The following is a 56,686-nucleotide window of genomic DNA, read 5'->3' as shown; positions in this document are numbered from 1 at the left end:
ACGGTCGGCTTGGCAACGGCGGCCCCCGCGTAGCGGACCTTCCGGCGGTTGCGCCGCTCCAGGTAGTTGGCCAGCCAGGACAGCAGCATGCAGAGCGAGATGTAGACGGCGGCGACCACCATGGCGGTGGGAATGATCGGCCGGCCGAACTCGCCCAGTCCGCCGAGGTAGCGCGCCTCGAACAGCAGCTCCTGGTAGGTGATCAGGAAGCCGAGTGCGGTGTCCTTGAGCAGCACGACGAGCTGGCTGATGATGGTCGGCAGCATCGCCCGCACCGCCTGCGGCAGCAGCACGGTGGTCATCACCTGGCTCTTGCGCAGGCCCAGCGCGTAGGCGGCCTCGCTCTGGCCCTTCGGCATCGCCTCGACGCCGGCCCGGAACACTTCGGCCAGCACCGAGCCGTTGTACAGGGTCAGCCCGATCACCAGCGACCAGAAGACGCCGACGGTGACGCCGGCCTTCGGCAGCGCGTAGTACAGCGTGAAGATCAGGATGACCAGCGGGATGGCGCGGAAGAACTCCACCACCACGGCGGCCGGCGCCCGCAGCCAGGCGTGGTCGGACAACCGGGCCAGCGCGAACACCGCGCCGAAGACCAGCGCCAGCGCGGCGCCCACGACGAACGCGGACAGCGTGGCCTTCAGCGCGTTGAGCAGGTCGAGCTGGATCGTCTGGTACTCCAGCCAACTCCACTTCAGCGGGTCGAACTGGCCGGTGGCCGCGAAGCGGTAGCCGATGAACCCGAGGACGGCGATAACCACCAGGCTGGCCACCACCCCGAAGGTCGCGTTGCGTGCCTTCGCCTTCGGGCCGGGAATGTCGTAGAGGACGGAACTCATCGGGCGACCCTCCAGCGCTTCTCCAGGGTGCGCTGCATGGCGCTGAGCGGCAGCACGAGGATGAGGAAGCCGATCACGATCCACAGCATGCCGAGCAGGATCGGCTCGCCACGCTCGGACAGCGCCGGGGTGATCGCACCGGCCTCGTGCACCGAGAACCCGGCGGCGATCGTGGTGTTCTTCAGCAGAGCGATCATCACGCTGGTCAGCGGCGGCACCACGGAACGGAACGCCTGCGGCACGACCACGCTGATCAGCGTCTGCGGGAAGGTCAGGCCCAGCGCGCGGGACGCCTCACCCTGGCCGAGCGGCACGGTGTTGATTCCCGCACGCACCGTCTCACAGACGAACGCCGCAGTGTAGACGGTCAGCGACACGACCGCGAGGGTGAAGAACGACAGCTCCACCAGGCCCAGCCGCGGGTAGGCGAACACGAAGAAGAAGAACACCAGGGTCAGCGGCGTGTTGCGGACGATGTTCACGTAGCCGGCTCCGGCCGTCCGCAGCACCGGCACCGGGCTGACCCGCATGGTGGCCAGGATCGTGCCGAGCACCAGCGAACCGATGGCGGCCAGCGCGAACAGTTCGATCGTGCTGACGAAACCCTCGGCGAACAGTGGCCAGTTGTTGACCAGGACGTCGATCACGGCTTGCCCCTCGGACGCCTCGCCCGGCGGGCGGCCCCGGCGAACCGGGACCGCCCCACCGTGGCCTGATCAGTAACGGTCGATCTGCGGCGGCGTCGGCGCGGGCGAACCCGACTTGCCGAGCGTGGCGTCGTAGATCTGCTTCCAGGTGCCGTCCTGCTCGGCCTGCTGCAGGACGTCGTCGATCTTCGTCCGCAGCGCCTTGTCGTCGTGCGCCAGGCCGACGCCGTACGGCTCCTGGGAGAACGGCTTGCCGACCACCTTGAGCTGGTCGGGGCTCTGCGCGGCGTAGCCCTTGAGGATCGCGTCGTCCGTGGTCACCACGTCGACCTGCTTGGAGAGCAACTGGTCGACGCATTGCTGGTAGCCCTGGAACTCGACGATGTTGTTGGGCTCGGTCAACTGCTGGTCGCGCACCCGCTGGATCGGCGTGGAGCCGGTCACCGAGCAGACCTTCTTGCCCTTCAGGCTCGTCGGCCCGGTGATGGAGGTGTCGTCCTTGCGCACCAGGAGGTCCTGGCCGGCCATGTAGTACGGCCCGGCGAAGGACACCTGCTGCTTCCGCTTGTCGTTGATGGTGTACGTACCGACGTAGAAGTCCACGTCGCCGTTCTGGATCGCCTGCTCGCGCGACTGCGACGGGATCGGCTTATAGTCGATCTTGTCCTCGCCGTAGCCCAGCTTGGCCGCGACCAGCTTGGCGATCTCGATGTCGAAGCCTTCGTACTTGTGCGTGGTCGGGTTGAGCTGACCCAGGTAGGGCTGGTCCTGCTTGACCCCGATCACCACCCGGCCGCGCGCCTTGATCTTGTCGAACGTCGGCGACCCGTCAACCGTGACGCCGGTTGCCGGGGCCTGCGACGGGGCCGACCCCAGCTGGCTGGGGCCACCCTGCTTGCCGCATGCGGTCAGGGCGAGGCTGCCGACCAGCAACCCCACCGCCAGAGTGCGAACCCTCATCCCGATTCTCCTGCTCTTTCTCGGCGACGCCGACGGCGCCGCCAACTCAGTGGGTCAGGATCTTGCCCAGGAAATCCTTGGCCCGGTTCGATTTCGGTGCGCCGAAGAATTCCTCGGGCGGGGCGTCCTCGACGATCTCACCGTCGGACATGAACACCACCCGATGCGCGGCGCGGCGGGCGAAACCCATCTCGTGGGTGACCACCAGCATGGTCATGCCCTCGCTGGCGAGCGTGGTCATCACGTCCAGCACCTCGTTGATCATCTCGGGGTCGAGTGCCGAGGTGGGCTCGTCGAACAGCATGACCTTGGGCCGCATGGCCAGCGCCCTGGCGATCGCGGCGCGCTGCTGCTGGCCGCCGGACAGCTGAGCCGGGTACTTCTCCGCCTGGTCCGCGATGCCGACCCGTTCCAGCAGTTCGACGGCGGTCTTCCTGGCCTCCGCCTGGCTCACCTTACGCACCTTGACCGGCCCGAGCATGACATTCTCGACGATGGTCTTGTGGGCGAACAGATTGAAGGTCTGGAACACCATGCCGACATCGGCACGCAGCCGGGCGAGTTGCCTACCCTCCGCGGGTAGCGGCTGGCCGTCGACCTCGATCGTGCCCGAGTCGATGGACTCCAAACGGTTGATCGTGCGACACAGCGTGGACTTCCCCGAACCGGAGGGACCCAGGACCACGACGACCTCGCCCCGGGACACTTCCAGGTTGATGTCCTTGAGGACATGCAGGGGGCCGAAATGCTTCTGCACGCCAACCATCCGGATCATGGGCGGCGACGGTGTCGCGGTCATCGGTCCCTCCAGAGCAGGATGGCTGTGCGTAGGCGGGAAACGTAGGTGTGCCGTACCGCGCCAGTCCAGCCGGCTTGAGCAAGACTTAGGGTCTCAACTTTGTCACACAATCGGATGATTTGTCGGGAGGAAGAACAAGGTGCACGTGCTCCTCGTGGAGGACGACGACAGAGTCGCCGACGCCCTCGTCCCGGCGCTGAACCGGCGGGGCTTCACGGTGGACCGGCTCGCCGAGGGGCGGGGAGTGCTGGAGCACCTGTCCGGGGTGGACGTGGTGCTGCTCGACCTCGGCCTCCCGGACGTCAACGGCGTCACTCTCTGCCGCCAGATCCGTGCGGCCAGTGACGTGGCGATCATCGTGGTGTCCGCGCGTGGCGAGGTGGACGATCGCATCCTCGGCCTGCACGCCGGCGCGGACGACTACCTGGTGAAGCCGTACGACGTCGGCGAGTTGGTGGCCCGGGTGCACGCGGTGCGGCGGCGGCGCGCCGACCCCGGGCCGGGCGCGGCGGCCTCCGAGGTGGTCCGCGTCGGCGATGTCGAGGTGGACCTGAGCCGGCACGAGGTCACCGTGGCCGGCCAACCGGTGTCGCTGTCCCGCAAGGAGTTCCAGGTGCTCGCGCTGGTGGTCGGCGCGGGCGGCGCGGTGTGCACCCGGGAGCGGATCCTGGTCGAGGTGTGGGGCCGGAGCTGGCCGGGCGCGAACCGCACCCTGGATGTGCACGTGGCCACGTTACGGACCAAGCTCGGCCGGCCGTGGCTGGTGGAGACCGTGCGCGGGGTCGGCTACCGGCTGGGGAAGGCACCCGCCGACACGCCGGCCGCGACACCGGAGCGGACCGTGGACGAGGCCGGGCCCGACGCCGGGGACGCGTCGGCCGGGCGGTAGGGGCGGTGTGGCGTGCGGTCCCGGCTGCTCGGCGTGGTGCTCTCGCTGGTCGTGCTGGTCGTGGTGGGCATGGGCATCCCGCTCGGCGCCAGCGTGGCCGGCAGCGAGCAGCGCCGGCTGTTCCTGGACCGGCTCACCGACACCAGCTGGTTCGCCTCGCTGGCCCAGCGGCCGCTGCTGGACGACCAGCCGTGGCTGATGGCCCCGGAACTGCGCCGGTACGACGATGTCTACGGCATCGCCGTGGCGGTCTTCGACCGGGACGGGCAGATCGTGGCCGCCTCGCGGGACGGCATCGACGTGGCGTCCACGCCCGTGCGGGACGCGGTGAACGCGGCGCTGGCCGGCCGGTTCCCCGAGGCCGGCTCGCTGCTGCTGCCCTGGGACGCCAGGCCGCTGGTGCTGGCCGAACCGGTGCTGGTGGACGGCGAGGTGCGCGGCGCGGCGGTGACCGTGTCACCGACCGGCGGCAGCCGCACCCGGGTGCTCGAGCAGTGGGGCCTGCTGGTACTGGGCGCGGTGCTGGCGCTCGGCCTCGCGGTGATGCTCGCGCTGCCAGTGGTGCGCTGGACGCTGCGGCCGGTGCGCCGGCTGGACGACGCCACCGGGGCGCTGCTCGCCGCGGTCGTCTCCGGCCGGGAGGTGAAGCCGGTCGGCGCCGGCGGTGGACCGCCCGAGCTGCGCCAGCTCAGCCGCTCCTTCGACCAGATGGCCGCCCAGGTCAGCGAGGTGCTGGCCGCCCAGCGGGCGTTCGTCGCGGACGCCTCCCACCAGCTCCGCAACCCGCTCACCGCGCTGCGGCTGCGGCTGGGCAACCTGGAGGGCCACGTGGACGCCGAGGCCGGGCCGCACCAGGTCGCCGCGGTCGCGGAGACCGACCGGCTGAACCAGATCCTGGACGAGCTGCTGGCCATGGCCCGGGCCGAGGGCAGCTCGGTGGACCCGGTGCCGGTGGACGTGGACCGGGTGGTGGCCGACCGGCTGAGCGCCTGGCAGGTGGCGGCCACCGCGCGTGGTGTCGGGCTGGTGCTCGCCGGCGAGCGCGGCGGCACCGCGCTCGCCCCGCCCCGCGGCCTGGAGACCGCGCTGGACGCGCTGCTGGACAACGCGCTGAAGTTCACCGGGGAGGACACCCTGGTCGAGGTGGACGTGCGGCGCCGGGACGGCTGGGTGCGGGTGGCGGTCCGGGACCACGGCCCCGGCCTGCGGCCGGAGGAGCTGGACCGGGCCACCGACCGGTTCTGGCGCAGCCAGGCCCACCAGAACGTGGGCGGCTCCGGGCTGGGATTGGCCATCGTGCGGCAGCTCGTGGAACGCGTCGGCGGCACCGTCGAACTCGATCTCCCCGAGGGCGGCGGCCTGCGGGTCACCGTCCGACTTCCCGCCGACTCGGACGGTCACCGGTGACACCGGCGCGCGCCGTGCCCGGCAGGACGCGTCACACCTTGACCGCGCGGTAGTACCGCAGCGCGCCCGGATGCAGCGGCACCGGCGCCGTCTCGATCGCCGCGCGCACGTCGATCGACCGCGCCGCCACGTTCGCCTTCACCAGCGCCGGCTGGGCGTCGAAGACCCCCCGCACCAGCGCCTCCGCCACGTCGTCCGGCATCGCGTCGGTGACCAGCAGGTAGTTGTGCACCACCAGGGTGGTGACCGGGCCGGCGTTCGGCAGCCCGTAGGCGGAGGCCGGCACCGTGGCCGAGCTGTAGTCCGGGTAGCGCTGGCGCAGCGTGGGCACCACGTCGGAAAGGTCCAGCATGCGCAGCGGCACGGACTTGGCCAGCTCGGTGACCCCGCCGGTGGGCAGGCCGCCGGACCAGAAGAACGCGTCGATCCGGCCGTCGCGCAGCGCGTTCAGCGACTCGTCGATGCCGAGTTGCTGGGCCTGCAGGTCGTTCTTCTCGGACAGGCCGGCCGCGGTGAGCAGCCGCTGCGCGATCACCTGGACGCCGGAGTTGGGCAGGCCGATCGACACGCGCAGCCCGCGCAGGTCGGCCAGCCGGCGCGCCGGGACGTCGGCACGCACCACGAGTTGCACGTAGTCGTCGTAGATGCGGGCCAGCGCGCGGATGGCGTGCTGGCCGGGCCGCGGGCCGCCGGCCGCCGCGGCGGAGGCCACGTCCGCCGCGGAGAAGCCCACGTCCGCGGTGCCGGCCCGGAGCCGGTCGACGTTGTCCACCGAGGCGGCGGTGGACAGCACCGTGGGCCGGGGAATGCCGAGCTGCCCGGTCCACGCGTCGGCCAGCGTGTTGCCGAGGACGTAGTAGACGCCCTGGGTGCCGCCGGTGGCGATGGACAGCCGCAGCCCGGTGAACGCGTCCCGGCATCCGCTGAGCGCGGTCAGCAGCGTCACGGCGACGACCGCCGCGACGCCGAACCGACCGGCCAGGCGCGACACGCCAGCATCGTGCCACGGCGCCGCGCCATCCGGATCCGCCTCCCGGTGCCCCGCGGGGGGCCGGAGAGCGATCACGCGGTTCGGAACGCGCGTCGGCGCGCAGCGCGGAAGCGGGGGTCGCGAGACAGATTCGGTCTCGTGACCCCCGCTACACGTAGCGCGTTCCGCGGGTCAGCAGGGCCCTCCCGGCGGGAACGGAGGCATGCCGGGCGGGCCGACAGGGGGCATCGGCGGCTGGCCACCCGGAGGGGTCGGCTCGCCACCGCCCGGCGGCATCGGGGACGGCGGCTCGCCACCCGGCGGGGTGGGAACCGGCGGCTGACCGCCCGGCGGGGTTGGCGACGGCGGCTGGCCGCCCGGCGGCGTCGGCTGGCCACCCGGCGGCTGCGAGCCGCCGCCGGAGCTCATGGTCTGCTTGATCCAGTCCGTGTGCGCCACGACGTTGGTGTAGATGCCGGGCTTGTCCGGACAGTTCTGGGCCTGACCACGGCTGGTCGCGCCGACTAGGGCCCACCCGTCACCGTCGTGCACCACGGCCGGACCACCCGAGTCGCCGTAGCAGGCGCTCGCCTTGCCGCCCTGGTTGTCGATGCACAGCTCACGCTGCGCATCGAACGCGCCGCCGTTGCACTGCGACGGGTCGACCGTCTTGGTGTCCAACTGCTGCAGTTGCTGCGGCGGCTCGCCACACCCCTGGCTCGGACAGGTCTGTCCCCAGCCGATCAGCCGCAGCGCGGTGCCCGGCGTAGGGGACGTGCCAGCGATCTTGACCGGTGCCGCCTGCACCGCCTGGGGCAGGTGGATCAGCGCAATGTCATAGCCGGCCTGCGTCTGGCTCGCCTGCGGATTGGGCACGAACTTGTCCGGGGTGACGAACTCGCCGCCGCTGGTGCGGTCGGTCGAACCGATCCGGATCCGCATGTTGCTGGGCTGCTGCCCTTCCACGCAGTGCGCGGCGGTGACCAGCCACTGCTTGTCGATCAGTGAGGCGCCGCAGTGATGTTGACCGTCGGGCGACTGCAGAGACGCCATGAAGCTGTAGGTCTGCGTCGCCGGGGTACCGCCGATGATGAACGGATGGGCCGGCGAGGCGCTGGCGGCTGGTGCCGCCATCGCCAGGCTGGCCAGCGCTGTCGCGGCGAACGCGAGCAGACCTCGGCCCAGAGAACCTCGGGGCATGTTCTCTCCTTCCATCCCCCGACTCGATGGCCGGGGGACGGATAGAGCCAGGAGCCGGGGGTTTGTGTAGTACGCCGAGATAGTCCCCACCGCGACGACGTCGGCGTTCCGCCAAATGGAGTAACTACATGCGGTAATCGGATGTATGTGAAACGTACAAACGGCTGCGGATCTTATGGCCGTATTCATTGCGCCATAAGGGTTTACGGGGATCGATCAGTCCTGGTAGACGTACCGATCCCGGAGTGGATCATCGTGCTCGCGTCGTCCCCGACGACCTGATCTCGCGGCGCGGGGCGGCACGGCTCCCGGTCGGCGGACCCCTCACGGCCGTCGAAAGGTTGGGAGTCACGGCGCGGGAACTCGCCGGGGTCTCGCGCTCCGTGATGGGGCCTGTACGACGCGTGGCTCGGCACGGTTACGGACGTGCGGGCGCGCGGCGGGACCAACGACCGCGCGTGGCGGATGGCCCGGAGGGATCTAACCTAGGCGCCGGCGGTCCTTCGCGGCGACGGTGCGGACCGCCCGTCCAGAAGATCCACAGGGTGCTTCTCGAACGCGGCTCGCTGGCACGCGATTCAGCCTGTCGCGCCAGCGGAACAGCGGGTTGACCAGGGGATACGGTGTAGGCGTGAGCACGAGCGGCGTGGGTAAGACTTACGAGATCCGCACGTACGGCTGCCAGATGAACGTGCATGACTCCGAGCGGCTGGCCGGGCTGCTGGAGGACGCGGGCTACGTGCCCGTGACCGGCGGCGGCGCCGTGCCCGACGTGGTCGTGTTCAACACCTGCGCGGTGCGGGAGAACGCGGACAACCGGCTGTACGGCAACCTCGGCCACCTCCACCCGGTGAAGAAGCAGCACCCGGGGATGCAGATCGCGGTAGGCGGCTGCCTGGCGCAGAAGGACCGTGGCGAGATCGTCCGCCGCGCCCCGTGGGTGGACGTCGTGTTCGGCACGCACAACATCGGCTCGCTGCCCACGCTGCTGGAACGCGCCCGGCACAACGCCGAGGCTCAGGTCGAGATCCTGGAGTCGCTGGAGGTCTTCCCGTCGACGCTCCCGGCCCGCCGGGAGTCGGCCTACTCGGGCTGGGTGTCGATCTCCGTCGGCTGCAACAACACCTGCACCTTCTGCATCGTGCCCGCGCTGCGCGGCCGGGAGAAGGACCGGCGCCCCGGTGACGTGCTGGCCGAGGTGCGGGCGCTGGTCGCGGAGGGCGTGCTGGAGGTGACGCTGCTCGGGCAGAATGTCAACTCCTACGGCGTCGAGTTCGGCGACCGCTACGCGTTCGGCAAGCTGCTGCGCGCCTGCGGCGAGATCGACGGCCTGGAGCGGGTGCGGTTCACCTCCCCGCATCCCCGTGACTTCACCGACGACGTGATCGCCGCGATGGCGGAGACGCCGAACGTCTGCCACCAGTTGCACATGCCGCTGCAGTCCGGGTCGGACCGGATCCTCAGGGCGATGCGCCGCTCCTACCGGTCCGAGCGGTACCTGTCGATCATCGAGAAGGTCCGCGAGGCCATGCCCGACGCGGCCATCACCACCGACATCATCGTCGGCTTCCCCGGCGAGACCGAGGAGGACTTCCAGGCCACCCTGGACGTGGCGCGCGCGGCGCGGTTCTCCGGCGCGTTCACCTTCCAGTACTCCAAGCGGCCCGGCACCCCGGCGGCGGGCATGGCCGACCAGGTGCCCAAGGAGGTCGTGCAGGACCGTTACGACCGGCTGGTGGCGCTGCAGGAGGAGATCTCCTGGGAGCAGAACAAGCGGCTGGTTGGCGAGACGGTCGAGGTGCTGGTCGCCGAGGGGGAGGGCCGCAAAGACACCGCGACGCACCGGATGAGCGGCCGGGCCCGGGACGGCCGGCTGGTGCACTTCAACCAGGGGGGCGTGGACGGCCCGGTGCGTCCCGGCGACGTGGTGCACGCGACGGTCACCTACGCCGCCCCGCACCACCTGGTCGCGGACGGGCCGCTGGTAGCACACCGGCGCACCCGCGCGGGGGACAACGCCGAGGCGGGCCAGCGCCCGAGGACCTCCGGCGTGAGCCTCGGCCTGCCGTCGTTCGGCCAGCCACCCACGGAGGCCGTCGCCGTCGGGGGGTGCGAGGCTCCCTGATGCGTGCGTCAAGCCGTCTCAGCCAACTAGACCACGTCGCGCGCGAACTCGCGGAGAAGGAGGCACGGTGAACGCCCGGGGAAGTTCCGGCCGCCCGGACGAACCGGACGACATCGCCGAACTGCGCGCCGAGATCGACCAGGTCGAGCGGTCGGTGTTGCGGCGAATCGATCCGGGCGCGCGGGCGCTGGTGATCGCGATCGCCGTGCTGGTGCTGCTGGTGGCCACGGTGCTGCCGTGGGCCGGCGGGACCAGCGGGATGAACGTGCTACTCGGCCAGGCGCCGCCGGGGGTGGGCGTGCTGCCCCGGGTGTTCGGCTACCTGGCGATGGGTTTCGGGGTGCTGGGCTCGGCGCTTGGGCTGACCACCCGGCGGTGGGGTATGTCCTGGGTGTGCGCGCTGGGCTGCTGGCTCGCCCTGGTCGTCGGCGTGCTGTCCATCTGGTCGCAGCAGACCACGCACAGCCACCAGCCCGGCCCCGGACCGGGCGCCGGGCTGGTGCTGGCCGTGCTGTCGTTGCTGGTCATGGCGATCGCCTGGTTCCGCATCGCCTGGTCGCGGCCGCCGAACCTGGCGCGGGGCTAGGCGCAGGTGATCGTGGCATTGCCCCAGTCGGCGTGGTCGTAGTCGGCGGTGTCCCCGCCGTCGAGCACGGTCAGGTGCAGTAAGGCCGCCCCCGACACGTCCGCGCTGATCTGCCTGACACCGTCCGTGCCGCGGAGCAGGCCGCTGTCCGCGACCTTGCGCCCGTCGGCGTAGACCTGGAACACCACCGAGCCGCGGTCGCCGACCTCGTCGTCCACGCCGACGCTCGCGGTGAACCGGGTGCACCTGCTACCGAGGTCGTAGCGGATCTCGCTGCGCGCGTTGGTACCCAGCCCGTGCACGAAGGTGACGCCGCCGACGGTGAGGGTGCGCCCGTCACCGTCGGGCGCCTCGCCGTTGCTGCGGTCCCGTTCCGCCGGCCCCCACGCGTTGCTCATCAGCGCCCAGGGCAGCGCGGACAGCTGGCTGGTACCGGCCGAGGGAGCGGGGGTCGCGCCGAGCCGGCTCACCCGGTAGACCACCGTGCCGTGCGCCGGCACCGACGCGCTGATCGCACCGGTCGTGGTGCGGGACGACCTGCTCCACAGGTCCTGTAGCCGGTACCGGTGGGCGTTGCCCAGGCCGATGGCGGCCGCGGTCGTGCTGATCGTCGCGGTGCCCTCGCCGGCGTTGAACAGCCCCACCGCGACGTCGCCGTTCGCCAGCGGCTTGGCCACCACATAGCGGCCGCCCGCCGCGCTGACCTGCTGGCCCTGGATGCCCAGCGGGTCCTGGTCCACCGCGATCACGTCCCGGTTGGTGAGGATGTCCAGCGTCGCCGAACCGGCCTTGCGCAGATCGGTGCCGATCAGCAGCGGAGCGGCCATCATCGCCCACAGGCTGAAGTGGCTGCGGTACTCGGTGTCGGTCATCCCGCCGTTGCCGACCTCCAGCATGTCCGGGTCGTTCCACGCGCCGGGCCGGGCGTAGCGGGCCAGCGGCAGGTTCTTCTGGAAGATCGACAACATCGTGGCCCAGTTGTCGCCGATGTCGCCGGTGGTGCGCCACGAGTTGCCCACGTTCTGCGCCCACGTCCACGGCTGGTTCTGGCCCCACTCGCAGATGGAGAACAGGATCGGCCGGCCGGTGGCGGCCAGCGCGTCGCGCATCGCGGTGTACCGCTGCCGCGCGTCCACACCCTGGTTGTTGCAGTTGTCGTACTTCAGGTAGTCCACGCCCCAGGACGCCCACAGCGCGGCGTCCTGCCGCTCATGCCCGAGCGCGCCGGGGAACCCGGCCGAGTCGCACGTCTTGGTGCCGGCGCTGGAGTAGAGGCCGAACTTCAGGCCCTTGCTGTGTACGTAGTCGGCGAGCGCCTTGATGCCGTGCGGGAACCGGGCGGGGTCGGGCACCAGGTTGCCGCTCGTGTCCCGCTGCGGGAGAGCCCAGCAGTCGTCGATGTTCACGTACTGGTAGCCGGCGGCCCTGAGGCCGGAGGAGACGAAGATGTCCGCGATGGACTTCACCATCGCCTCGTTGAAGTCGGACCGGCAGTGGGTGGCGTTCCAGTTGTTGAAGCCCATCTGCGGGGTCCGGGCGAGGCCGTTCTCCAGGGCCGACGCGGTCGGGATGAGGGTGGTGGACAGCGTGACGAAGGTCGCCGCCACCAGCATGGCCAACGCGGTGAGCTGGGCGAGCAGGGCTCTGCGCACCGTGCCTCCTCGTCGTCGAGGTGCACGCGCGCCGGCGGAGGGTGCCGCCGACACGAGGCACCGGCAGGGACATTGCGGGGCTCGCGCGAGCGCGGGCGACGGTGCCGTGCGGGCGCGGACCCGGCCAGGTCGGCGGCGGTGAGTCCTGACTGGTCTGGACCTTAGCTGTGTTGATTTATGGTGGTCAATGCTCCGTTCTTCGCATCTGCGCAACCGGACCGAACAGAAACAAACATGGCGATGTGCGCCGAGCGCCCCGCTCGGTCATCCGCGGTGAGCGGATCGAACGGGGCGGAGGTACGGGGATCACGCGAGTGCGCGGCCGGGCTCGCCGGGCACGGGCAGTGACCCGGCAGGATGCGGCAGCCCGGCCGACCAGGCTGTCAGCGGCTGGCGACGGCCTGCTCGGCGGCGGCCAACCACTCCCGCCACTGCGCGGCCTGCGCCTCGGCCTGCTCGGCGCGGCGCGTGTCGCCCGCCGACCGTGCTTTGGCCGCCTGCGACTCGAACTGCTCCACCCGCTCGCGGAACTGCTCGACCCGGGCCTGCGCCTCCGGATCGGTGCGCCGCCACTGCGCGTCCACCGCGGCGCGCACCCGCTCCTCCACGGCGCGAAGCCGACCCTCCAGCTCCCGGATCCGCTCCCGCGGCACCTTGCCGATCTGCTCCCAGCGCTCCTGGATCTTGTAGAGCTGGTTGCGGGCGGCCTCCAGGTCGGCGGAGGGGTCGATCTGCTCCGCCTCGGCCAGCAACTTCTCCTTCTGCCGCGCGTTCTCCGCGAACTCGGCGTCCCGCTCGCTGAACGCGGCGGAGCGCCGGGAGAAGAACCTGTCCTGGGCGCCGCGGAACCGCTTCCACAGGGCGTCGTCGGCGTCCTTGGGTGCCCGGCCGGCGGCCTTCCACTCGGCCATCAGCTCCTTGTACCGGGCCGCCGTGGGACCCCAGTCGTCGGAGTCGGCGAGCTGCTCGGCCTCCTCGACCAGCTCCTGCTTGCGGGCCTTGGCGGTGGCCCGCTGCCGGTCCAGCTCGGCGAAGTGCGAGCCGCGCCGCCGGTTGAACGCGTCGCGGGCCCGGGAGAACCGGCGCCACAGGTGCTCGTCGGTCTTCCGGTCCACGCCGCGAACCGTCTTCCACTCCTCGAGGATCTCCCGCAGCCGGTCGCCCGCGGCCTTCCACTGGGTGGACTCGGCCGCGATGTGCTCAGCCTCCTCGACCAGCGCCTCCTTGCGGGCCACCGCGGCCGCCCTGGCCTCCTCGCGGGCCGCCTTGACGGCCTGCACCGCGTGCTCCGCCTTGGCCACCGCGTAGTCCGCGCGGGCCACCAGCGCCGCCAGGTCGCCCACGACGGCGGCCTCGGCCAGCCCCTCGCGCAGGTGCCTGGCACTGGTCAGCGCCTGCTTCGGGTCGCCGGCGCCCGAGTCGAGCCTGGTCACCAGCAACTCGACCTCGGTGCGCAGGTCGTCGAAGCGCCGGGCGAAGTGCGCCAGGCCCTCGGCCGGCTCACCGGCCTGCCACGAGCCCACCGCCCGCTCGCCCTCGGCGGTGCGCACGTACACTGTGCCGTCCTCGTCCACCCGGCCCCAGCGAGCCGGATCCTCGACGGCGACCGGCACGGTCGGGGGTGCCACCGGCGTCTCGGCCGCCTCGGCCGCAGGGACCACCCGCGCGGTTCCGTTCTCGCTGGTCTCCGGGGTTCCGTCCTGGTCCGTCATGCCGGCTCCCTCCTGCCTGCCCGCCTTTGCCCGCGCCTTCCGCGGGCGCCCCGCCCCGGGCGGGGCCCAGCAACCCGGGCACCGCGACGTTTCGGTCGTCGGATACCCCAGGGGCGAATTCAAACAGGTCAGGGCTCGCCTCGGAACTCCACCTCCGGCCGGTAGCGTGGTCGGGCGTGATCCGACGTGCCGCCGTGGTGCCGCATCCGCCGCTTCTGGTGCCCGAGCTGGTGGCCGGCGCGGCCGCGGAGACCGAGCCGCTGCGGCGGGCCACCGTGGCGGTCGCCGCGGAGTTGGCGCAGGTCGCGGGCGTGTGGCTGGCGGTGGGCGCGGACCCGGCCGGGCCCGTGCGGATCGCCCCGCACACCCGGGGCACGTTCGCCGGCTTCGGGGTGGACGTGCCGGTCACGCTCTCCGCGGACGGCGCGGCGGGAGAAGCCGACCCGCGGCTGCCGCTGCCCGCCCTGGTGGCCGGATGGCTCCGGGAGCGGGCCGGCGCCGAGCGCGTCCACGCCGACCTGGTGCCCCCGGAACTGCCCCCGGCGGACTGTGTCCGCCTCGGCGAGCGCCTCGCCGCCGAGGCGGGCGGGCCGCGACCGGTCGGCCTGCTGGTGCTTGGCGAGGGATCGAACCAGTATGCGGAACACGCCCAGGCGCTGCCGGACCCGCGTGCCGCGCCGTTCGACGAGCAGGTGCGGGACGCGCTGGCCGACGCCGACCCGCGGCGACTGCTCGACCTGGACGTCGCGCCGGCCGCCGAGCTGGGCGCGGCGGGCCGGGCGGCCTGGCAGGTGCTCGCCGGTGCGGCGCTCGCCTCGGGGCACGAGTGGCGCGGCAAGCACGCCGAGCTGCTCAACCCGTTCGGGGTCGCCTACCACATCGCCGTCTGGGACCCGGCATGAGCCGTGCCGAGCCGCGCCCGGTCGCCGTGGTCGGCCCGACGGCCACAGGTAAATCCGAGCTTGGCGTCGAGTTGGCGCTGCGCCTCGGCGGCGAGGTGGTCAACGCGGACGCCATGCAGCTCTACCGGGGCATGGACATCGGCACGGCCAAGATCTCCGAGGTCGAGCGGCAGGGCGTGCCGCACCACCTCATCGACGTGCTGGAGGTGACCGAGACCGCGTCGGTCGCCGCCTACCAGCGGGACGCCCGCGCCACGATCGAGCGGCTGCTCGCCGCCGGCCGGGTGCCGGTGCTGGTCGGCGGCTCGGGGCTCTACGTCCAGGCGGTACTGGACGACCTGCGCTTTCCCGGCACCGACCCGGCGGTGCGGGCCCGGCTGGAGGACGAGTTGGCCCGGGTGGGGCCGGTGACGTTGCACCGCAGGTTGGCCGACGTGGACCCGGTGGCGGCCACCGCCATCCTGCCCGGCAATGGTCGCCGGATCGTGCGCGCCCTGGAAGTGATCGAGATCACCGGTCGCCCGTTCTCGGCCACCATGCCCCGGCCGGGGCCGGCGCACTACGGCACCGTGCTGGTCGGCCTGGACCGCCCGGCCGACGACCTGGACGCCAGGGTGGACGCCAGGGTCGAACGCATGTTCGCCGCCGGCCTGGTGGACGAGGTGCGCGGCTTGGAGGCTAGGGGGCTGCGCGAGGGCAGGACCGCCTCCCGGGCGCTGGGCTACCAGCAGGTGCTCGCCGCGTTGGACGGCCGCTACGACCTGGCCACCGCGGCCGCGGAAACCGCCCGCGCGACCCGCCGGTTCGTCCGCCGGCAGCGCTCCTGGTTCCGCAGGGACCGGCGGATCACCTGGTTCGACGCCGGCCGGCACGACCTGGTCCACGCGGTGTGCCGGCATCTCACCCCGTAGCCTGGTGCGGTGGCCGGAGTCGAGTTCGTCAAGGGGCACGGCACGGAGAACGACTTCGTGGTGCTGCCCGACCCGGACGGCGTGCTGGAACTGACCGTCGAGCGGGTGCGCGCGCTGTGTGACCGCCGCCGCGGCCTGGGCGCCGACGGCGTGTTGCGGGTGACCCGCGCGGCGTCGGTCGCGGACGCCCCCGCGGACGTGGCCGGCGAGCGGTGGTTTATGGACTACCGCAACGCGGACGGCTCGGTGGCCGAGATGTGCGGCAACGGGGTGCGCGTGTTCGCCAGGTACCTGCTGGACGCCGGCCTGGTCGAGCCGGGCGACCTGGTGGTCGGCACCCGGGCCGGGGAGCGCCCGGTCACCACGCATGAGGACGGCACGGTGACCGTGGACATGGGACCGGCCAAGGTGTTCGGGCACTCCACCGCCACCGTGGGCGGCCGGGCGTTCGACGGCGTCGCCGTGGACGTGGGCAACCCGCACCTGGCCTGCCTGGTCGACGGATCGGTGGACGACCTGGACCTGACCGTGCCGCCCGGTTACGACCCGGTGCTGTTCCCGCACGGGGTCAACGTCGAGTTCGTCCAGCCGGTCGGCGCCGGCATGCTGCGCATGCGGGTGCACGAGCGCGGCGTGGGGGAGACCCGGTCCTGCGGGACCGGCACGGTCGCCGCGGTGGCCGCCGTGCTCGACCTCGGTGGCCAGGCCGGCGGGGAGTGCATCGTGGACGTGCCCGGCGGCCGGGTGCGGGTGCGCGTCGACGAGCACACCAGCACGCTCACCGGTCCTGCGGTGCTCCTCGCCCGTGGCGAGCTGGACGCGGCGTGGTGGGAGGCGCTGGGCGGCGAGTAGGCGCGGCCCCGCGCTCGTGGCTCACGGCCGTGGTCAGCCCGTCCCGGGCACGGCGACTTGGACGGCCTCCAGCCGGCCGAGCCGCTCCACGGCCACCTCGCCGGGCATCGAACTGGGCGCGGTGCAGCAGACCAGGGTGCGGCGGTCGGCGCCGCTGAGCGCCACGGCGAAGCACGGCTGGCTGGTCTCCACCGCGTCGGTCACCGTGCCGCCCTCGGTCACCCGGTATGCCCGGTTCTGCAGCGCCGTGGCCACCCAGATGCCGCCGTCGGCGTCCACGCACGTGCCGTCCGGGACGATCGACTGCGGCCGCAGGTCGGCCCACACCCGCTGGCCGTGCAGGGTGCCGTCGGCGGCGATGTCGAACGCGGTCAGCCGCAGGCCCAGCGACTCGGCGACCACCAGCGTGGTCCCGCCCAGCAGCACCGTGCCGTTCGGGAACTTCAGGTTCTCGGCTACCACACGCACCTCGCCGTCCGGCCGGACCAGCGCGAGTGCCGCCCCCGGCGGGTCGGCGTCCGGCGCGAGCAGCGCCTCGGTGCCCTGCTCGGCGAGCCTGGCGTGCAGGTCGAAGCCGAAGTTGCCGATGTAGGCGCGGCCCCGCGGGTCGACGAGCATGTCGTTGGCGTGGAAGGTGGCGACGGTGGACAGGTCAGCGTGCCGCACCAGCCGCCCGTCCGACTCCAACCGCCACACCGCCCGGTCGAGCATGGACACCACGAGCAGCCGGCCGTCCGGCAGCCAGCCGAGACCCGAGGGCTGGCCGGGCACCTGGCAGATCCGCTCCCGCGCGCCGGTAGCCAGGTCGAGCGCGAGCACCTCGTGCGCGTAGAAGTCGGACAGGTACAGCCGGCCGTCCGGGCCATGCCTCGGTCCCTCGCCGAAGTACAGCCCGTCGAGCAGGACCTCGGTGTGCAGCACGCGGTCGCCTCCCCGGTCGGCGTCGGTGGCGCCGCGACGCTATCCGCTCTTCCGGGGCAACCGGCACCACCAAGACGGTGATGATCGGGTAGGCGAAATGTCAGCCGGGGCCACGGTCGTACCGCGGTGGCCGGGCCGCGGTCGCCTCGCGGGCGCGGCGGCGGGAGCGGCGCCCGGAACTGGCGGAGGTGGGAACGAACGGACCCCCGCGTGGCGTTGACCCGTGGTGAGTAGCCCATCGCGGGAAACCCGCTCGGCAGAAGCGGCCGCGAGTGGGACGATGGAAGGAGTATGAGCGAATTTCCCATCAGCCCCGACGACGGCATCGAACCGCAGCCTTCGACGGGAGAGTTCGAACTCGCCGACCGTAGCGCGTTGCGCCGGGTCGCGGGCCTGTCCACCGAGCTTGCCGACATCACCGAGGTCGAGTACCGGCAGCTTCGGCTGGAGCGTGTGGTCCTGGTCGGGGTGTGGACCGAGGGCACCGCGGAGGAGTCCGACGCGTCGCTTGCCGAGCTGGCCAGGCTTGCCGAGACCGCCGGCTCGCGGGTGCTGGAGGGCCTGGTGCAGCGGCGCGACCGGCCGGACCCGGCCACGTACGTGGGCTCCGGCAAGGTCCGCGAGCTGCGGGACGTGGTTGTTGCCCTGGGCGCTGACACCGTGATCTGCGACGGTGAGCTGTCTCCCGGCCAGCTCCGCCAGCTCGAGGAGAAGCTCAAGGTCAAGGTGATCGACCGGACCGCGCTGATCCTGGACATCTTCGCCCAGCACGCGAAGTCCAAGGAGGGCAAGGCGCAGGTTGAGTTGGCCCAGCTGCAGTACCTGCTGCCGCGGCTGCGTGGTTGGGGCCAGGCGATGTCCCGGCAGGCCGGTGGCCGGGTCGCCGGGGGTGGCGGCATCGGCGCCCGCGGTCCCGGTGAGACCAAGCTGGAGACCGACCGGCGGCGGATCCACAAGCGGATCGCGAAGCTGCGCCGGGAGATCGCGGCGATGGGCACGGTCCGGGAGACCAAGCGGGTGCGCCGGATGGCCAACGCGGTACCCAGCGTGGCGTTCGCCGGCTACACCAACGCCGGGAAGTCGAGCCTGCTCAACGTGTTGACCGGCGCCGGCGTGCTGATCGAGGACGCCCTGTTCGCCACCCTCGACCCGACCACCCGCCGCACGGTCACCCCGGACGGGCTGCCCTACACGCTCACCGACACGGTCGGGTTCGTCCGGCACCTGCCGCACCAGCTGGTCGAGGCGTTCCGCTCGACGCTGGAGGAGGTCGCGGACGCCGACCTGATCCTGCACGTCGTCGACGGCGCGGACCCGATGCCGGAGCGGCAGGTGAACGCGGTGCGCGAGGTGCTGGCCGAGATCGGCGAGCAGCACACCGGGCAGATGCCGCCCGAGCTGCTGGTGGTCAACAAGATCGACGCCGCGGACGACGTGACCAGGGCCCGGCTGCGGCACCTGTTCCCGGACGCGGTGTTCGTCTCGGCGAAGACCCGCACCGGTGTCAGCGAGCTGCGCCGACGCATCGCCGAACTGCTGCCGGCGCCGGACGTGCTGGTCAACGTGCTGGTGCCGTACACGAAGGGCGAACTGGTGTCCCGGGTGCACGGCGAGGGCGAGGTGCTGACCCAGGAGTACACCGCGGAGGGCACCCAGCTCAGCGCCCTGGTGCGCCCGGACCTGGCCGGCCTGCTCGAACGTTTCGGGCGGGACGGCAGCCCGGCGTGATACCGGTCGATGCCCTGCCGCGTTACGGTGGTGTCAGCGCCTGTTCCTGAGGCCGTACCGTGTTCCCGCGGTCGTCATCGCAGGTCCGCCGGCTACCGGGGCAGGCTCTGAGGAGTCCACTGGGCAGGAGGAAACTGATGGGCGAGTTCAGCCCGTGGCACTGGGCCCTGGTGGCTCTGGTGTTCGTTCTGCTGTTCGGGGCGAGGCGGTTGCCGGACGCGGCTCGTGGCATCGGGCGGTCGCTGCGCATCTTCAAGGCGGAGATGCGCGCGGAGGATCACGAGTCCGAATCCAAGTCGGATTCCAAGCCCGCCGGAGAGCCGTCCGCACCTCCGCAGGTAACCGCGGGACCGAGCACGCCGCCGGAGGGCTCGGAGCCGCCGCGACCGGCGCCGGAGTCGGCACGGCAGGGCCCCGAGCCGGCACAGCCCGCCGAGGCGACACGGCCGCCGGAGTCGGCACGGGCCTCTGAGTCGGCGCGGCCGGCGCAGAACACGGCGGAACCGAACCGCCCCTCCGCACGCTGACCGTCCGGGCACCGACCAGCCGGTGGCACAGCCGCGCCGGCTGGCTGGTCGAGTAGGCGGTAGTCACGATCGAGGTGCGGCCACGGCCGCACCGCCAGGCGGCGCAGCGCGGCACCGAGAGGCGCAACGCTGCGCACGCCGGGTTCACAGTCGCCGCAACACCGCCACCACCTTGCCGAGCACGGTGGCCTCGTCGCCGAGGATCGGCTCGTAGGCCGGGTTGTGCGGCATCAGCCAGACATGCCCGTCTCGGCGCTTGAATGTCTTGACGGTCGCCTCGCCGTCGATCATCGCGGCCACCACGTCGCCGTTGTCGGCGGTGGGCTGCTGCCGGACCACCACCCAGTCGCCGTCGGTGATCGCCGCGTCGACCATGGAGTCACCGGCCACCCTGAGCAGGAACAGCTCTCCGTGGCCGACGATCTCCTTCGGCAGCGGAAAGACCTCCTCGATGTTCTGCTCGGCGAGGATCGGGCCACCGGCGGCGATGCGACCCACCAGCGGCACGTAGGCGGGTTCGGGCTGGTCCGTGCCGGACGGCTCGGCCGCAACCTCGACATCGGGCGGCAACATGCCCACCGCGCGGGGGCGGTTCGGGTCACGGCGGAGGTAGCCCTTGCGCTCCAGGGCCCGCAGCTGGTGGGCCACCGAGGATGTCGAGGTGAGCCCGACCGCCTCGCCGATCTCCCGCACGCTGGGCGGGTAGCCGTGCCGGTCCAGCCAGCTACGGATCACTTCCAGCACGCGGCGCTGGCGGGGTGTCAGGGCGGTGCCTTCGCCGCCGTCGGCCGGCTCCGGCAGGGCGCGGACATCGGTGCCGAGTTCCTTGCTGATCTCTGCCGCGGTCGGCCGTCCCGGGCCACGCCTGCCCGTTCGCGTCTCGATGTGGTCCCCCGTGCGTGCCACCGTGTTGCCTCCTTCGCCGGACCAGGCCGTGGGCCGGCATCCGATCTTCACCGAAGACGCTAGTCCGATTCGACCGCCAGATCAAACACCTGTTCGAAGGATTCGGTCCCGGGGTCTCGACTTCCCTGACGGTGGGTGGTAGACATTCGCACGGGCGTTCGATCGAACGGTTGTTCGAGTCGGCTGGAAGATGCTCGTTCCCCGTCACGGGAGGCGTCATGGCTGTGCTGCTGCACCGCACCCCCGGAGTCGACCAGCGCCGGGTCGCCGTGCCCGGCGGTACACCGCGACACGGCACACGGTTGGTGCTCGATGGTGCGGAGGTGTCGGCGCGGCCCGCGCGGCCGGCCGGCCGGCACCGGTACCGGGCCCCCGGTGGCCGCGCGGTGCTGGTCCGCCGCCGCCCGGAGCCGGCGCATTGCCGGATACGGCCGTCCGCCCATCCGGTTGTCTCGCTTGTCGGGATCGCCGCGCTGGCCTGCCTGGCGGTCGTGGGTCTGGGTCTGGTGGGCGCGCTGAGCGCGCCGTCCCCGGCGCCGTCCGGCCCGGCGGCCGGCGTGTCAGCCTCCTTCCGCCCGTAGGGCGGCGTTCCGGCCGGCCGCGCGGGTTCGCCGTGGCGGGGCTCGGGTGCGCTCACCGCGGTCGTGGTCTTCGGCCAGCGTTCTGCCTGCTCAGAACCTTCTTGGGTGCGGCGTTCCTTTCCCGCCCTTTCCCGCGCCGCTCGTGTCCCGCGATCCGTGGTGCTCGCGCCTCCCCGGGTCACGGCGTGGCCGGGTCGCTACGCCAGGTATTGAGGCGTGCGCCACTCGGTGAACTCGGCGCGTCGCGGCCGTGTCGGCTTGCGCCGCGCAACCCCATGGACTTAGTGTGCCGACACAACATCTAGTGGTTACACCGTTGTAGTTTGTCCACAAGTTGGGGTTGCGCGGTGGTGCTACCGGGGCGCCGCGGATAGGCTGGTGCTCGTCACCCGCCGTTGTGGCAGGCCCGCGCGGTGGCATGTGCTGGGGAAGAGGTGAGCAGGGTGCGGTGCCCGTTCTGCCGCCACCCGGAGTCCCGGGTGGTCGACTCCCGGGAGGTCGAGGAGGGCCAGGCCATCCGGCGTCGGCGGTCCTGCTCGCAGTGCAGCCGCCGGTTTACCACGGTCGAGGAACCCGTGCTCGCGGTGGTCAAGCGTTCCGGAGTCACCGAACCGTTCAGCCGCGAGAAGGTGGTGCGCGGCGTGCGCCGCGCATGCCAGGGCCGCCCGGTCGACGAGGACGCCCTGCAGCAGTTGGCGCACCGGGTCGAGGAGCAGATCCGCTCCGCTGGATGTGCCGAGATCCCGAGCCACGAGGTGGGGCTGGCCATCCTCGGCCCGCTGCGTGACCTCGACGAGGTCGCCTACCTGAGGTTCGCGAGCGTGTACCGGTCGTTCTCCTCCGTCGAGGACTTCGAGAAGGAGATCGCCGGCCTGCGCGCGGCCCGCCGAGGGGACGGCGCCGAGGTCGACGGCGTCGAGCGGGCTGACAAGCCCGCGAAGGCCGACAGGCCCGCGAAGGCGGAGAAGGCCGAGAAGGCGGGTCCCGCGCGTGAACCCGCCGTCTCGGAAGGCTGAGCCGGCGCGCGGGCCACACCGCCCGCGAAGGCATGCCCGACACCACGGCGAGCGCGGACGAACACACAACGGACCAACCGATCCACGCAGATGTCAGGCAGGTCGGCTGGACCGAACCGGACGGGGAGCCCGGACGGGGCCGAGCGACACGAGCGAGCAACCGAGGAGAGGGACGAGGCTATGACGGAGACCGTCGGAACCCCGGCCGCGGGTGGTGCGGCGGAGTCCGGGTCGGGCACGAAGAACGCCGCCAGGCGGCGGGGTGGCAAGGGGGCGCCCGGCCTGCGGATCACTCGCGTGTTCACCACCGAGGGCGTGCACCCGTACGACGAGGTGACCTGGGAGCGTCGGGACGTCGTGATGACGAACTGGCGGGACGGCTCGGTCAACTTCGAGCAGCGCGGTGTCGAGTTCCCCGAGTTCTGGTCGATGAACGCGACGAACATCGTCACCAGCAAGTACTTCCGCGGGGCGGTGGGCACCCCGCAGCGGGAGAACAGCCTGAAGCAACTGATCGACCGGGTGGTCGGCACCTACGTCCGGGCGGGCGTGGAGCACGGCTACTTCGCCAGTGACGCCGACGCGGAGGTCTTCGAGCACGAACTCACCTGGATGCTGCTGCACCAGGTGTTCGCCTTCAACTCGCCGGTCTGGTTCAACGTCGGTACCAAGTCGCCGCAGCAGGTGTCGGCGTGCTTCATTCTCTCCGTGGACGACACCATGGAGTCCATTCTGGACTGGTACAAGGAGGAGGGGCTGATCTTCAAGGGTGGTTCCGGCGCGGGGGTGAACCTCTCCCGCATCCGGTCCTCCAAGGAGCTGCTGTCCTCGGGCGGCAACGCCTCCGGTCCGGTGTCGTTCATGCGCGGCGCGGACGCATCCGCCGGGACGATCAAGTCCGGCGGCGCGACCCGCCGGGCCGCGAAGATGGTCATCCTCGACGTCGACCACCCGGACATCGAGGAGTTCATCGAGACCAAGGCCCGTGAAGAGGAGAAGATCCGCGTTCTGCGGGACGCCGGCTTCGACATGGACTTGGGCGGCAACGACATCGCCTCGGTGCAGTACCAGAACGCGAACAACTCGGTGCGGGTCTCCGACGAGTTCATGCGCGCCGTCGAGGCGGGCGGCGAGTTCGGGTTGCGGGCCCGCACCACCGGCGAGGTGCTGGAGAAGGTCGACGCCAAGCGGCTGTTCCGCAAGATCGCCCAGGCGGCGTGGGAGTGCGCCGACCCGGGGCTGCAGTACGACGACACGATCAACGACTGGCACACCTGCCCGGAGTCCGGCCGGATCACGGCGTCCAACCCGTGCAGCGAGTACCTGCACCTGGACAACTCGAGTTGCAACCTCGCCTCGATGAACCTGATGAAGTTCCTGCGCGAGGACAACACCTTCGACGCGCAGCTGTTCGTCCGCGCGGTCGAGCTGGTCATCACCGCGATGGACATCTCGATCTGCTTCGCGGACTTCCCGACCAAGGCCATCGGCGAGACCACCCGGAAGTTCCGGCAGCTCGGCATCGGCTACGCCAACCTGGGCGCGCTGCTCATGGCCACCGGCCACGCCTACGACTCCGACGGCGGCCGCGCGCTCGCCGCGGCGATCACCTCGCTGATGACCGGCGTCGCCTACCGGCGTTCGGCCGAGCTGGCCGGCGTCGTGGGGCCGTACCAGGGCTACGCCCGCAACGCGGATGGGCACCAGCGGGTGATGCGCAAGCATGCCGCGGCCAACGACATGATCCGCACCTACCACTCCAACGACGTGGCGGTGCGCAAGGTGGCCACCGAGGAGTGGCGGAAGTGCCTGGAGATCGGCGCCGTCAACGGCTGGCGCAACGCGCAGTCCTCGGTACTCGCGCCGACGGGAACCATCGGGTTGATGATGGACTGCGACACCACCGGGGTGGAGCCGGACCTGGCGCTGGTGAAGTTCAAGAAGCTGGTCGGCGGCGGGTCCATGCAGATCGTCAACCAGACCGTGCCGCGCGCGCTGAAGTCGCTGGGCTACGTGGACGAGCAGATCGAGGCGATCGTCGACTACATCGCCGAGCACGGCCACGTGGTGGACGCCCCGGGGCTGCGTCCCGAGCACTACGAGGTGTTCGACTGCGCGATGGGGGAGCGGTCCATCCCGGCGATGGGCCACGTGCGGATGATGGCGGCGGTGCAGCCGTTCATCTCCGGCGCGATCTCCAAGACGGTGAACATGCCCGAGCAGGCCACCGTGGAGGACGTCGAGCGGATCTACTTCGAGGGCTGGAAGCTCGGCCTCAAGGCGCTGGCCATCTACCGGGACAACTGCAAGGTCGGCCAGCCGCTGTCCGCCGGGAAGACGGCCAGGAAGTCCGGCGAACCGGAGAAGGTGGTCGAGTACCGACCGGTGCGCAAGCGCCTGCCGAAGAAGCGGCCGAGCCAAACGTGGTCGTTCACGGTCGGCGGCGCGGAGGGCTACCTGCACGCCGGTTCGTACCCGGACGACGGCCTCGGCGAGATCTTCATCAAGCTCGGCAAGCAGGGTTCGACCCTGGCCGGTGTGATGGACGCGTTCTCCATGTCGATCTCGGTTGGCCTGCAGTACGGGATTCCGCTGGAGTTCTACGTCTCGAAGTTCCTCAACCAGCGCTTCGAGCCGGCCGGCATGACCGACGACCCGGACGTGCGGATCGCCACCAGCGTGCTGGACTACCTATTCCGCCGGCTGGCCCTGGACTACCTGCCCTACGAGAAGCGCGCCCAGCTCGGCATCTTCACCGCCGAGGAGCGGGCCGCGCAGGTCAACGGTGAGAACGGGCCGTCCTCCGAGGTCGACCTGGAGACGTTGCGCAGCACGGTGGACGCCTCGCCGCAGCCGGCCGCGGCCGACGAACCCGGCCGGCGACCGGGCCAGACGATCAGCCCGGAACGGGTGGGTAGCTCCACCGAACTGCTCGAACTGCGGCACGGCAAGGCCGCGGACGCGCCGCTGTGCATGACCTGCGGCACCAAGATGCGGCCCGCCGGCTCCTGCTACGTCTGCGAGGGCTGCGGCTCCACCTCCGGCTGCAGCTGATTCCCGGCCCAGCCGGGCCGGAAGGTGGTTCTTGAGCACGCGGGGAGCCGACGGCGGCGTTGGCTCCCCGCTGGTGTCCTGCCGGAGACCCGGACCAGGCGGTCCGGACATCATTCGCGAGATCAGTGACGGTCGAGTCCCGGAATGGGCGCCCTGCGCCAGCATCCCGGGCCGCGGAGGGCATACCTGTCGGGCGGGGACCCGGCGGCGGCGCTAACTTCCCGCCGCGGCAGGCCACACCGACCGGGCGCACCGGTGCGGAGGTCAGCCGGGACGGGTCCTGCGCCGCCGCGCGCGGTCGGAAATCCGGGTGCGGTGCCCGCCAGGGCACGGATATGGTCGCGGCACTCTGATCGGATCGCGCCCGAGGAACCATGCCGCAGAACGGGAGCGGCACCGCGTGGTGTCACGGAGGGGCGGCACAGTTGATCCTGCCCTTCCGGAGGTGCCAACGTGATGAAGATCGGTCTCGGCATGCCCGTCGACGAGCCGGAGGCGCTGCTGTCCTGGGCGGCCGCGCGGAAGCGGGTCCATTCAGCACGCTCGCCCTGCTCGACCGGCTCGTCTACCACAACCCCGAACCGCTGGTGACCCTGGCGAGCATCGCCGGTGCCACGTCCCGCATCCGGGTGCAGACCGAGGTGCTGCTCGCCCCGCTGCGCGACCCGGTGCTGCTGGCGAAGCAGAGCGCGCGACCGCGCGGGTGGCCCGCTGGGGCGACGGTTTCATCGGCGCCGCCCCGCCGAGCTACCTGGAACGGCTGTTCGACCAGGTCCGCGGTCAGTGGGCGGCCGCGGGACGGGCCGGCCAGCCGCGGCTGCTTGCCCAGGCGAACGTCGCGATCGGGCCGCAGCACGTGCTCGACGCGGCCCGCGACGCCATCGGCGGGTACTTACGCCTTCCTCGGCGACACCCGCGCCGTTGCCGACGGGATGCTGGACAGCGCGGCGGCGGTGCGCCGAGCGATCGCGCAGTTCGCCGCGCTCGGCGCGGACGAGGTGATCCTGTACTGCTGGGCGACGGACGTCGACCAGGTCGACCGGCTTGCCGACCTGGTCGGCTGACCCGGCGCTACGGGGCGAAAGTCCTGACCGCCGACCGGAAATCACCCCGAGATTCCGCGGTACCGGAAGGGTTGCTCGATCCAGAATGGCGCGGTGTCACCGATCACTAGCGGCAGTTGCTCCGTACGTGTTCATCGTGGCGGCAATCCGCTCGCGCCCTTCCGTAACCGTGCCCGGGCAACTAGCCTCCGACAAAAGGTCACCGGCCGGCAGCGGATGGGAGGCGCCCATCATGCGGATCGCGGACGTGTTGCGGCGAAAAGGTTCGGCGGTCGTCACGGTGGAACCGTCGGCGACGGTGACCGAGTTGCTCGGGCTGCTGGCCGAGCACAACGTGGGCGCGCTGGTCGTGCTCGACGGCGAGCGGGTGGTCGGCATCGTCTCGGAACGTGACGTCGTGCGGCGGCTGCACGAGCGCGGTGCGCGGCTGCTCGACCAGTCGGTGTCGAAGATCATGACCGCCGCGGTGGTCACCTGTACCCCCGCAGACACGGTGGACCGGCTCACCGTGATGATGACGGAGAACCGCATTCGGCATGTGCCCGTGCTGGTCGACGGGAAACTCGCCGGCATCGTCAGCATCGGGGACGTGGTCAAGAGCAGGATCAGCCAACTCGAGGACGACCAAGAGCTTCTCGAGTCGTACATCGCACAGGCGCGCTGACCCGGATTCTGCCGGACCATTCTCCGCCCATTCCGGCGTGGAAGGGGAATGCCCATTGTGCGCCGGGTGGATCATCGCGCGGCAGAACACCGGTCCGGCCGGGCTTGGCGGTGCTCCCGACGAGCCGGCCGTGCTGGTGGGGCCCGCGCCGTCGGCGCTGTGACCGCTGCCGCCTGCTCGAACAACGCCAGCGAATGCGAGGGTCTCGGGTGATGTCGTAGCGTTCAGGTGTGGACATTGGCTTCGCCGCTCCGGTATCGGGTTCCTGGGCCACCGAGGAGAACCTGCTGCACATCGCCCAGCGGGCCGAGCAGTTCGGGTACCGCTCGCTGTGGACGTTCCAGCGCCTGCTGGCCCCGGTGGACCACTCCTGGGGCGAGACCTACCGCAGCGTGCAGGATCCGATCGTGGCGCTGGCCTACGCCGCGGCGCGCACGGAAAACATCCGGCTCGGTGTGGCCGTGCTGAACATGCCGTTTTCCAACCCGGTGCTGATGGCCAAGCAGCTGACCACGCTGGACATCCTGTCCCACGGCCGGCTCGAGGTCGGCCTGGGCAACGGCTGGTCGGACGAGGAGTACACCGCGGTCGGCGCATCCAAGCACGCCCGAGGTCGGCGGGGCGCCGAGTTCATCCGGCTGCTGCGGACACTGTGGACGGACGAGGTGGTGGCGCACGACGGCGAGTTCTACCGCGTCCCGCCGACCAGGATGGAACCCAAGCCGGTGCAGCGGCCGCACCCTCCGATCCTGCTCGGTGGTGCGGCCGAGCCGGCGCTGCGCCGCGCCGGGCGGCTCTGTGACGGCTGGGTGAGCAGCAGCCGCGCCGACCTGACCACCATCGGACAGTCGGTGGCCGCCGTGCGGGCCGCGGCCGAGGACGCCGGCCGGGACCCGGACGCCCTCCGGTTCGTCTGCCGTGGCGTGGTACGCGTCCGCCCGGCCGGCGCGGCGGACCGCAGGCCGCTCACCGGCACCCTGGACCAGATCCGCGGGGACGTCGAGGCACTGGCCGAGCAGGGCATCACCGAGGTGTTCGTGGATCTCAACTTCGACCCGGAGATCGGCTCGCCGGACGTGGATCCGGCCATGTCACTGCGCCGGGCGGACGAGGTGCTGGAGGCGCTCGCCCCCAAGGGCTGACCGGGGCCGGTCCCCGGTGCTGGCCACGGCCCCGTCACGGTCGCGGTGTGGTGAGCACGTCCAGCAGCCGGCGCAGGCCCGCGCGCAGCTCACCGTGGCCGGCCACCTCCACCGGGTCCGCGCCCAGGATGAGCCGGGTGAGCTGGGGGAGCGCGGACGCCGTCGCCACCAGCGCGAGCACCGCGTAGAGCAGCGTTTCCGGGTCCACGTCGGTGCGCACCGCGCCCCGCCGCTGGGCCTGCCGGATGGCCTCGACGCGCCGCCGGTAGTGGGCCGCGCGGTCGGACTCGTGTGGTAGCGGCGCGCTGCCGTGGTGCCGGGCCTCGGCGAGCAGCAACTGGACCAGGGTCGGGTGTTCCCGGTGGAAGTCCACCATGCGCGCCACGTACCCGCCGAGGTCGTCGGCGGCGAACGGTTCGGCCGCGGCCAGTTGCCGCATCGCCTCGTCCAGCACCGCGGTGAACAGGTCCTCTTTGTTGCCGTAGTAGTGGTACAGGCGTTCCTTGTTGGCCTCGGCGGCCGCGGCGATGCGTGCCACCCGGGCGCCCTCGAAGCCGTGCCGCGCGAACTCCTCGGCGGCCGCGCGGAGGATCCGGTTCCGGATCGGTTCGGTGCTCACCGGCCCAGCCTAGATATTCCAACCGTTTGGTTGTAGCGTTCCAACCGAACGGTTGGAGGCGCCATGGGTGAGCCAGCGATCGACGTCCGGCTGCGGGCCGGCGAACTCGGCGCGATCATCGGGCAGCACGGTCGGCTCTACCGCGCCGAGTACGGCCTCGACGAGCGGTTCGAGGCCTACGTGGCCTCCGGCGTGGCCGCCGCCGTGCTCGCCCCTTCCTGGCCGGAAACCCGGTTCTGGCTGGTGCGGGACGGTGACCGGCTGCTGGGCAGCGCCGCGGTGTGCCCGGCCGCCGAGGGTGTCGGCCAGTTCCGCTGGTTCCTGCTGGAGCCCGAGGTGCGCGGCCGCGGGTTGGGCCGGCGGCTGCTGGACGACGCGGTCGCGCACTGCCGCACGGCCGGCTACCACCGGGTGTTCCTGTGGACGATCGACCTGCTCCGCGCCGCGGCCGCGCTGTACCGCGGCGCGGGCTTCACCGAGACGGAGCGCCGGCCGCCGGCCGCACCCTGGGGCGTGACCACCTCGGAGGTGCGCTACGACCTCGTACTCCGGTGAGCTGGTCCGGAGCGTTTCGACCGTGGCGTGCCACCCTGCCTTCAGAGCCGAAGCGGTCGCGCCCGAGCTAGTCGACCAGGCCCATCCGGTAGGCGTAGGCGACTGCCTGTGCCCGGTCCCGCAGGCCCGCCTTGGCGAACAGGTGGTTGACGTGGGTCTTCACCGTCGCCTCGGTGACCACCAGCCGGCGGGCGATCTCCCCGTTGGACAGCCCCGCCGCGATCAGCCGCAGCACCTCCACCTCCCGTGGCGTGAGGCCCTCCGGCAGCTGCCCGGCCGGGCGCCGGTCGCGGGGGTCGCTCGCCGCGGCCACCAGCCGGCGCTGCACGTCGGCGTCGACCATGGACTGCCCGGCCGCGGCGGCCCGCAGCGCCCTGGCGATGGACTCGGCGTCGGCGTCCTTGGTGAGGTAGCCGCGGGCGCCGGCGCGCAGCGCGGCGAGCACCGACTCGTCGTCGGCGTAGGTGGTCAGCACGACGACCGCGGTGTCCGGGTGGTTGGCGACCACCCGCCGGGTCGCGGTGACCCCGTCGCAGCGCGGCATGCGCAGGTCCACCAGCAGCACGTCCGGCCGGTGCTCGCCGACCAGGCGCACCGCCTCCTCGCCGTCCGCGGCGGCGCCCACCACGTCGATTCGGGGGAGCAGCCCGAGCAGGGTGACCAGTCCCTCGCGAACCACGGTCTGGTCGTCGGCGACCACCACCCGCACCGGGTCCGCGGTCATGCTGCCCCCTTTCTGTGCCGCGAGTCCGCGCGCGCCCACGATCCCGTCGGCAGGGCCCGGCCCGTGACCGGCCTCGGCTTGCCGCGCACGGGCCCTGCCTCCCCGATCATGCGGCCCGGCGGCCGGAGCGCTCCCGATCACTGAAACCCCGTCCTCATGCCGGAACCACCAGCCGCACCCGCCACCCGTCGGCCACCGGTCCCGCCTCCAACTCCCCGCCCACCTGCTCGGCGCGTTCCCGCATGCCGACCAGACCGTAGCCGCCGGCCACGACGGTCGGTGCCGGCCGTCCGTCGGTGTTGGACACGGTGAGCACGACGTGCTCCGGGCGGTACTCCAGCACCACGCGGATCGTGCCGTCCGGCGCGTGCTTGCGCGCGTTGGTCAGCGCCTCCTGCGCGACCCGGTGCAGCGCCTGGGCGATCTCGGCCGGCAGCTCGCGGGGCGTGCCGTCGACGACCACGTCCGCCGCGGCGGCGCCTTCCAGACGCACCGCCGCGACCAGGTCGGCGATTCGGCGGTGCGGCGGTACGGGATCGTCGCGCAGCGCCGCGACCGCCTGCCGCGCCTCGGCGATGCCGTCGGCGGCGAGCCGCTGCGCCTGCTCGATCCGGGCCATCACCTCGGCGCTGGCACCCTCCCTGGCCAGCAACAGCCGGGCGGTCTGCAGGTTCAGCGACAGCCCGGCGAGCGAGTGGGCGAGCACGTCGTGCAGTTCCCGGGCGATCCTGGCGCGCTCGGCCAGCGCCGCGGCCCTTGCGTGCTCCTCCCGCGCCTGCTGCTCGCGGGCCAGCGCGAGCTGGGTCTGCTCGGTCCGCGCCTCCCTGCTGCGCCACACCAGCCCGCTGAGTGCCACCGCGACGGTGCCCAGCACCAGGGCGAACGCCGCGACGGCGGAGTCGTGGCGGAGCAGCACGCCCGTGATCTGCCCGGCGCAGGCGACCACCACGGTGATCGTAGCCAGGGTGTTGGTGCTGCGCCGCACCGCCCAGTGCACGCCGAGCAACGGGTTGATGAATGCGCTGCTGCCCGGCGCGGCCACGGTGAGCAGGCAACTGGTGACGACGAAGATCAGCAACCCGGTGCGGACCAGCCGGCGGGGCAGGCGGAGTTGCGGCAGCTGGCTGAGGTTGCCGAGCACGGCGAGCGCCACCAGGGCGACGAGCACCGGTTTGCCGCCGCCGAGCAGCTGCGGGCCCGGTCGGGTGACGGTGGTGAGCACCAGGACCGGCGCGGGGATCAGCCGCAGCCAGCGCGCCATGGCCGCCCAGGGGCGCGGCAGGTTGGCCGCATCTTCCAGCACGCCGCGCATCATGCCGCCGCCGGCCGGTGGCGGAACAGCCGGTCAGCGGCGTGCGGCCGGCACCGCCATCGGCACGCCCAGCCGCTGCCCGCGCCACCAGATGGCCACGTTCTGCGCGCCGATGGTCAACCCCATGCTGAGCGCGATCGATGCGCCGGCCAGCCGGTCGTCCACCCCGAGCAGGTGCCCGGCGAAGGCGAAGCCGACCCGCAGCGCGATGGTGAGCAGCCACAGCAGCAGGGTGAGCCGGGTGCCCCGCTGATACAGCGTCCCGTTCCGCTCACCGAGCGCCACGCTGGCGCCCCGGCCCAGGCCGACCAGCACCAGCAGCGCCACGTCCGCGCCGAACAGCAGCAGCGCGCCGGTAGACGCCGAGCCGAGCACGTTACCCATCCCGGCGACGCCGATCACCAGCAGCACGGCGGGCATCAGCACCAGCGACCTGGCCGTCACCGGCGAACCGGTCACCTGCCGGCCGATCACCCGCACCAGCACCAGCGCCGCGATGGCGACAGAGACCACGGCCTGCAACGCGGACACGACATCTCCCCTCTCCGCCGGCGCCGGCACGCCGCCGGCGCCTGGCGGGCAGCATGGCCGGTTGGGGGTCCGCCGCGCGTCGGCCCGTGGTTGGGTTCCGGGTGGATCGCTGTCTCCACCCCGGGGTGGAGACAGCAGGGTAGCGGGCACCCCTGACGAATTCCGGCTTCTGGCAGGCGTTCTCGCCGGGTTGTGCACAGCCGCCCCGGTTGTCCACAGCGGACGGTTCGACGCCCTCCCCGGCGGCTTCCCTGGTCGATCGTGGAGCCATGACGACGCCCTTGCGCCCCAGCATCCGGCTCCGCGACGCCGGTGACCTGATCGCCGCGGTGCCACACCTGCTCGGCTTCCACCCGATCGACTCGCTGGTGCTGGTCATCCTGCACGGCGAGGAAGCGCACCGGGTCGGGCTGACGCTGCGCACCGACCTGCCACCGCGGGAGCACCATGCCGAGGTGGTGTCCCAGTTGCTGCTGCCGGTCGACCGGCTCGACGCGACCGGAGCGTGGCTGGCCGTGATCGGCGGCGGCACGGCGGACCCGCCCGACCTCCCGCATCAGGACCTGGTCGACCTCACCGGCCGGGCACTGACCGCCCGCGGGATTCCGGTCGTCCACGCCGCGTGGGTGGCGGCCACCGTGGCCGGCGCCGCCTGGGCCTGCTACCACCCGGACCGCTGCTGCACCGGGCAGGTGCCGGACCCGGCGAGCAGCCCGCTTGCCGCGGCCACCGCGCTCGCCGGCGCGGTCACCTACGCCAGCCGGGAGGAACTGGCCGCGCAACTCGCCCCGGTCGACGGGTTGGCGCTGGCCCGCCGTTCCGCCCGGCTGGAACTGGCCGCGGAGGCCGCCGAACTGGACCGGCGGCTCGCCGGACCGGCGGCCGTCGTCCGCGATCTGGTCGCCGTGCACCAGGCGATCACCGACATGGCGAGTGGCAGGCTCGTGCTCGGCGACGAGGAGGTGGTCCGGCTGGCCGTCGCGCTGGCCGACCACCGGGTCCGCGACGCGTGCCTGGCCACCGCGGACGGTCCGCACGCGGCCGCCGCCGAGCAGTTGTGGCTCGCGCTGACCAGGGGCACCCCGGTGCCGGAACGCGCGGAACCGGCCACCCTGCTGGCCTTCGCCGCGTACCTGCGCGGGGACGGCGCGCTGGCCGGCATCGCGCTGGACACGGCCGAGGCCGCGCATCCCGGGCACCGGCTGGCCGGCCTGCTCCGCCGCGCCCTCGACGCCGGCCTGCCGCCGGCCCGGCTGGCCGTGCTCGCCGCGGACGCCGCCGCCGACGCGGAACGGCTGATCGAGGCGGGGGAATCCCGATGACCGCGGCGGCTCCCCGCATCAACCGCGGGCGGTGGTCGACCAGCCGTGGCGGGGTGGCGGTGGCGAGCCCCGGGACAGCTCGGGGCGGGTCAGACTCGCAGGGCCTGCCGGGTGAACGCCCATGCGTCGCCGACGATGTCGGCGAGGTCCGGACGCTGGGGCGTCCAGCCCAGTTCCAGGCGGGCGCGCTCGCTGGAGGCCACCAGCGCCGCCGGGTCACCCTCCCGGCGCGGCGCCACCGCGGCCGGGATCGGATGCCCGGTGACCTCGCGGCAGGTGTCGATCACCTGCTTCACCGAGAAGCCGGTGCCGTTGCCGAGGTTGTAGACGACGTGCTCGCCGGGCTTGGCGCGGTCCAGGGCGAGCAGGTGCGCGTCGGCGAGGTCGGTCACGTGGATGTAGTCCCGGACGCAGGTGCCGTCCTCGGTCGGCCAGTCGTCCCCGTAGATCTGCACCTGCTCCCGCTGCCCGAGCGCCACCTGCAAAACGATCGGGATGAGGTGGGTCTCCACCGCGTGCCGCTCGCCGAACCGCCCGTGTGCGCCGGCCACGTTGAAGTACCGCAGGCTCACCGCGGCGAGCCCGTGCGAGGCCGCGTAGCTGGCCATCGCCATGTCGATGGCGAGCTTGGTGGCGCCGTAGGTGTTGGTGGGCCGGGGCGGGGCGGTCTCCGCGATCGGCACCTCGTCGGGCTCGCCGTAGGTGGCCGCGGTGGACGAGAACACCAGCCGCGGCGTGCCGTGCTCGCGCATGGCCTCCAGCAGGCGCAGCGAGGTCACCACGTTGCCGTGCCAGTACTTGGCCGGATCCTGCATGGACTCGCCGACCAGCGACTTGGCGGCGAAGTGCAGCACCCCGTCGAAACCCTCGCCCAGCAGGGAGCCGGCCACCTCGGAGACGTCGCCCTCGACGAACCGGCAGCCCTCGGGAACCGCGTCGGCGTGCCCGGTGGACAGATCGTCCACGACCACGACCTCGTGCCCCGCCTCCACCAGCCGAGCCGCGCACACGCTGCCGACGTACCCTGCTCCGCCAGTCACGAGCAGTTTCACCGTGTTGCCTGCCTTCCTGATCGCGTGCCCACCGCGGGGCGATCGTCACTCGTCGCGGCCGGCGCCCGCCGAGGGCACCGCCGTGAACAGGCGCGGGGCGGTCAGCGAACGCCGGGCGAAGGCCGAGGACACCGCCCGGCGGACGGCGCTCTCCCGCTCCTCGGGCACCAGCGCGATCGCCGAGCCACCGAACCCGCCGCCGGTCATCCTGGCACCCAGCGCACCCGCGTCGAGCGCCGCCTCCACGGCCACGTCCAGTTCCAGGCAGGACACCCGGTAGTCGTCCCGCAAGCTGCTGTGCGAGGCGGTCAGCAGGGGGCCGGTATCGGCCAGCTGCCCGGCGCGCAGCAGGTCTACCGTGCGCAGCACCCGGTCGTTCTCCGTCACCACGTGCCGCACCAGCGGGCGCAGCGGTTCGGGCAGCGCGGCCAACGCGTCGGCGAGGCCCTCGCCGGTGACGTCCCGCAGCGCTGGAACCCCGAGCAGTTCGGCGGCGCGTTCGCAGCCCTGCCGGCGCTGCCCGTAGCCGCTCTCGCTGTGGGAATGGCTGGCGCGGGTGTCGATGACCAGCACCGCGAGCCCTCCCTGAGCGGCGTCGAACGGCACTTGCTCGGACTCGCCCGAGCGCACGTCCAGGAACAGCGCGTGCTTGGCGGTGCAGCACAGCGAGGCGGTCTGGTCCAGCAGGCCGGTCGGGGCACCGACGAAGTCGTTCTCCGAGCGCTGCACCCAGCGGGCGACCTCCAGCCGTCCGGGACCGCCGGCCGACTCGTCGGGCGTGGTTCCGGCCAGGCCGAGCAGCGCCAGCGCCACGGCGCACTGCAACGCATGCGAGGAGGACAGCCCGGCGCCCGATGGCACGTCCCCGGCCACCACCAGATCGGCTCCGCCGCTGATCCCGTGGTCACGCAGCACCCACGCCACGCCGGCCGGATACGCGGCCCAGCCGGACACCCGGCCCGGGGCCAGCTCGGCCACCCGCACCGGCTCGGCGTGCTGTGGCTTGCCGTCGTCGCCGATCGTGGTGACGGCGAGCATGCCGTCGCCGCGGGCGGCCGCGGCCACGGCGATCCGGTGCGGCAGCGCGAAGGGCAGCACGAAGCCGTCGTTGTAGTCGGTGTGCTCGCCGATCAGGTTCACCCGGCCCGGGGCGGACCACACCCCCTCGGCCGCGCGCCCATGGTGGGCGGCGAAGGCGTCGGCGGCTCGCCGCGCCGGCGACGTGCGGTGCGAAGTCCGCATCAGGGAGCGGCCACGAGGACGGCGTGGGCGACGGCCGGCGCCAGTTCCGCGGACTCGCCCTTGCCCCGGACACAGATGCGCCGGTTCGTGCCGGCCGTCGGGGTGATGTCCACGGTGTTCCCCGGCATCACGCCGATCGACTTCAACTCGGCCATCAGATCCGGGTCGAGCTGGACGTGCTCGGCGATGCGGCGCACCACCACCCGGCCGCCGCCACGGCGGGCCACCTCGTCGATGCGCACCAGGTCAGCCTCGGCGGGCGGAGCCGGTTCCCCGGCGCCGAGCTTGTCCAGCCCGGGAATCGGGTTCCCGTACGGGGAAGTGGTCGGGTGGCCGAGCAGCGTGACCAGCTTGCGCTCCACCGCCTCGCTCATCACGTGTTCCCAGCGGCACGCCTCGCTGTGCACGTGCTCCCATTCCAGGCCGATGATGTCCACCAGCAGGCGCTCGGCGAGCCGATGCTTGCGCATCACGGCGATGGCCAGTTCGCGGCCCTTCTCGGTGAGCCGCAGGTGGCGGTCTTCGGCGACCACCAGGAGCCCGTCCCGTTCCATCCGCGCCACCGTCTGGCTCACCGTGGGGCCGCTCTGCCCGAGCCGCTCGGCGATGCGCGCGCGCAGCGGCACCACACCCTCTTCCTCCAGCTCGAAGATGGTGCGGAGATACATCTCCGTGGTGTCGATGAGGTCGTTCACACCGGCTCTCCTTCGTCGCCATTGATGCTAGTCGCCGACACCGACGCGGTGCCCCACTCGGGCGGTCGGAGTCGTCCCGGGCCGGCGGCGCGGGCCGGCAGGGGCGCGGCAGGATGGAGGTATGCACCCGCTGATCAGCACCAGTGACCTGGCCCGCGCGGTCGCGGCCGGCGAGCGTCCGACCCTGCTGGACGTGCGCTGGCGGCTCGGCGGCCCACCGGGGCGGCTTGACTACGAGCGCGGCCACCTGCCCGGCGCGGTGTTCGTCGACCTGGACACCGAGCTGGCCGGCGAGCCTGGCGCCGGCGGACGGCATCCGCTGCCCGAGCCGGACACGCTGCAGGAGGTGCTGCGCCGCGCCGGGGTGCGGGCCGGCCATCCCGTGGTGGCCTACGACGCCGGTGACGGGTCCACCGCGGCGCGGGCGTGGTGGCTGCTGCGCTGGGCCGGCCACCGAAGGGTCGCGGTGCTCGACGGCGGCTACGCCGCGTGGGTCGCCGAGGGACGCCCGGTGACCACGGAGGTTCCGCATCCCGCTCCCGGGGACATCGAGGTGCGGCCCGGCGCGATGCCGGTGCTGGATGCCGACGCGGCCGCCCGGCTGGCGCGGGAGGGGTTGCTGCTGGACGCCAGGGCGCCGGAGCGCTACCGCGGCGACACCGAGCCGGTGGACCCGAGGGCCGGCCACCTGCCGGGCGCGGTGAACGCCCCGTTCAGCCAGCACATCGGCGGCGACGGCCGGTGGCGGGCGCCGGCCGAATTGGCGGAGCGGTTCGCCGCGCTGGGTGCCCGGGGCGACCGCCCGGTGGGCGCGTACTGCGGCTCCGGCGTCACCGCGACCTCCGTGGTGCTCGCCCTCGAGGTGGCCGGGGTGACCAGCGCGGAGCGGCCGGCGGCGCTGTATGCCGGATCCTGGTCGCACTGGTGCACCGATCCGGCCCGACCGCTGGCCACCGGCGACCAACCGGGCTGAGTCGCCGACCTGGCTGCGGTCGCCGACATCCGGCTGCCGCCGATGCGGCTGAGCCGTCGATATCCGGCTGCCTCAGCAGATCCGGCCGCCGCCGCCGGCGACGGTGGCCGTTCGCCCCTGGGCCGATGCGGGGTGGCGTGGCTTAGGGTGCCCGCATGGGTACGCCAGCCGCCATCGTGTGGGATTCCGCGCTCCTCGGCTACGACCTGGGCGGGGACCACCCGTTCAACCCGGTCCGGCTGGACCTCGCGGTCCGGCTGGCCCGCTCCCTGGGCGTGCTGGACGGGGTGGATCTGCTGCCCCCGGAACCCGCGGCCGACCGCGACATCGAGCGGATCCACGACCCGGGCTACCTCACCGCCGTGCAGTCCGCCCCCACCGCCGGCTGGGACATCGGGCACGGGCTCGGCACCGCGGACAACCCCGTGTTCGACCACATGCACGAGGTGAGCAGCCTGGTCGTCGGCGGCTCACTGTTGGCCGCCGCCCGGATCGCCGCTGGGGAGGTGGCCAGGGCGGTGAACATCGCCGGCGGGCTGCACCACGCCATGCGCGACCACGCGGCCGGCTTCTGCGTCTACAACGACTGCGCCGTGGCCATCTCCTGGTTGCTGGACAACGGCTTCGACCGGGTCGCCTACATCGACGTCGACGTGCACCACGGCGACGGCGTACAGGCCGCCTTCTACACCGACCCCCGGGTGCTCACCGTCTCGCTGCACCAGCACCCGATGACCCTGTGGCCGGGAACCGGCTACCCGCGCGAGGTCGGCGCCGACGGCGCGGAGGGCAGCGCGGTCAACATCCCGCTGCCGCCTGCCACCCACGACGCGGCCTGGCTACGCGCCTTCCACGCGATCGTGCCCTCGGTGCTCGCCGAGTTCCGGCCGCAGGTTCTGGTCACCCAGTGCGGCGTGGACACCCACCGGGAGGACCCGCTGGCCGACCTGTCCCTGTCCGTGGACGGCCACCTGGCCATCTTCCGGGCGCTGCGCGACCTCGCGGAACGCTACGCCGGCGGCCGGTGGCTGGTGCTCGGCGGCGGCGGATACGAGTTGGTGCGCGTGGTGCCGCGGTCCTGGGCCCACCTGCTGGCCACCGTGCTGGACCGGGACGTGGAGCCGAACACGCCGCTGCCGGCGGACTGGGTGGCGCACACGAGCCGGCTCGCGCCTCGGGTGCCGCTGCCGACATCCATGACCGACGGCGTCGATCCCGGGTTCGCCCGCTGGGACGGCACCGAGGACGAGCAGGTGGACAGCGCCATCCGGGCGGTGCGCAACGCCGTGTTCCCGCTGCACGGTCTCGATCCGGACGACCCGAGGGACTAGGGCATGGCGGCCACGGGCGGGATTCCGCCAGGCAGGACCGGCCGGGCGGCGAGGCGCCGTACCGCCGCGGCCGCGCCACGGCGGTCGCGGACGCACCCGGAGATACCCGGCCCCGCGGGGCCGGGCACGGTGGCGACAAGGAGGGTCCGAAGTGGACCGTTCGCTTCCCGAGGATGACCAGGGTGACCGGAGCCACCCGAGCGGTCGGAAGGCGGCACCCGACCCGTACGACTACCCGAGGCACTGGGAGGCCGACGTCGTGCTCAGCGACGGCGGCACGGTGCACCTGCGACCGATCACCCCGGACGACGCGGACCGGCTGCTCGCCTTCCACGGCCGGCTGTCCGAACGCACCCGGTACTTCCGCTACTTCGGCCCCTACCCCCGCATCCCCAAGCGCGACCTGGAGCGCTTCAGCACCGTCGACCACGCCGACCGGGTGGCCTTCGCCGCCATGCTGGGCAACGACATCGTCGCCGTCGGCCGCTACGACCGGCTCGGCGACAGCGACTCCGCCGAGGTCGCGTTCGTCGTCGAGGACAACCACCAGGGCCGCGGCCTCGGCTCGATCCTGCTGGAGCACCTGGCGGCGGCGGCCAGGGAACGCGGCCTGAAACGGTTCGTCGCCGAGGTGCTCGCGGAGAACAGCACCATGGTCCGGGTGTTCCGGGACGCCGGGTACCAGGTCAGCCGGGCGTTCGAGGAGGGCGTGCTGCACCTGGAGTTCGCCATCGACCCCACCGAGGAGTCGGTGGCCGTGGCCCGCGCCCGAGAGCAGGCAGCGGAGGCGCGCAGCGTGCACAACCTGCTGCATCCGCGCTCGGTCGCGGTGATCGGCGCCTCGACCGACCACACCAAGATCGGCCACGCGGTGCTGCGGAACCTGCTCGCCGCCGACTTCGCCGGCACCGTCTACCCGGTCAACCCGGAACACCGCTCGGTGCGCGGTGTGCGCGCCTACCCGTCCGTGCTGGACATCCCGGACCAGGTGGACCTCGCGGTGGTCGCGGTGCCGGCGTCCGGGGTGGACGAGGTGATGGACGCCTGCCTGGCCAAGGGGGTCAAGACGCTGGTGGTGATCTCCTCCGGGTTCGCCGACGCCGGGCCGGACGGGCGCAGCGCCGAGCTGCGGCTGGTGTCCGAGGCGCGGGCACACGGCATGCGGGTGGTCGGACCGAACGCACTCGGCGTGATCAACACCGACCCGGGCGTGCGGCTGAACGCGACCCTCGCGCCGCGGCTGCCCGGCCGCGGCCGCACCGGGTTCTTCTGCCAGTCCGGCGCGCTGGGCACGGCCATCCTCGCCGACGCGGCGGACCGCGGGCTCGGCCTGTCCACCTTCGTGTCCGCGGGCAACCGCGCCGACGTGTCCGGCAACGACCTGCTGCAGTACTGGGAGACCGACCCGGCCACCGACGTGGTGCTGCTGTACCTGGAGTCGTTCGGCAACCCGCGCAAGTTCGCCCGGCTGGCCCGCCGGCTGGGACGCAGCAAGCCAATCGTAGCGGTGAAGTCGGGCCGGCACGCCGTGCGGCCGGAGCTGGCCGCCACCTCGGTCCCGGTGGACGAGGCCAGCGTGCGGGCGCTGTTCGAGCAGGCTGGGGTGCTCCGGGTGGAGACGCTCGCGCAGCTCTTCGACACCGCGCTGCTGCTCGCCCACCAGCCGCTGCCGCAGGGCCGGCGGATCGCCGTGGTGGGCAACTCCACCGCGATCGGCGTGCTGGCCGCGGACGCCGCGCTGTCCCAGGACCTGATCCTGGCGTCGGAGCCGGTGGACGTCGGGTCGCAGGCCGGGCCGGCGGACTTCGCCGAGGCGGTGCGCGCCACGCTGTCCCGCGACGACGTGGACGCCTTGGTCGTGGTGTTCGTGCCGCCGTTGGCGGTGCCCGGCACGGCGTACGCGCGGGCGCTGCGGGAGGCCGTGGCCGGCGCCGCGTGCAGCCGGCGGAAGCCGATCGTGTCCACCTTCCTGGCCCTGGAGGGCGTGCCCGAGGAACTGGCCGTGCCCGGCCCGGACGGCGCACCGACGCGGGGTTCGGTGCCGTCCTATCCCAGCCCGGAGCGGGCGGTGTTCGCGCTGGCCCGGGTGATCCGGTACGCCGAGTGGCGGTCCGCGCCGCAGGGCCGTTTCGCCCGGCCGGACGGCGTCCGCGCCGAGGACGCGCGGCGGCTGGTCGCCGATGCCATGGCCGCCGAGGGGGAGGAGCGGCTGCTCACCGACGCCGAGACGGTGCGCCTGCTGGACTGCTACGGCATCCGCGTCGTGCCGTTCCGGGTGGTCGGCACGGCGGACGAGGCGGTGGCCGCGGCGGAGGAGCTGGGTTACCCGGTGGCGCTGAAGTCGGCCGCCGAGCGGTTGCGGCACCGCACCGACCTGGCCGGCGTGCGGCTGGACCTGGACACCGCGGAGAGCGTGCGCGGCGCCTACACGGCCCTGCATGGACTGTCCGGAGTGGACGAGATGTATGTGCAACGCATGGCCCCCAAGGGAAACTCGTGCGTGATCGGCCTGCAGGACGATCCGTCGTTCGGCACCCTGGTCTCGTTCGGACTGTCCGGTGTGGCCAGTGACCTGCTCGGTGACCGGGCGTACCGCGCGGTCCCGCTCACCGACGCGGACGCGGCCAACCTGGTGCGGGCACCGCGGGCCGCGCCGCTGCTCACCGGCTACCGCGGCGGCGACCCCGCCGACCTGGAGGCGCTGCAGGATCTGGTCCTGCGGGTGGCCGCGCTGGCCGAGGACGTACCCGAGGTGCGCGGGCTGGTCCTGGAACCGGTGCTGGCCTCGGCGGACGGGGCGCACGTCTCCGGCGCGCGGGCGACCGTCGGCCCGCCGCCGTCCCGGCACGACACCGGGCCGCGGCGGCTGCGCTCCTTCGGCGTGGACTGGGCGTCGTCCGCGCGGACCAGCTGAGACCCTGGGGGCGCTGACCGGCTGCTGTCGGCGGGCTCACAGCCGTGTCGCCACCGTGGCGGTACCCAGACCACCGGGAACCCAGCACGTTGGGTGCGTGGCGCAGAGCATTCTGGGAAGGCCCGTCTGGTGGACCGAGGAGAACGAGCGGGCGGTGGCCGTCCAGCTCACCCACGGCCCCGGCACCTGGTTCGCCGAACGGTTCGTCTCCGAGACCGGCTCCGAGGTGACCGTCGAGCTGTCGCTGCGCGGCCGCGGCACCGGGTCGCCGCATCGGAGCCCCGGCGGGCCGGTGGTGGCCGGCGGGGACGACGCGTCGCCGGTGACCCTGTCCACCCTGCGGGCGCGGCTGCGCGAGCCGCTCGGGGACCGGCGGCTGGTGATGGTGGTGGACGGCGACCGAATTTCGCCAGTGCGCGCCAGCGAGCCGGGCGGGGTGACCGGGCTGTGTTCTCGCTCGACGCCGGAGCAGGGCAGGGTGCCGGCGCACCGGGCCGGCGACCCGGTGCGCGCGGGCATTCCCGAGCACGGCCGGGTGCCCCGCTACTACGCGGTGAAGACGGAGCTGCTGGCGCTGGTGCGGGCCCTCGGGGAGGGGGCGGCGCTACCCGCCGAGCGGGAGCTGGCGGAACGGTTTGGGGTGTCCCGGGTGACGCTGCGGCAGGCGGTCAGCGAACTGGTGCTGGAGGGGCGGCTGCAGCGCCGGCACGGCAGCGGCACCTACGTGGCACCGCCGAAACTGGTGCAACCGCTGAGCCTGATGAGCTACACGGAGGGGATGCGCCGGCAGGGCGTGACACCCGGACACACCGCGATCACGGTGGAGGAGCTGCCCGCCGACGACGGCCTGGCCGTGGACCTGCGGATCGAGCCGGGCGCGCCGGTGGTGCACCTCGAGCGGGTGTTGCTGGCCGGCGCGGAGCGGATCGGCCTGGAGTCCACCTACCTGTCCCGGCAACGGTTCCCCACCCTGGTCGAGGAGTTCGACCCGGCCGACTCGCTGTACGCGTGCCTGCAGCGGCGGTTCGGTGTAACGCTCGGCGAGGCGCGGGAGCGGCTGGAGACGGTGCTGGCCACGCCGCGTGAGGCGATGCTCATCGGCACCAATCCGGCCATGCCGATGCTGCTGCTGCACCGGGTGGCCTACGACGTGGAGGGGCGGCCGGTGGAGCGGGTGCGCTCGCTGTTCCGCGGCGACCGGTTCAGTTTCGTGGCCCGGCTGCGCGCCGAGGGCTGATCGGGCGGAGCGCAACGGTGCGGGGGCCGGACGCGCCCGCCGCGGTGCCGGGTCCGCTCGACGGCGGATCCGGCACCGCGGGGACCATCCGGCCCCCGCCGGTGCGGGGCGCGGGCAGACCGGCGTCGCTGGGCGCTGGGCGACGCGGGAACGCACCCCGTGGCTCCCGGCTACCCGCCGCAGGGGCCGTTGTCGGTCCAGACGTTCTGGCTGTTGTTGCCGGGGGTGTCGCCTTGGGTCCACCATTTGGCGGTCCAGGTGTGGCCGTTGTAGGAGACGACGGCGCCGCCGTTGTAGGCGGTGGTGGGGTTCCAGGCGGGTGCGCTGCAGCCCTGGGTGGGTGGGTTGGTTGTGGTGGTTGCGGTGCAGGGGCCGTTGTCGGTCCAGACGTTCTGGCTGTTGTTGCCGGGGGTGTCGCCTTGGGTCCACCATTTGGCGGTCCAGGTGTGGCCGTTGTAGGAGACGACGGCGCCGCCGTTGTAGGCGGTGGTGGGGTTCCAGGCGGGTGCGCTGCAGCCCTGGGTGGGCGGCTTGGTCGTGGTGGTCGTGGTGGTCGTTGTCGTGGTGGTGGTCGTGGGCGGCGGCGGTCCGGAGCAGCCGGCCGTGCTGCCGTTCACGTCGTTGACCAGCGTGTTGAACAGCGTCGCGTTCGGGTCGAGGTCGTACAGCGAGAACATCATCACGCCGCCCAGACCGTTGCAGTGCACGTAGTCGGCGCGGTCCCGCAGGGACTGGGTCGACTCGCCGGCGTAGAAGTTCGTGCCGTCGTAGAACCACGCGGATCGGGTGGTGGGGTCGTAGAACGTGTCGGCGGGATTGTCCACGATGCCGGTGAGTTCCTTGTACATGGCGACACCGGGCACGTTGCCGCTGAGCGCCTTCCCGGCGGACGGCCCGCTGGCGCTCTGGTAGAGGCCGTGGTTGTTGCCGGCCGGCACGCCGGTCCAGCCGCGGTAGTAGAACGGCACGCCCAGATTGAGCTTGCTCGCCGGGAAACCGCCCGGGATGCCGTAGGCGGCATCTCCCGCCGTGTAGGCCCTGACGATCGAGTCGATGTTGTACTTCTCGCTGCCGGGTGGGATGGCCGTGCTGGGGTCGTTCGGCGACGGGTAGAGCGGGTCCTGGAAGTTGGTCGGTCCGGTCGCGTCCCACGCACCGTGCATGTCGTAGGTCATCGCGTCGGCGAAGTCCAGGTACTGGCCGATCCGATCGGTCTGGATCTTGGCGACCTTGTCCTGCCCGCCGGGCACGGCGGCGGTCAGGTAGTAGTGCCTGCCGCCCAGACCGTCCAGTTCGGCCCGGAACTCGGCGAGCAGCGCGGTGAAGTTGGCGGTGTCGTTCGGGCTGGTGTGGTTGCCCAGGTGGCCGCCGCTGGACGCCGGGTACTCCCAGTCGATGTCGAAGCCGTCGAAGATGCCGGCCGCGGTGCCCGGCCCGCCGTAGCCGCCCGCCGCCGGGATGTTGCCCTTGATGAACATGTCGATGCAGGAGCCGACGAACTTCTTCCGGGCGGCGTCGCTGGCCGCCACGTCGGAGAAGTACTTGGAATACGTCCATCCGCCGATCGACAGCAGCACCTTCAGGTTGGGGTGCTTCTTCTTCAGCTCCTGCAACTGGTGGAAGTTGCCGGCGATGGGCTGGTTCCAGGTGTCCGATGTGCCGTCGACGCTGATGCCGGCGTCGAAGGTCTTCTGGTAGTCGGCGAACTGGTCGCCGGCGCCGTCACCCGCGTTCGGGTCGTTCTCGCCGCCCGGATCGGGGTCGGTCGCCTTGGTGGTCTCGAAACAGGTCAGGTTGACCGGGTCGATGTTCTCGAAGTCGTAGATCAGGTAGTCCAGCTTGTCCGCGATGCCCTGCTGGTCCACGTTCTTCAGGTAGTACGCGTTCTGGTAGATGCTCCACTGGTCGTAGTAGGCGACCTTGGTCCCGCCGCTGGTGGCGGCCGTGGTGGTAACGGCTGGCTGTGCGGCGCCGGCGCCGGCGACCGTGGCCAGGCCCCCGACGACCGCCGCGGCACTCATGGCCGCGACTACCGCCGTCGTCCTGGACAACCGCCAATTTGTTAATCGCATGCTGGTTCCTCCGGTGGTGTGCAGGGAGCACCGTGGAGTGCTGGAAAGGGCGCGGCGGGCAGGCAGGGGATCCACCCGCCGCACCCGGGGCTACTGGCCGCAGGGGCCGTTGTCGGTCCAGACGTTCTGGCTGTTGTTGCCGGGGGTGTCGCCTTGGGTCCACCATTTGGCGGTCCAGGTGTGGCCGTTGTAGGAGACGACGGCGCCGCCGTTGTAGGCGGTGGTGGGGTTCCAGGCGGGTGCGCTGCAGCCCTGGGTGGGTGGGTTGGTTGTGGTGGTTGCGGTGCAGGGGCCGTTGTCGGTCCACACGTTCTGGCTGTTGTTGCCGGGGGTGTCGCCTTGGGTCCACCATTTGGCGGTCCAGGTGTGGCCGTTGTAGGAGACGACGGCGCCGCCGTTGTAGGCGGTGGTGGGGTTCCAGGCGGGTGCGCTGCAGCCCTGGGTGGGCGGCTTGGTCGTGGTGGTCGTCGTGGTCGTCCCGGTGGGCGGGGTGGCGCCGGCGAACTTCGCGGTGAACTTGGTGAAGTCCCACGGACCCTGGGTCACGCTGGAGCAGGTGCCGGACGTGGTGCCGGGTTCCGCCGGGCTGCACTGCCGGTCCCGGTTGACCGACCAGAACGTGTAGCGGGACAGGCCGTGGCCGGTGGCGTAGTCCAGCACGCTCTGGAAGTCCGCCTGGCGGAAGTACTCCCCGGTGTCCGAGCGCCCGTTCATCTGCGAGACGCCCTCGTGCCGGTAGGCGGTGGCGCTGTCCCAGCCGAAGGTGTTCATCAGCTTGGTGTGGAACGCCTCCAGGGCGCTGATCTGGCTGCTCGCCCCGTTGAACCCGCCGTCGAACGGCATGATCGAGTAGTTGGCCGGGGTGAAGCCGAGGCTCTTGGCCGTGTTCAGCACGTTCTGTCCGAAGTAGCCGGTGCCCTCGGCGGTGCCGGCCGTGGTGATCGAGACGTACAGGCCGGGGTTGTTGCGCTGCAGGATCTGCGCGGCGCCCACCTCGTTGTTGATCGCCGCGGTGTTCTCGTACTCCGGCTCCTCCAGGTCGAAGTCGATCGCCTTGAGCTGGTACTTGTCGATCACCTGCTGGTACGCCGCCGCCGTGGCTTCGGCCGTGCCGCAGGTCTGGCCGAGTTTCGTGCCGCCGTACCCGCCGACGGACACCTCCACGTCGCCGCCGTTCGCGCGTACCGTGTTGATCATGCCGGCCACCGCGGTGTCCGAGGACACCGCCGCGGTGCCGTCCCAGGTGGGTGTGCAGCCACCGCCGCCCGGCGCCAGGATGAACGCCAGCATGAACGATTTCTGCCCGGTGGCCGCCATCACCTGGGACAGGTCCGGCGGGTCGTTGTCCAGGGGCATCACGTACGGCGCCGCGCCGTACCAGTTGCTGCCCAACGCGGCGTTGGGCGTCGCCGTGGTTGCGGATAAGTCGCTCGCGTTCGCCGCGATGGCCGTGGCGCCGGCCAGCACGGCGGAGGCGGCCAGGGCGTAGGACGCCACCTTCAACCGCTGCACCTGCTGTCCTCCTCGCTGTCGAAGACCGGGGTGCGGCGGGCCGGTCGGCCGGCACCGCGCACCCGACACGCCGGCCGCGGCGCGTCCCCGGGAACGGCGTTCCGCCGCCCCGATCGCGGGGCCTGCCGGCCACGAATGGGCGGGACGCCCAGCGGTACGCCGCGCAGTTGATCTGTGTGATGCGTCACGGCCGTACGGGTGATTCACAACTTTGGACTAGACCACTGACGATGTCAAGGCTTTGGCCTAGACCAATTTCGCTAGTCCGTTCCGGTGAGCGGTAGCGCCTGCGTGAGGACGCTGTTAAGCTCCCGAGTCCTCACCCGCCCGGGCGTCATCCTGTGGTGGTGCGGCCGCTCCGGTTTTGTCTTGTCCGCGCGCGAAATCCGGCGTTCCCAGGGATCTTTGAGGTTCCGCACAGCGTGCTCGCACATCGACCCGCCATACCTGGATACCGAGCCGAACGGCTCCACATGGCAGGCGGATGGCGGGGGTGATCCCGGATGGGTGGTGCCGCGATGGCGAGGGAACGCGACGGCGTTCCCGGCGCCGGCGCGAAACGGTGGTCGGTGGGGCGGACCGCCACGGTGGACGTGGTCGTGCCGGTCCACAACGAGGAACGCGCGCTGCCCGGCTGCCTGGCGGTGCTGCGCTCGCACCTCGCGGAGCAACTGCCCTTCGAGTGGACCATCACCGTGGTGGACAACGCCAGCACCGACGACACGCTGCGGGTGGCCACCGAACTCGCCGAGTCCGACGACCGGATCCGGGTGCTGCACCTGGACCGCAAGGGCCGCGGCCTCGCGCTGCGCACCGCGTGGGGGTGGACCGACGCGGACGTCGTGGTCTACATGGACGTCGACCTGTCCACCGGCCTGGACGCGCTGCTGCCGCTGGTCGTGCCGCTGGTGAACGGGCACTCCGACATCGCGATCGGCACCCGCCTGGCGCCGGGCGCGCGCACCGTGCGCAGCCCGCGACGCGAACTGATCTCCCGCTGCTACAACGCGATGATCCGGCTGACCCACGGGGCGCGCTTCTCCGACGCCCAGTGCGGTTTCAAGGCGGCGCGCACCGACGTGATCCGGCCGCTGCTGCCGCACGTGCGTGACGACGCCTGGTTCTTCGACACCGAACTGCTGCTGCTCGCCGAGCACAACGGGCTGCGGGTGCACGAGGTGCCGGTGGACTGGGTGGAGGACGTGGACAGCCGGGTGCACGTGGTGCGCACCGCGTGGGAGGACATCCGCGGGCTGCTGCGGGTGGCGCGGGCGAAGGCGTCCGGCACCGCCCGGGTGGCGGACCTGCCGCGGCGGCCGGAACCGCGACCGGCGCACCCGGACGCGGTGCTGGGCAGGCGGGACGCCGGGCTGCTCTGGCAGGTGGTGGTGTTCGCGCTGATCGGGGTGGCTTCCACGGTGTCCACCGCGGCGCTCTACGCGGTGCTGCGCTCGTGGTCGCCGCCGCTGGTGGCGAACCTGATCGCGCTGGTCGTGACCACCCTGCTGAACACCGAGGCGAACCGGCGGCTCACCTTCGCCGGCACCGGCGGCTCCACCCGCAGGGTGCACCTGCAGGGACTGATCGTCTTCGCGCTGTACTACGCGCTGACCTCCGGCGCGTTGCTGGCGTTGCAGGCGCTGGTGGCCCACCCGTCCCGCTGGCTGGAGGTGGCCGTGCTGCTGGTCGCCTCGGTGGTGGGCACGGCGGGCCGGTTCGTGCTGTTGCGCGCGTGGGTGTTCGCCGACCGGGCCGGGGCCGCGACGACACAGGAAGCAAGCGGATGACCGCGTCGACCCGCGGCATCAGGAACGAGCACGGCAGGCGCCACGGTCGTCTGGTGCGAACCCACGGAACGAAAGGAACCGGTATGACCGCGGCGGCGGAATACGTCGAGGAGACCACCGCAGCGTCCCCGCAGGCGCCGGCAACCGTCGATCCTCGCTGGCACAGGATCGCGCTGGCCGCGATCTGCGCGCTGGCCGCGGTGCTGTACGCGTGGCGGATCGGCAGCGAGGGCTGGGGCAACCCGTACTACGCGGCCGCGGTGAAGTCCATGTCGAAGAACCTGACCAACTTCGTGTTCGGTTCCTTCGACCCGGCCGGCGTGGTGACGGTGGACAAGCCGCCGATGGCGTTCTGGCCGATGGTCGCCTCGACCGCGATCTTCGGCTACCACGGCTGGTCGGTGCTGCTGCCGCAGGTGCTCGAGGGCGTGGCCGCGGTGGCGCTGCTCTACGCCGCGGTGCGCCGCTGGGCCGGGACGAACGTGGCCCTGCTGGCGGCCCTGGTGCTGGCGGTGACCCCGGTGACCGCGGCGATCAACCGGGACTCCAACCCGGACACCGCGATGGTGCTGCTGCTGGTGGCCGCCGCGTACGCGTTCACCCGCGCGGTCGACCCGCGGGCCGGTCGGGGCGCGGCGACCCGATGGCTGGCCCTGGCCGGCGTGTTCCTCGGGTTCGGCTTCGTCACCAAGATGCTGCAGGCGTGGATCGTGGTGCCGGCGTTCGCGCTGGCCTACCTGGTCGGGGTGCGGACATCGATCGGCCGGCGGGTGGTGGACCTGCTGCTCGCCGGGGTGGCCATGCTGGTCGCGTCGATGTGGTGGGTGGCGCTGGTGGCGGTGTGGCCGTCGCCCAAGCCCTACATCGGCGGCAGCACCGACGGCACGGTGCTCAACCTGGTGTTCGGCTACAACGGTTTCGGCCGCATCCTCGGCCAGTCCTTCGGCCGCGCCGGCGGCGGCCGCGGCGGCGCCCCGGGCGGCTTGCCCGGCGGGCCCGGCGGACCGGCGGGCGCGGGTGTCCCCGGCGGGCCCGGTGGCGGTTCCGGCAGCGGCGGCTTCGGCGGTGGCGGCGGCCCGTTCGGCGGCGGTGCCGGCATCACCCGCATGTTCGGCGAGCAGGTCGGCGGGCAGATCAGTTGGCTGCTGCCGCTGTGCCTGCTGGTGCTGGTCGTGGCGGCCGTGGCAGGGCTACGTCGCACGCGTGCCACGGTTCCGGGCGCGCATGACCGGCTGAACCCCGGTCAGCCCGACGGCGCCCACGAGCGGGCCGGCTGGTTCCTGTGGGGCGGCTGGCTGCTGGTCGTGGGCGTGGTGCTCAGCTTCGCCCAGGGCATCTTCCACCCGTACTACACCACCGAGATGGCGCCGGCGGTGGCCGCGCTCACCGCCGCGGGCGTGGCCGTGCTGTGGCGCTCCTACCGCCGGCCCGGCGGCACGGCGTGGCTGCTGCTGCCCGGCGCGGTGGTGCTCACCGCCGCATGGGCGTGGGTGCTGATCTCCCGGGACACCGCGTGGTACGGCTGGCTGCGCTACGCCGTGGCCGTGGTCGCGGTACTCGCCGTGGTGCTGCTGGTCGCCGGCCGCATGCCGGCCCGTGGCCCCGCCCTGCCCCGGGCGGCCACCGCGCTCGGCGTGGTCGCGCTGCTGCTCGCCCCGGCGGTGTGGTCGGCGGCCACCGCGTTCGGCACCGGGCAGGCCGGTGGCGGCGCGATGGCCCAGGCCGGCCCGCCCGGTGGCGCGTTTGGAGCCCTCCGCCGCGGTGGCCAGCGCCCGGCGCAGGGCGGTGGGTTCGCGGGCCCGTCCGGCGCCCAGGCGGAGGAGATCGTGCAGGAACTCTCCCGCGGCCAGGTGCCCGCGCAGCTACGCGGCGCGCTGCGCGGCGACCTCACCGACGAGCAGCGGAGGATCCTCGGCTACGCGGAGCGGAACTCCGGCGGAGCCAGCATCACCCTCGCCGTCGAGGGCGGGGCGATGGCCGCCGAGTCCTACATCATCGGCAGCGACGCGACCGTGATCGGCATGGGCGGGTTCAGCGGCGGGGACCCGGCACCCACCGCCGAGCAGCTTGCCGACTGGGTGCGGCAGGAACAGCTGCGGTTCGTGCTGCTCGGCGGCCGCGGTGAGCGCGGGGGAGCGGGACGGGATGGCACCGCCTCCGGCGGGCGCGGCGGCGCCACGGCCAGCGAGCGCACCCAGTGGGTGGAGCAGCACTGCACTCTGGTCGACCCCAGCGCGTACGGCGGCACGGCGCGGCCGCAGCCGGCCCAGGACCAGGCGCTGCCCGGCCCGTTCGGCGGGGGTGCCCAGGCGCTCTACGACTGCCGCGCGCGCTGAGTACCGCGTGGTTGTTTCCCTGACCTGGGGAAACAACCACGCACCCGGTCGTGGTTTCTCAGCAAGCTCCTAGATTCCTCTCAGCCTGGACCGGCATGCTGGTGCACCGTGGACGACGCACATCCGGCTACCGTGCTCGTGGTCGACGACGAGCCGAACATCCTCGAACTGCTCGCCGCCGCACTCCGGCTGAGCGGGTTCGAGGTGCACGCCGCCGAGAACGGCACCCGCGCGTTGAGCACGGCCAAGGAGGTCCGGCCGGACATCGTGGTGCTCGACGTGATGCTGCCGGACTGCGACGGGTTCGACCTCGCCCGCCAGCTGCGGGCCTCGCTCGACCAGGTACCGGTGCTCTTCCTCACCGCCCGGGACGCCGTGGAGGACCGGATCGCCGGTCTCACCGCCGGCGGCGACGACTACGTGACCAAGCCGTTCAGCCTGGAAGAGGTGGTGCTGCGGCTGCGGGCCATCCTCCGCCGCACCCAGCCAGCGCGGGAGGCGGAGTTCGACGACGGCAAGATGACCTACGCCGACCTGGAGCTGGACGAGGACGCGCACGAGGTGCGCCGCAACGGCCGGCTGGTGCAGCTCTCGCCGACCGAGTTCAACCTGCTCCGCTACCTGATGGTCAACGCGGAGAAGGTGGTCAGCAAGGCGCAGATCCTGGACCGGGTGTGGAACTACGACTTCGGCGGGGACAGCCGGATTGTCGAGTCCTACATCAGCTACCTGCGCCGCAAGATCGACGTTCACCACCCGCCGCTGATCCACACCATCCGCGGTGTGGGTTACACGTTGCGCCTGCCCCGCGAGACCGCCGTCGCGGGCGCCCCGTGAGAGCAGCCGCCCTCGCCCGACGGCCGCTCACCCTGCGCGGCAGGCTGCTCGCCGCGCTCCTGGTGTGCTCCGCCTTCGGCCTGGCCGCGTTCATCGGGGCCAGCGAACTGCTGCTGCGGCACTCGCTGATGGACCGGGTCGACGGCCAGTTGCACGACTTCAGCCACCGGTTCGCCGCCGGACCGCCGCCGTCCGGACCGCCGCCGGAAGCCCCGGTCCGGGTGCGGCTGCCCAGCGACTTCCGGATGGCCGTGCTCGAACCGGACGGCACACCCCGGTACGAGATCGGCCAGCAGAGCGGTCAGGCGGGCAGCCCGAAGCTGCCCAAGCTGAGCCGGGAGGCGGTCTGGCAGCACAACGGGCGGCCGTTCACCGTGCCCGACCAGTCCGGCAGCGGGGAGTGGCGGGTCCGCGCGGTGGAACTGCCCGACGGCGAGATCGGTGTCGCGGCACTGTCCCTGGCCGGGACGGACGCCACGCTGGAACGCCTGCTGATCATCGAGGCCGCCGTGGGCGGCGTGGTGCTGGTGCTGCTGACGGTGGCCGCCACGGTGGTCGTCCGGGTCGGCCTGCGCCCGCTCACCAGGATCGAGCGCACCGCGGAGGCGATCGCCGCCGGAGACCTGGACCGCCGGGTGCCGGAGAACGACCCGCGCACCGAGACCGGCCGGCTGGGCGCCGCGCTGAACGTCATGCTCGGCCGGCTGTCCGCGGCGCTGCACGCGCGGGAACGGTCCGAGCAGCGGTTGCGCCGGTTCGTCGCGGACGCCTCGCACGAGCTGCGCACCCCGCTCACCTCGATCCGCGGGTTCGCCGAGCTGTACCGGCGCGGCGGCGCGGCCGACGTGGAACGGCTGATGGGCCGCATCGAGTCCGAGGCCAAGCGGATGGGGATTCTCGTCGACGACCTGCTGCTGCTGGCCCGGCTCGACCAGGAACGCGCGCTCGACATCACCGACGTCGACCTGCTGGTGCTCGCCGGGGACGCGGTGCACGACGCCAAGGCCCGCGAACCGGACCGCCCGGTGACCCTGGTACCGGGCAGCGGGGCGGTGCGCGTGCTCGGCGACGAGCACCGGTTGCGCCAGGTGGTCGGCAACCTCGTGACCAACGCGTTGACGCACACCCCGGCCGGCACCCCGGTGCGGCTGACCGTCGCCCACCGGCCCGCGCAGGAAAGGAACGGGTGGCCGGTCGCCGCCGCGGGCGCCGACCGGCTCCCGGACGGCGCGCTCGGCCTGCTGGAGGTGCACGACGATGGCCCGGGCATCCCGGCCGAGGCGGCCGCGCACGTGTTCGACCGGTTCTACCGGGCCGACCGCAGCCGCGCCCGTACGCGTGGCGGCGGAGCCGGCCTCGGCCTGGCCATCAGTGCCGCCATCCTGGAAGCGCACAACGGCCGCATCGAGCTGTACAGCGCCCCCGACCGGGGCACCACCTTCCGCGTGCTGCTGCCCCTGGCCTGACCGGTGTGACAGACGCCGCCCGGTCAGCGTGCGGCGGCGAGCGGGCTGGGCGTCCCGGCGGGCGTGAGATGGTGGCCGAACGTGTTGCGGTAGGCGGTGGGCGTGGTGCCGAGGCTGCGGGCGAAGTGGTGCCGCAGCGCCTCGCCGTTGCCGAACCCGCACCGGCGCGCGATCGTCTCCACGTCCAGGTCGCTCTCCTCCAGCAGGCGCTGCGCCAGCAGCACCCGCTGGCGGGTGATCCAGCCGTGCGGCGTCGTCCCGGTGCTGGCGGCGAAGCGGCGGGCGAATGTCCGCGGCGACATGTGTACCCGTGCCGCCAGCGTCGCCACCGAGTGCGGCTCGTCCAGGTGCGCCTGCAGCCATTCCAGCAGTGGCCCGAGGTCGTCCCCGCCCCGCCGCCGGGGCACCGGCGTTTCGACGTACTGCGCCTGGCCGCCGTCCCGGTGCGGGGGGACCACCATGCGGCGGGCGATGCCGTTGGCGACCTGGGCGCCGAGTTCGCGGCGGACCAGGTACAGGCATGCGTCGATACCCGCGGCGGTGCCCGCGCTGGTGACCACCGGGCCGTCCGCCACGTACAGCCGGTCCGGCTGCACCGCGACGGCGGTGTAGCGCGCCCGCAGCCGGTCGGCGTGGTACCAGTGGCAGGTCGCGCGCCGGCCGTCCAGCAGGCCGGCGGCGGCGAGCACGAACACCCCGGAGCACACGCTGAGCACCGTGGCGCCGCGGTCCACCGCCGCCCGCAGCACGTCGACGACCTCCCGGCTCGGCGGCGGGCCGTCCACCGGCCAGCCCGGAACCGCGACCAGGTCCGCGGTCAGCGCCCGCTCCAGGCCGTGACCGGGTTGTACGGACATCCCGCCGACCGCCGGGCGGGGCCGCGGGTCGGCGGCGCAGATGGCGAAGTCGAACCGGGGCAGCCCGTCGCCGGACCGGTCGATCCCGAAGATCTCGCAGAGCACGGCCAGTTCGAAGACCTGGACCTCGTCCCCGAGGACGGCGGCGACGTCGCGCAACATACTTGGCAGGATATCTGTGCTCGCCGACATTTCTGCCGCTGTTGCGGCCGGCCCCGGCGGCGAAGGCTGGATGCCATGCCGCACCTACCGCACCGCCAGCCGTGCGACCCTTCCCGCCGCCGTTCTCCGGCGCTCGCCGGCCTGCGCCGGGGCCTGGCTCGGCTTCGCGCGTTCCACGCCACCCAGGTCGAACTGCACGAGCGGCTGCTGCTACTCAACCGTCCCTGGGAGGAGGAGTTCGCGCACTGGTCCTATGACGGCCACCGCTGGCACCTGCACGGCCACCTCCCGCCACCCCCGGACGGCCGCCGCCGCAGCGTCACACCCCACGGCTGGTGCCCCGCCAGCCGGTGCTGACCCGCCCGCCGAACGGCGGAACCACGCCCGCCAGAAAAGATTGACCTCCATAAATGTGGAGCTTCGACAATGCCGTCGGCTGGGCGACCGAGTAGCCGGGGGAGTTGCGACGTGCTCTGCAAGTGGATTGGCTGTGCCGTGCCACCGCGCTTCCGCGAGGCGTTCTCCACCGCGCAGCGCCGGTGGTCGCCGCTCGGCGCCGAGCCGGGCTTGGTCGGGCAGGTCGGCGGCTGGGACACCACGACGGGCCGGGCCTACATCCTGGCCCTGTGGCGAGACGGGAGCGCTTACCGGTCGTTCATGCGCCACCGGCACGACGCACTGGCCGCCGCCACGGGGCAGGAGCGCAGCTACACCGAGATCGAGGTGACGACCGGCGATGTCGTCTTCCCGATGGCCGGTGACGCGCCGTCCCTGGCCGCCGCCATCCGGAACGCCGTGGTGCTCCGCGCGGCCGACTGCCGGATCCTGTTGTCCCCCCGTCCTCACTCGAACGGCCGAGCGCGTGGTATCCGGAGTTTTTCGAGCCTTTCACCGCAAACTTTGCTCGCGTCCGCGAGGATGGCTTCCCGATTCTCCTCGCCGACAGGCCCAAACCGCCGGCAAGAGCTCGACATCGCTACTACGACCGGCGCTGAGATGCAACGTTGTGGGCGATCAAGGTTTCGGTCTCGACATGCACGAGCACGCACTCGTATTTCCCTGTTGCCGTCAGGCCTTCGTAGGCGGAGTGAATATCTTGCAAAGCGACCTGCGACCAGTAGGGATCACGTGAATCGAACAGTGTGAAACTCCACGGAAATTTTCCGAACGGGAAGGGGTCCGTGGGGTCACCCTCGTCGTCATAGCCGAAGCTGAGGTCGAGTATCAAGGGGCCGCTCGTCACCTTGGCGATGTACTCGTTCTCACCGTCGTGGCCAGAGTTCTTGAAGTCTTTACCGCAGACCTTGCTGACGTCGTCGATCAGTTCACGACCGTCCGTGGCCCCCGTAGGCCGGACGAAGAGCATGAAGGTTGCGGACATGCTCAGAGCCCCCCGTAGTCGTCAGGGTACGTGAGGCGAGAGCCGTCGTTCGCGAGCACGGTCACACGCTTGATGATACCCGCACTGCCCGGCTGACCATGGCCGGAGAAGTATGCGTGTAGTTGTGCTTTGAGCTGCTCGCGGCCGAGGCTGGAGCTGCGGGCGTCGACAAAAATTTCCTCAGCCTGCCTGTCTCCGCGTTCGCTACCTTTTAGCGCGGTTCTCAGAGTCCTTGACCCCGAGCCCACAATCTTCTTGAAGTCAACGGGTTGGCCGTCAATGAGCGCGTCGGCGGTTCGTTCCTCCTTGCCATGGTCCTCGTTGATGGGCATGACGACGTGCCCGCGTTCCTTGAGGTAGGAGGCGATGGCGGTCTCGCCTTTGTCGCCGTCCGCGTCGAATCGGCCGGGCGGGGAGGTGTCATCGCCGGCCTGCCAGGCCTCTTGGGTGGTGAGGTTGGGTTGCGGGACCTTGGTCATGGCCGCGGCGAGGTTAGTGGTTCCGTATACGCCGATGTCCTGGATGGTGCTGGCTACTTGCAGCGCTGCCAGGAGGTTAGCGCAGACCTCGCCGACGTGTTCCACGGCGCGGGCGGCGACGGCTTCGCCTTTCGCGTCGCCCAGAATTAGTCCCAAGCCGTCGGTGGCCAAGTCCGGCAAGTTTCTGTTCGTGTTCGACGATCCGTTTCTGTAGTGAACGGACTGACTTCGCTTCGGAGGTCGTCAACGGCTGCGCGTCGGCGTTCAGGTCTGGCAGGCAGTCGTGCCGCCATCGGGCTACTCATCGTTGGTGGATGGCGAGAAGTCGTTCCATGTTGAACACAAGGAAGCAGTCGTACCGATCGGTACGGACGAGCTCGCCGTAGATTTCTTGCGAGAACATTTCGGCATCTTGCAACGTGCCTTCACGTGGCTTGTGTACCGTGATACAGATCGGGTGGGTGCTAAAAGGTATGTCGCGGTCGTCCAAGAAGTCGGTGTGAAAGTCGACCTCTATGGCTCCGCGCTCGGGCCGAGCGATATACCAGTCTTCCTGGTCGGGCTTCACGGGGGTGAATTCGGCGTGCGCAATGCGGGTCAGGTCATCCAACAGGTTTAGCTCCGTTCCTGCCATCCGTGGCCGTACGAAGATCTCGTATTCAGCGGACACTACAACCCCTCGTATCCGTCGGGCCAGGTCACCTTCTGCCCGTTCGCGAGCCATATGGTAACCCGCTGGAGCACGCCGCGACTCTTACTCAGGTAACTTTCCATTTCTTCACGCGCCTCGTCAACGCTGATGGTAGTCGCCCGGGCGTCGATCAGCACGTTGGGCGCCTGGCCACCCTTGAGTTCGGCCTTCTTGAGCTTGTTGAAGATTGCGATCTTTCCGCCGCCCGCATCAACCGTCTTCAGCTCGGTAGGCTCGCCATCCACGAGTATGTCGGGTGTCTTTTCGATGTTTCTGTTCTCCACCTCCCTGATGATGTGGCCATTTTCGCGCAGCTGACCAACTATCGCACGTTCGGCGGGGTCGAGCTGTCCAGGCTGACCGATATCATCACCGGCCTGCCAGGCCTCTTGGGTGGTGAGGTTGGGTTGCGGGACCTTGGTCATGGCCGCGGCGAGGTTAGTGGTTCCGTATACGCCGATGTCCTGGATGGTGCTGGCTACTTGCAGCGCTGCCAGGAGGTTAGCGCAGACCTCGCCGACGTGTTCCACGGCGCGGGCGGCGAT

General features: G+C 72.0%; 51 protein-coding genes and 2 pseudogenes (1 of these 53 cut by a window edge). 28 read left to right on the top strand and 25 right to left on the bottom strand.

Annotated elements, in window-relative coordinates:
• From FFT21_RS09700 to FFT21_RS09685, 4 genes are all read right to left on the bottom strand, one after another.
• On the bottom strand, positions 1-839 hold the 5' portion of the coding sequence (locus tag FFT21_RS09700) for an amino acid ABC transporter permease (protein WP_137813463.1). It extends 49 nt beyond the left edge of the window; the window shows 839 of its 888 coding nt (coding positions 1-839); the start codon lies at positions 837-839; its stop codon lies off the left edge, out of view.
• A complete protein-coding gene (locus FFT21_RS09695; protein ID WP_137813595.1) occupies positions 836-1,483 on the bottom strand; it encodes an amino acid ABC transporter permease in 648 nt (215 codons plus the stop codon). The genes FFT21_RS09700 and FFT21_RS09695 overlap by 4 nt, the downstream gene beginning before the upstream one ends.
• Before the next feature lie 72 nt (positions 1,484-1,555).
• Positions 1,556-2,446, bottom strand: a complete 891-nt coding sequence (locus FFT21_RS09690; RefSeq protein WP_137813462.1) for a glutamate ABC transporter substrate-binding protein — start codon at positions 2,444-2,446, stop codon at positions 1,556-1,558.
• 46 nt (positions 2,447-2,492) lie between these two features.
• On the bottom strand, positions 2,493-3,221 hold the full coding sequence (locus FFT21_RS09685) for an amino acid ABC transporter ATP-binding protein (RefSeq protein ID WP_192909451.1): 729 nt from the start codon (positions 3,219-3,221) through the stop codon (positions 2,493-2,495).
• Between the two features lie 163 nt (positions 3,222-3,384).
• Between FFT21_RS09685 and FFT21_RS09680 the strand changes: the two genes are divergently transcribed.
• Together FFT21_RS09680 and FFT21_RS09675 are read left to right on the top strand one after the other, a co-directional pair.
• Entirely contained in the window at positions 3,385-4,134 is a 750-nt protein-coding gene (locus FFT21_RS09680) for a response regulator transcription factor (protein ID WP_137813460.1), read from the top strand.
• 12 nt (positions 4,135-4,146) lie between these two features.
• Positions 4,147-5,541 carry a sensor histidine kinase gene (locus FFT21_RS09675; protein ID WP_137813459.1) on the top strand — a complete coding sequence of 465 codons (1,395 nt, stop codon included), beginning with the start codon at positions 4,147-4,149 and terminating at the stop codon, positions 5,539-5,541.
• A gap of 31 nt (positions 5,542-5,572) precedes the next feature.
• Here FFT21_RS09675 and FFT21_RS09670 read toward each other — a convergent pair whose 3' ends face one another.
• Positions 5,573-6,532: a TAXI family TRAP transporter solute-binding subunit gene (locus FFT21_RS09670; RefSeq protein WP_307722913.1), complete on the bottom strand. Its 960-nt coding sequence runs from the start codon at positions 6,530-6,532 to the stop codon at positions 5,573-5,575.
• A 171-nt stretch (positions 6,533-6,703) separates the two neighbouring features.
• Entirely contained in the window at positions 6,704-7,711 is a 1,008-nt protein-coding gene (locus FFT21_RS09665) for a S1 family peptidase (protein WP_137813458.1), read from the bottom strand.
• A 646-nt stretch (positions 7,712-8,357) separates the two neighbouring features.
• Here FFT21_RS09665 and miaB point away from each other — a divergent pair.
• The gene (gene miaB / locus FFT21_RS09660; protein WP_137813593.1) at positions 8,358-9,836 is read left to right on the top strand and encodes a tRNA (N6-isopentenyl adenosine(37)-C2)-methylthiotransferase MiaB; all 1,479 of its coding nucleotides are present in this window, start codon (positions 8,358-8,360) and stop codon (positions 9,834-9,836) included.
• A 67-nt stretch (positions 9,837-9,903) separates the two neighbouring features.
• Positions 9,904-10,422, top strand: a complete 519-nt coding sequence (locus tag FFT21_RS09655) for an Rv2732c family membrane protein (protein ID WP_137813457.1) — start codon at positions 9,904-9,906, stop codon at positions 10,420-10,422.
• Here the strand turns inward: FFT21_RS09655 and FFT21_RS09650 are convergent.
• Complete coding sequence (locus FFT21_RS09650; RefSeq protein ID WP_443093357.1) at positions 10,419-12,074, bottom strand: NPCBM/NEW2 domain-containing protein; 1,656 nt, start codon at positions 12,072-12,074, stop codon at positions 10,419-10,421. The genes FFT21_RS09655 and FFT21_RS09650 overlap by 4 nt on opposite strands.
• A gap of 383 nt (positions 12,075-12,457) precedes the next feature.
• Complete coding sequence (locus tag FFT21_RS09645) at positions 12,458-13,786, bottom strand: DUF349 domain-containing protein (RefSeq protein ID WP_137813456.1); 1,329 nt, start codon at positions 13,784-13,786, stop codon at positions 12,458-12,460.
• 176 nt (positions 13,787-13,962) lie between these two features.
• Between FFT21_RS09645 and FFT21_RS09640 the strand changes: the two genes are divergently transcribed.
• Genes FFT21_RS09640 through dapF form a run of 3 tightly spaced genes read left to right on the top strand, consistent with a single transcriptional unit; the run spans position 13,963 to position 16,451 of the window.
• Positions 13,963-14,688 carry a class III extradiol ring-cleavage dioxygenase family protein gene (locus tag FFT21_RS09640; RefSeq protein WP_137813455.1) on the top strand — a complete coding sequence of 242 codons (726 nt, stop codon included), beginning with the start codon at positions 13,963-13,965 and terminating at the stop codon, positions 14,686-14,688.
• A complete protein-coding gene (gene miaA / locus FFT21_RS09635; RefSeq protein WP_137813454.1) occupies positions 14,685-15,599 on the top strand; it encodes a tRNA (adenosine(37)-N6)-dimethylallyltransferase MiaA in 915 nt (304 codons plus the stop codon). Before FFT21_RS09640 ends, miaA begins: the two co-directional genes overlap by 4 nt.
• Positions 15,600-15,608: 9 nt before the next feature.
• Positions 15,609-16,451, top strand: a complete 843-nt coding sequence (dapF, locus tag FFT21_RS09630) for a diaminopimelate epimerase (protein WP_137813453.1) — start codon at positions 15,609-15,611, stop codon at positions 16,449-16,451.
• A gap of 33 nt (positions 16,452-16,484) precedes the next feature.
• On the opposite strand, the gene FFT21_RS09625 is transcribed toward dapF, so the two are convergent.
• Entirely contained in the window at positions 16,485-17,372 is an 888-nt protein-coding gene (locus FFT21_RS09625; protein WP_137813452.1) for an SMP-30/gluconolactonase/LRE family protein, read from the bottom strand.
• Between the two features lie 291 nt (positions 17,373-17,663).
• Between FFT21_RS09625 and hflX the strand changes: the two genes are divergently transcribed.
• Positions 17,664-19,100, top strand: a complete 1,437-nt coding sequence (gene hflX / locus FFT21_RS09620; protein ID WP_137813451.1) for a GTPase HflX — start codon at positions 17,664-17,666, stop codon at positions 19,098-19,100.
• A 137-nt stretch (positions 19,101-19,237) separates the two neighbouring features.
• Entirely contained in the window at positions 19,238-19,627 is a 390-nt protein-coding gene (gene tatA, locus FFT21_RS09615; protein WP_137813450.1) for a Sec-independent protein translocase subunit TatA, read from the top strand.
• A gap of 144 nt (positions 19,628-19,771) precedes the next feature.
• Here the strand turns inward: tatA and lexA are convergent, their stop codons facing one another.
• Positions 19,772-20,461, bottom strand: coding sequence for a transcriptional repressor LexA (lexA, locus tag FFT21_RS09610; RefSeq protein WP_137813591.1), 690 nt, complete (start codon positions 20,459-20,461; stop codon positions 19,772-19,774).
• A 290-nt stretch (positions 20,462-20,751) separates the two neighbouring features.
• On the opposite strand from lexA, the gene FFT21_RS09605 reads away from it, so the two are divergent.
• The 4 genes and pseudogenes from FFT21_RS09605 to FFT21_RS29670 all read left to right on the top strand — a co-directional run.
• Positions 20,752-21,114: a hypothetical protein gene (locus tag FFT21_RS09605; protein ID WP_137813449.1), complete on the top strand. Its 363-nt coding sequence runs from the start codon at positions 20,752-20,754 to the stop codon at positions 21,112-21,114.
• A 443-nt stretch (positions 21,115-21,557) separates the two neighbouring features.
• On the top strand, positions 21,558-22,130 hold the full coding sequence (nrdR, locus tag FFT21_RS09600; protein WP_137813590.1) for a transcriptional regulator NrdR: 573 nt from the start codon (positions 21,558-21,560) through the stop codon (positions 22,128-22,130).
• Between the two features lie 180 nt (positions 22,131-22,310).
• The gene (locus FFT21_RS09595; RefSeq protein WP_137813448.1) at positions 22,311-25,184 is read left to right on the top strand and encodes a vitamin B12-dependent ribonucleotide reductase; all 2,874 of its coding nucleotides are present in this window, start codon (positions 22,311-22,313) and stop codon (positions 25,182-25,184) included.
• Between the two features lie 374 nt (positions 25,185-25,558).
• A pseudogene (locus tag FFT21_RS29670) lies at positions 25,559-25,816 on the top strand (hypothetical protein); the annotation flags it as partial.
• Here FFT21_RS29670 and FFT21_RS30265 read toward each other — a convergent pair.
• Positions 25,750-26,040 (bottom strand): hypothetical protein, encoded by a 291-nt coding sequence (locus FFT21_RS30265; RefSeq protein ID WP_264081637.1) that lies wholly within the window; start codon positions 26,038-26,040, stop codon positions 25,750-25,752. The pseudogene FFT21_RS29670 and the gene FFT21_RS30265 overlap by 67 nt on opposite strands.
• 76 nt (positions 26,041-26,116) lie before the next feature.
• Between FFT21_RS30265 and FFT21_RS30260 the strand changes: the two genes are divergently transcribed.
• The 3 genes from FFT21_RS30260 (at position 26,117) to FFT21_RS09580 (ending at position 28,054) form a co-directional block, all read left to right on the top strand.
• Positions 26,117-26,248, top strand: a complete 132-nt coding sequence (locus FFT21_RS30260) for a hypothetical protein (protein WP_264081636.1) — start codon at positions 26,117-26,119, stop codon at positions 26,246-26,248.
• A 232-nt stretch (positions 26,249-26,480) separates the two neighbouring features.
• Positions 26,481-26,912: a CBS domain-containing protein gene (locus FFT21_RS09585; protein WP_137813447.1), complete on the top strand. Its 432-nt coding sequence runs from the start codon at positions 26,481-26,483 to the stop codon at positions 26,910-26,912.
• A 230-nt stretch (positions 26,913-27,142) separates the two neighbouring features.
• Entirely contained in the window at positions 27,143-28,054 is a 912-nt protein-coding gene (locus FFT21_RS09580) for a TIGR03619 family F420-dependent LLM class oxidoreductase (RefSeq protein ID WP_137813446.1), read from the top strand.
• A gap of 34 nt (positions 28,055-28,088) precedes the next feature.
• Here the strand turns inward: FFT21_RS09580 and FFT21_RS09575 are convergent, their stop codons facing one another.
• Positions 28,089-28,673: a TetR family transcriptional regulator gene (locus FFT21_RS09575; RefSeq protein ID WP_137813445.1), complete on the bottom strand. Its 585-nt coding sequence runs from the start codon at positions 28,671-28,673 to the stop codon at positions 28,089-28,091.
• 63 nt (positions 28,674-28,736) lie between these two features.
• Between FFT21_RS09575 and FFT21_RS09570 the strand changes: the two genes are divergently transcribed.
• A complete protein-coding gene (locus FFT21_RS09570) occupies positions 28,737-29,228 on the top strand; it encodes a GNAT family N-acetyltransferase (protein WP_137813444.1) in 492 nt (163 codons plus the stop codon).
• 67 nt (positions 29,229-29,295) lie between these two features.
• Here FFT21_RS09570 and FFT21_RS09565 read toward each other — a convergent pair whose 3' ends face one another.
• From FFT21_RS09565 to FFT21_RS09555, 3 genes are all read right to left on the bottom strand, one after another.
• Complete coding sequence (locus FFT21_RS09565; RefSeq protein ID WP_137813443.1) at positions 29,296-29,952, bottom strand: response regulator; 657 nt, start codon at positions 29,950-29,952, stop codon at positions 29,296-29,298.
• Between the two features lie 154 nt (positions 29,953-30,106).
• Positions 30,107-31,255: a sensor histidine kinase gene (locus tag FFT21_RS09560; RefSeq protein WP_225978255.1), complete on the bottom strand. Its 1,149-nt coding sequence runs from the start codon at positions 31,253-31,255 to the stop codon at positions 30,107-30,109.
• Positions 31,256-31,297: 42 nt separating this feature from the next.
• Positions 31,298-31,795 (bottom strand): hypothetical protein, encoded by a 498-nt coding sequence (locus tag FFT21_RS09555; protein ID WP_137813442.1) that lies wholly within the window; start codon positions 31,793-31,795, stop codon positions 31,298-31,300.
• Positions 31,796-32,064: 269 nt separating this feature from the next.
• On the opposite strand from FFT21_RS09555, the gene FFT21_RS09550 reads away from it, so the two are divergent.
• On the top strand, positions 32,065-33,117 hold the full coding sequence (locus FFT21_RS09550) for a DUF4192 domain-containing protein (RefSeq protein WP_137813441.1): 1,053 nt from the start codon (positions 32,065-32,067) through the stop codon (positions 33,115-33,117).
• Positions 33,118-33,206: 89 nt separating this feature from the next.
• Here FFT21_RS09550 and galE read toward each other — a convergent pair whose 3' ends face one another.
• From galE to FFT21_RS09535, 3 genes are read right to left on the bottom strand one after another with little or no spacing between them, the layout of a single operon-like run.
• Positions 33,207-34,169, bottom strand: a complete 963-nt coding sequence (galE, locus tag FFT21_RS09545; protein WP_137813440.1) for a UDP-glucose 4-epimerase GalE — start codon at positions 34,167-34,169, stop codon at positions 33,207-33,209.
• A 45-nt stretch (positions 34,170-34,214) separates the two neighbouring features.
• The gene (gene galK, locus FFT21_RS09540; RefSeq protein ID WP_137813439.1) at positions 34,215-35,411 is read right to left on the bottom strand and encodes a galactokinase; all 1,197 of its coding nucleotides are present in this window, start codon (positions 35,409-35,411) and stop codon (positions 34,215-34,217) included.
• A complete protein-coding gene (locus FFT21_RS09535) occupies positions 35,411-36,106 on the bottom strand; it encodes an iron-dependent transcriptional repressor DtxR (protein ID WP_137813438.1) in 696 nt (231 codons plus the stop codon). Before FFT21_RS09535 ends, galK begins: the two co-directional genes overlap by 1 nt.
• A gap of 121 nt (positions 36,107-36,227) precedes the next feature.
• Between FFT21_RS09535 and FFT21_RS09530 the strand changes: the two genes are divergently transcribed.
• The 4 genes from FFT21_RS09530 (at position 36,228) to FFT21_RS09515 (ending at position 42,561) form a co-directional block, all read left to right on the top strand.
• The gene (locus FFT21_RS09530; protein WP_137813437.1) at positions 36,228-37,079 is read left to right on the top strand and encodes a sulfurtransferase; all 852 of its coding nucleotides are present in this window, start codon (positions 36,228-36,230) and stop codon (positions 37,077-37,079) included.
• Positions 37,080-37,234: 155 nt separating this feature from the next.
• Positions 37,235-38,410, top strand: coding sequence for an acetoin utilization protein AcuC (locus FFT21_RS09525; RefSeq protein WP_137813436.1), 1,176 nt, complete (start codon positions 37,235-37,237; stop codon positions 38,408-38,410).
• A 259-nt stretch (positions 38,411-38,669) separates the two neighbouring features.
• Complete coding sequence (locus FFT21_RS09520) at positions 38,670-41,324, top strand: bifunctional acetate--CoA ligase family protein/GNAT family N-acetyltransferase (protein WP_225978273.1); 2,655 nt, start codon at positions 38,670-38,672, stop codon at positions 41,322-41,324.
• A 478-nt stretch (positions 41,325-41,802) separates the two neighbouring features.
• Positions 41,803-42,561 (top strand): GntR family transcriptional regulator, encoded by a 759-nt coding sequence (locus FFT21_RS09515; RefSeq protein ID WP_225978272.1) that lies wholly within the window; start codon positions 41,803-41,805, stop codon positions 42,559-42,561.
• 170 nt (positions 42,562-42,731) lie between these two features.
• On the opposite strand, the gene FFT21_RS09510 is transcribed toward FFT21_RS09515, so the two are convergent.
• The gene (locus FFT21_RS09510; protein ID WP_225978254.1) at positions 42,732-44,582 is read right to left on the bottom strand and encodes a glycosyl hydrolase family 18 protein; all 1,851 of its coding nucleotides are present in this window, start codon (positions 44,580-44,582) and stop codon (positions 42,732-42,734) included.
• A 141-nt stretch (positions 44,583-44,723) separates the two neighbouring features.
• Complete coding sequence (locus tag FFT21_RS09505) at positions 44,724-46,145, bottom strand: chitinase (RefSeq protein ID WP_137813433.1); 1,422 nt, start codon at positions 46,143-46,145, stop codon at positions 44,724-44,726.
• 518 nt (positions 46,146-46,663) lie between these two features.
• Between FFT21_RS09505 and FFT21_RS09500 the strand changes: the two genes are divergently transcribed.
• The 4 genes from FFT21_RS09500 (at position 46,664) to FFT21_RS09485 (ending at position 52,571) form a co-directional block, all read left to right on the top strand.
• Complete coding sequence (locus tag FFT21_RS09500) at positions 46,664-47,932, top strand: bifunctional glycosyltransferase family 2/GtrA family protein (RefSeq protein WP_137813432.1); 1,269 nt, start codon at positions 46,664-46,666, stop codon at positions 47,930-47,932.
• Between the two features lie 83 nt (positions 47,933-48,015).
• Positions 48,016-50,268 carry an ArnT family glycosyltransferase gene (locus FFT21_RS09495; protein WP_137813431.1) on the top strand — a complete coding sequence of 751 codons (2,253 nt, stop codon included), beginning with the start codon at positions 48,016-48,018 and terminating at the stop codon, positions 50,266-50,268.
• Between the two features lie 108 nt (positions 50,269-50,376).
• Positions 50,377-51,105 (top strand): response regulator transcription factor, encoded by a 729-nt coding sequence (locus tag FFT21_RS09490; RefSeq protein ID WP_225978253.1) that lies wholly within the window; start codon positions 50,377-50,379, stop codon positions 51,103-51,105.
• Entirely contained in the window at positions 51,102-52,571 is a 1,470-nt protein-coding gene (locus FFT21_RS09485) for a sensor histidine kinase (RefSeq protein ID WP_137813430.1), read from the top strand. The genes FFT21_RS09490 and FFT21_RS09485 overlap by 4 nt, the downstream gene beginning before the upstream one ends.
• Positions 52,572-52,594: 23 nt before the next feature.
• Here FFT21_RS09485 and FFT21_RS09480 read toward each other — a convergent pair whose 3' ends face one another.
• On the bottom strand, positions 52,595-53,590 hold the full coding sequence (locus FFT21_RS09480; protein ID WP_137813429.1) for a helix-turn-helix domain-containing protein: 996 nt from the start codon (positions 53,588-53,590) through the stop codon (positions 52,595-52,597).
• A 75-nt stretch (positions 53,591-53,665) separates the two neighbouring features.
• Between FFT21_RS09480 and FFT21_RS09475 the strand changes: the two genes are divergently transcribed.
• Positions 53,666-53,947 (top strand): hypothetical protein, encoded by a 282-nt coding sequence (locus tag FFT21_RS09475; RefSeq protein WP_137813428.1) that lies wholly within the window; start codon positions 53,666-53,668, stop codon positions 53,945-53,947.
• A 69-nt stretch (positions 53,948-54,016) separates the two neighbouring features.
• A pseudogene (locus FFT21_RS30670) lies at positions 54,017-54,307 on the top strand (DUF4937 domain-containing protein); the annotation flags it as partial.
• Between the two features lie 262 nt (positions 54,308-54,569).
• Here FFT21_RS30670 and FFT21_RS29655 read toward each other — a convergent pair.
• The 4 genes from FFT21_RS29655 to FFT21_RS09455 all read right to left on the bottom strand — a co-directional run.
• Positions 54,570-54,971 (bottom strand): hypothetical protein, encoded by a 402-nt coding sequence (locus FFT21_RS29655; protein WP_225978278.1) that lies wholly within the window; start codon positions 54,969-54,971, stop codon positions 54,570-54,572.
• A gap of 2 nt (positions 54,972-54,973) precedes the next feature.
• The gene (locus FFT21_RS09465) at positions 54,974-55,621 is read right to left on the bottom strand and encodes a CdiA C-terminal domain-containing protein (protein ID WP_137813426.1); all 648 of its coding nucleotides are present in this window, start codon (positions 55,619-55,621) and stop codon (positions 54,974-54,976) included.
• A 130-nt stretch (positions 55,622-55,751) separates the two neighbouring features.
• On the bottom strand, positions 55,752-56,120 hold the full coding sequence (locus FFT21_RS09460; protein ID WP_137813425.1) for a hypothetical protein: 369 nt from the start codon (positions 56,118-56,120) through the stop codon (positions 55,752-55,754).
• Positions 56,120-56,686, bottom strand: a 567-nt coding sequence (locus FFT21_RS09455) for a CdiA C-terminal domain-containing protein (protein ID WP_192909449.1), incomplete at its 5' end; no start/stop codon positions are given. The genes FFT21_RS09455 and FFT21_RS09460, both read right to left, overlap by 1 nt.

It is taken from the genome of Gandjariella thermophila (assembly GCF_005405885.1).
In the GTDB taxonomy this organism is placed as follows: domain Bacteria; phylum Actinomycetota; class Actinomycetes; order Mycobacteriales; family Pseudonocardiaceae; genus Gandjariella; species Gandjariella thermophila.
The sequence above is the reverse complement of the archived record's forward strand: the minus strand, read 5'-3'. Positions and strand labels throughout refer to the sequence as shown.

Bases quoted from the DNA above. Each gene is read 5' to 3' on its own strand.
- FFT21_RS09690 (WP_137813462.1), bottom strand. From the start codon at position 2,446: ATGAGGGTTCGCACTCTGGCGGTGGGGTTGCTGGTCGGCAGCCTCGCC.
- FFT21_RS09685 (WP_192909451.1), bottom strand. From the start codon at position 3,221: ATGATCCGGATGGTTGGCGTGCAGAAGCATTTCGGCCCCCTGCATGTC.
- FFT21_RS09665 (WP_137813458.1), bottom strand. From the start codon at position 7,711: ATGCCCCGAGGTTCTCTGGGCCGAGGTCTGCTCGCGTTCGCCGCGACA.
- FFT21_RS09645 (WP_137813456.1), bottom strand. From the start codon at position 13,786: ATGACGGACCAGGACGGAACCCCGGAGACCAGCGAGAACGGAACCGCG.
- miaA (WP_137813454.1), top strand. From the start codon at position 14,685: ATGAGCCGTGCCGAGCCGCGCCCGGTCGCCGTGGTCGGCCCGACGGCC.
- hflX (WP_137813451.1), top strand. From the start codon at position 17,664: ATGAGCGAATTTCCCATCAGCCCCGACGACGGCATCGAACCGCAGCCT.
- tatA (WP_137813450.1), top strand. From the start codon at position 19,238: ATGGGCGAGTTCAGCCCGTGGCACTGGGCCCTGGTGGCTCTGGTGTTC.
- FFT21_RS09605 (WP_137813449.1), top strand. From the start codon at position 20,752: ATGGCTGTGCTGCTGCACCGCACCCCCGGAGTCGACCAGCGCCGGGTC.
- FFT21_RS09595 (WP_137813448.1), top strand. From the start codon at position 22,311: ATGACGGAGACCGTCGGAACCCCGGCCGCGGGTGGTGCGGCGGAGTCC.
- FFT21_RS30260 (WP_264081636.1), top strand. From the start codon at position 26,117: ATGCTGGACAGCGCGGCGGCGGTGCGCCGAGCGATCGCGCAGTTCGCC.
- FFT21_RS09585 (WP_137813447.1), top strand. From the start codon at position 26,481: ATGCGGATCGCGGACGTGTTGCGGCGAAAAGGTTCGGCGGTCGTCACG.
- FFT21_RS09570 (WP_137813444.1), top strand. From the start codon at position 28,737: ATGGGTGAGCCAGCGATCGACGTCCGGCTGCGGGCCGGCGAACTCGGC.
- FFT21_RS09565 (WP_137813443.1), bottom strand. From the start codon at position 29,952: ATGACCGCGGACCCGGTGCGGGTGGTGGTCGCCGACGACCAGACCGTG.
- FFT21_RS09550 (WP_137813441.1), top strand. From the start codon at position 32,065: ATGACGACGCCCTTGCGCCCCAGCATCCGGCTCCGCGACGCCGGTGAC.
- galK (WP_137813439.1), bottom strand. From the start codon at position 35,411: ATGCGGACTTCGCACCGCACGTCGCCGGCGCGGCGAGCCGCCGACGCC.
- FFT21_RS09530 (WP_137813437.1), top strand. From the start codon at position 36,228: ATGCACCCGCTGATCAGCACCAGTGACCTGGCCCGCGCGGTCGCGGCC.
- FFT21_RS09525 (WP_137813436.1), top strand. From the start codon at position 37,235: ATGGGTACGCCAGCCGCCATCGTGTGGGATTCCGCGCTCCTCGGCTAC.
- FFT21_RS09510 (WP_225978254.1), bottom strand. From the start codon at position 44,582: ATGAGTGCCGCGGCGGTCGTCGGGGGCCTGGCCACGGTCGCCGGCGCC.
- FFT21_RS09500 (WP_137813432.1), top strand. From the start codon at position 46,664: ATGGCGAGGGAACGCGACGGCGTTCCCGGCGCCGGCGCGAAACGGTGG.
- FFT21_RS09495 (WP_137813431.1), top strand. From the start codon at position 48,016: ATGACCGCGGCGGCGGAATACGTCGAGGAGACCACCGCAGCGTCCCCG.
- FFT21_RS09480 (WP_137813429.1), bottom strand. From the start codon at position 53,590: ATGTTGCGCGACGTCGCCGCCGTCCTCGGGGACGAGGTCCAGGTCTTC.
- FFT21_RS09475 (WP_137813428.1), top strand. From the start codon at position 53,666: ATGCCGCACCTACCGCACCGCCAGCCGTGCGACCCTTCCCGCCGCCGT.
- FFT21_RS29655 (WP_225978278.1), bottom strand. From the start codon at position 54,971: ATGTCCGCAACCTTCATGCTCTTCGTCCGGCCTACGGGGGCCACGGAC.